50 protein-coding genes (2 of these 50 only partly in view) are annotated in these 57,671 nt (G+C 59.7%); 13 read left to right on the forward strand and 37 right to left on the reverse strand.

The annotated features are described in order from the left end of the window. Positions 1-426, forward strand: the end of a protein-coding gene (locus AB4O16_RS16155) for a His/Gly/Thr/Pro-type tRNA ligase C-terminal domain-containing protein (protein WP_160388674.1). It extends 462 nt beyond the left edge of the window; 426 of the gene's 888 nt are visible here — the last part of the coding sequence; the start codon falls outside the window, past its left edge; the stop codon is at positions 424-426. A gap of 91 nt (positions 427-517) precedes the next feature. Here AB4O16_RS16155 and AB4O16_RS16160 read toward each other — a convergent pair whose 3' ends face one another. Next, a complete protein-coding gene (locus AB4O16_RS16160) occupies positions 518-1,039 on the reverse strand; it encodes a DUF3617 domain-containing protein (protein WP_103396008.1) in 522 nt (173 codons plus the stop codon). Positions 1,040-1,172: 133 nt separating this feature from the next. Here AB4O16_RS16160 and cls point away from each other — a divergent pair, with 133 nt between their 5' ends. Next, positions 1,173-2,612, forward strand: coding sequence for a cardiolipin synthase (cls, locus tag AB4O16_RS16165; RefSeq protein ID WP_160388605.1), 1,440 nt, complete (start codon positions 1,173-1,175; stop codon positions 2,610-2,612). On the opposite strand, the gene cfaB is transcribed toward cls, so the two are convergent. The 5 genes from cfaB to hflK (AB4O16_RS16190) form a co-directional block, all read right to left on the reverse strand. Next, positions 2,609-3,793, reverse strand: coding sequence for a C17 cyclopropane fatty acid synthase CfaB (cfaB, locus tag AB4O16_RS16170; protein ID WP_460155304.1), 1,185 nt, complete (start codon positions 3,791-3,793; stop codon positions 2,609-2,611). The genes cls and cfaB overlap by 4 nt on opposite strands. Positions 3,794-4,010: 217 nt before the next feature. Then, positions 4,011-5,921 carry a cation-translocating P-type ATPase gene (locus AB4O16_RS16175; RefSeq protein ID WP_460155305.1) on the reverse strand — a complete coding sequence of 637 codons (1,911 nt, stop codon included), beginning with the start codon at positions 5,919-5,921 and terminating at the stop codon, positions 4,011-4,013. Then, positions 5,918-6,976, reverse strand: coding sequence for a protease modulator HflK (gene hflK / locus AB4O16_RS16180; protein ID WP_160388602.1), 1,059 nt, complete (start codon positions 6,974-6,976; stop codon positions 5,918-5,920). The genes AB4O16_RS16175 and hflK (AB4O16_RS16180) overlap by 4 nt, the downstream gene beginning before the upstream one ends. Next, a complete protein-coding gene (gene hflC, locus AB4O16_RS16185) occupies positions 6,973-8,007 on the reverse strand; it encodes a protease modulator HflC (protein WP_160388601.1) in 1,035 nt (344 codons plus the stop codon). Before hflC ends, hflK (AB4O16_RS16180) begins: the two co-directional genes overlap by 4 nt. Then, a complete protein-coding gene (gene hflK, locus AB4O16_RS16190; protein ID WP_460155306.1) occupies positions 8,004-9,962 on the reverse strand; it encodes a protease modulator HflK in 1,959 nt (652 codons plus the stop codon). Before hflK (AB4O16_RS16190) ends, hflC begins: the two co-directional genes overlap by 4 nt. Before the next feature lie 214 nt (positions 9,963-10,176). Between hflK (AB4O16_RS16190) and lpdA the strand changes: the two genes are divergently transcribed. Then, entirely contained in the window at positions 10,177-11,577 is a 1,401-nt protein-coding gene (lpdA, locus tag AB4O16_RS16195; protein ID WP_160388599.1) for a dihydrolipoyl dehydrogenase, read from the forward strand. A 94-nt stretch (positions 11,578-11,671) separates the two neighbouring features. Here lpdA and AB4O16_RS16200 read toward each other — a convergent pair whose 3' ends face one another. Then, positions 11,672-12,145, reverse strand: coding sequence for an Lrp/AsnC family transcriptional regulator (locus AB4O16_RS16200; RefSeq protein ID WP_160388598.1), 474 nt, complete (start codon positions 12,143-12,145; stop codon positions 11,672-11,674). Between the two features lie 145 nt (positions 12,146-12,290). On the opposite strand from AB4O16_RS16200, the gene AB4O16_RS16205 reads away from it, so the two are divergent. Beyond that, a complete protein-coding gene (locus tag AB4O16_RS16205) occupies positions 12,291-12,920 on the forward strand; it encodes a LysE family translocator (RefSeq protein ID WP_460155307.1) in 630 nt (209 codons plus the stop codon). Positions 12,921-12,924: 4 nt separating this feature from the next. On the opposite strand, the gene AB4O16_RS16210 is transcribed toward AB4O16_RS16205, so the two are convergent. The 5 genes from AB4O16_RS16210 to AB4O16_RS16230 all read right to left on the reverse strand — a co-directional run bounded on the left by AB4O16_RS16210 (position 12,925) and on the right by AB4O16_RS16230 (position 20,100). Continuing rightward, positions 12,925-15,039: a hypothetical protein gene (locus AB4O16_RS16210; protein WP_460155308.1), complete on the reverse strand. Its 2,115-nt coding sequence runs from the start codon at positions 15,037-15,039 to the stop codon at positions 12,925-12,927. Next, on the reverse strand, positions 15,026-16,222 hold the full coding sequence (locus AB4O16_RS16215) for a DUF3142 domain-containing protein (RefSeq protein ID WP_460155309.1): 1,197 nt from the start codon (positions 16,220-16,222) through the stop codon (positions 15,026-15,028). Before AB4O16_RS16215 ends, AB4O16_RS16210 begins: the two co-directional genes overlap by 14 nt. Positions 16,223-16,332: 110 nt before the next feature. Next, a complete protein-coding gene (locus AB4O16_RS16220; protein ID WP_460155310.1) occupies positions 16,333-18,381 on the reverse strand; it encodes a 2Fe-2S iron-sulfur cluster-binding protein in 2,049 nt (682 codons plus the stop codon). A 63-nt stretch (positions 18,382-18,444) separates the two neighbouring features. Next, complete coding sequence (locus tag AB4O16_RS16225) at positions 18,445-19,071, reverse strand: glutathione S-transferase family protein (RefSeq protein WP_460155311.1); 627 nt, start codon at positions 19,069-19,071, stop codon at positions 18,445-18,447. 126 nt (positions 19,072-19,197) lie between these two features. Beyond that, entirely contained in the window at positions 19,198-20,100 is a 903-nt protein-coding gene (locus AB4O16_RS16230) for a LysR family transcriptional regulator (protein ID WP_460155312.1), read from the reverse strand. A 487-nt stretch (positions 20,101-20,587) separates the two neighbouring features. Here AB4O16_RS16230 and AB4O16_RS16235 point away from each other — a divergent pair, with 487 nt between their 5' ends. The 4 genes from AB4O16_RS16235 to AB4O16_RS16250 are packed head-to-tail and all read left to right on the forward strand — an operon-like array spanning position 20,588 to position 25,397. After that, a complete protein-coding gene (locus AB4O16_RS16235) occupies positions 20,588-21,745 on the forward strand; it encodes an AI-2E family transporter (protein WP_460155313.1) in 1,158 nt (385 codons plus the stop codon). Positions 21,746-21,759: 14 nt separating this feature from the next. Further along, positions 21,760-23,271 (forward strand): efflux transporter outer membrane subunit, encoded by a 1,512-nt coding sequence (locus AB4O16_RS16240; protein WP_460155314.1) that lies wholly within the window; start codon positions 21,760-21,762, stop codon positions 23,269-23,271. Then, positions 23,264-24,382, forward strand: coding sequence for an HlyD family secretion protein (locus tag AB4O16_RS16245; RefSeq protein ID WP_160388589.1), 1,119 nt, complete (start codon positions 23,264-23,266; stop codon positions 24,380-24,382). Before AB4O16_RS16240 ends, AB4O16_RS16245 begins: the two co-directional genes overlap by 8 nt. Further along, complete coding sequence (locus AB4O16_RS16250; protein WP_460155315.1) at positions 24,372-25,397, forward strand: DUF2955 domain-containing protein; 1,026 nt, start codon at positions 24,372-24,374, stop codon at positions 25,395-25,397. The genes AB4O16_RS16245 and AB4O16_RS16250 overlap by 11 nt, the downstream gene beginning before the upstream one ends. Positions 25,398-25,443: 46 nt before the next feature. On the opposite strand, the gene glmS is transcribed toward AB4O16_RS16250, so the two are convergent. From glmS to rpmH, 21 genes are all read right to left on the reverse strand, one after another. Further along, positions 25,444-27,276, reverse strand: coding sequence for a glutamine--fructose-6-phosphate transaminase (isomerizing) (glmS, locus tag AB4O16_RS16255; protein ID WP_160388587.1), 1,833 nt, complete (start codon positions 27,274-27,276; stop codon positions 25,444-25,446). Position 27,277: 1 nt separating this feature from the next. Further along, on the reverse strand, positions 27,278-28,054 hold the full coding sequence (locus AB4O16_RS16260) for a DeoR family transcriptional regulator (protein ID WP_160388586.1): 777 nt from the start codon (positions 28,052-28,054) through the stop codon (positions 27,278-27,280). 229 nt (positions 28,055-28,283) lie between these two features. Continuing rightward, complete coding sequence (glmU, locus tag AB4O16_RS16265) at positions 28,284-29,651, reverse strand: bifunctional UDP-N-acetylglucosamine diphosphorylase/glucosamine-1-phosphate N-acetyltransferase GlmU (protein WP_160388585.1); 1,368 nt, start codon at positions 29,649-29,651, stop codon at positions 28,284-28,286. Between the two features lie 113 nt (positions 29,652-29,764). Continuing rightward, positions 29,765-30,190 (reverse strand): F0F1 ATP synthase subunit epsilon, encoded by a 426-nt coding sequence (locus AB4O16_RS16270; RefSeq protein ID WP_007969909.1) that lies wholly within the window; start codon positions 30,188-30,190, stop codon positions 29,765-29,767. A 45-nt stretch (positions 30,191-30,235) separates the two neighbouring features. After that, positions 30,236-31,615 carry a F0F1 ATP synthase subunit beta gene (gene atpD / locus AB4O16_RS16275; RefSeq protein WP_060540274.1) on the reverse strand — a complete coding sequence of 460 codons (1,380 nt, stop codon included), beginning with the start codon at positions 31,613-31,615 and terminating at the stop codon, positions 30,236-30,238. A gap of 27 nt (positions 31,616-31,642) precedes the next feature. After that, positions 31,643-32,503, reverse strand: a complete 861-nt coding sequence (gene atpG, locus AB4O16_RS16280) for a F0F1 ATP synthase subunit gamma (protein ID WP_008045673.1) — start codon at positions 32,501-32,503, stop codon at positions 31,643-31,645. Between the two features lie 50 nt (positions 32,504-32,553). Continuing rightward, positions 32,554-34,098: a F0F1 ATP synthase subunit alpha gene (atpA, locus tag AB4O16_RS16285; RefSeq protein WP_150716641.1), complete on the reverse strand. Its 1,545-nt coding sequence runs from the start codon at positions 34,096-34,098 to the stop codon at positions 32,554-32,556. A 21-nt stretch (positions 34,099-34,119) separates the two neighbouring features. Further along, positions 34,120-34,656 carry a F0F1 ATP synthase subunit delta gene (locus AB4O16_RS16290; RefSeq protein ID WP_007934341.1) on the reverse strand — a complete coding sequence of 179 codons (537 nt, stop codon included), beginning with the start codon at positions 34,654-34,656 and terminating at the stop codon, positions 34,120-34,122. Positions 34,657-34,668: 12 nt separating this feature from the next. Further along, the gene (locus AB4O16_RS16295; protein ID WP_008064601.1) at positions 34,669-35,139 is read right to left on the reverse strand and encodes a F0F1 ATP synthase subunit B; all 471 of its coding nucleotides are present in this window, start codon (positions 35,137-35,139) and stop codon (positions 34,669-34,671) included. Positions 35,140-35,197: 58 nt separating this feature from the next. Further along, positions 35,198-35,455 (reverse strand): F0F1 ATP synthase subunit C, encoded by a 258-nt coding sequence (gene atpE / locus AB4O16_RS16300; protein WP_003097235.1) that lies wholly within the window; start codon positions 35,453-35,455, stop codon positions 35,198-35,200. Positions 35,456-35,588: 133 nt separating this feature from the next. Beyond that, positions 35,589-36,458: a F0F1 ATP synthase subunit A gene (gene atpB / locus AB4O16_RS16305; RefSeq protein ID WP_160388584.1), complete on the reverse strand. Its 870-nt coding sequence runs from the start codon at positions 36,456-36,458 to the stop codon at positions 35,589-35,591. A gap of 16 nt (positions 36,459-36,474) precedes the next feature. Continuing rightward, the gene (locus tag AB4O16_RS16310) at positions 36,475-36,882 is read right to left on the reverse strand and encodes a F0F1 ATP synthase subunit I (RefSeq protein WP_008045685.1); all 408 of its coding nucleotides are present in this window, start codon (positions 36,880-36,882) and stop codon (positions 36,475-36,477) included. Between the two features lie 148 nt (positions 36,883-37,030). Then, positions 37,031-37,903: a ParB/RepB/Spo0J family partition protein gene (locus AB4O16_RS16315; protein ID WP_160388583.1), complete on the reverse strand. Its 873-nt coding sequence runs from the start codon at positions 37,901-37,903 to the stop codon at positions 37,031-37,033. 9 nt (positions 37,904-37,912) lie between these two features. After that, entirely contained in the window at positions 37,913-38,710 is a 798-nt protein-coding gene (locus tag AB4O16_RS16320) for a ParA family protein (protein ID WP_150716644.1), read from the reverse strand. Positions 38,711-38,728: 18 nt separating this feature from the next. Continuing rightward, complete coding sequence (rsmG, locus tag AB4O16_RS16325; protein WP_150716645.1) at positions 38,729-39,373, reverse strand: 16S rRNA (guanine(527)-N(7))-methyltransferase RsmG; 645 nt, start codon at positions 39,371-39,373, stop codon at positions 38,729-38,731. Next, a complete protein-coding gene (mnmG, locus tag AB4O16_RS16330; RefSeq protein ID WP_460155316.1) occupies positions 39,370-41,268 on the reverse strand; it encodes a tRNA uridine-5-carboxymethylaminomethyl(34) synthesis enzyme MnmG in 1,899 nt (632 codons plus the stop codon). The genes rsmG and mnmG overlap by 4 nt, the downstream gene beginning before the upstream one ends. A gap of 550 nt (positions 41,269-41,818) precedes the next feature. After that, a complete protein-coding gene (gene mnmE / locus AB4O16_RS16335; protein ID WP_460155317.1) occupies positions 41,819-43,189 on the reverse strand; it encodes a tRNA uridine-5-carboxymethylaminomethyl(34) synthesis GTPase MnmE in 1,371 nt (456 codons plus the stop codon). Positions 43,190-43,268: 79 nt separating this feature from the next. Next, complete coding sequence (gene yidC, locus AB4O16_RS16340) at positions 43,269-44,948, reverse strand: membrane protein insertase YidC (protein WP_160388580.1); 1,680 nt, start codon at positions 44,946-44,948, stop codon at positions 43,269-43,271. A gap of 2 nt (positions 44,949-44,950) precedes the next feature. Beyond that, a complete protein-coding gene (yidD, locus tag AB4O16_RS16345; RefSeq protein WP_010207715.1) occupies positions 44,951-45,196 on the reverse strand; it encodes a membrane protein insertion efficiency factor YidD in 246 nt (81 codons plus the stop codon). Then, positions 45,189-45,590: a ribonuclease P protein component gene (gene rnpA / locus AB4O16_RS16350; protein WP_056727027.1), complete on the reverse strand. Its 402-nt coding sequence runs from the start codon at positions 45,588-45,590 to the stop codon at positions 45,189-45,191. The genes yidD and rnpA overlap by 8 nt, the downstream gene beginning before the upstream one ends. A 16-nt stretch (positions 45,591-45,606) precedes the next feature. Next, complete coding sequence (gene rpmH / locus AB4O16_RS16355; protein WP_003213577.1) at positions 45,607-45,741, reverse strand: 50S ribosomal protein L34; 135 nt, start codon at positions 45,739-45,741, stop codon at positions 45,607-45,609. Positions 45,742-46,307: 566 nt separating this feature from the next. Between rpmH and dnaA the strand changes: the two genes are divergently transcribed. From dnaA to gyrB, 4 genes are read left to right on the forward strand one after another with little or no spacing between them, the layout of a single operon-like run. After that, on the forward strand, positions 46,308-47,831 hold the full coding sequence (gene dnaA, locus AB4O16_RS16360) for a chromosomal replication initiator protein DnaA (protein WP_160388578.1): 1,524 nt from the start codon (positions 46,308-46,310) through the stop codon (positions 47,829-47,831). A 39-nt stretch (positions 47,832-47,870) separates the two neighbouring features. Next, the gene (gene dnaN / locus AB4O16_RS16365) at positions 47,871-48,974 is read left to right on the forward strand and encodes a DNA polymerase III subunit beta (RefSeq protein ID WP_007969885.1); all 1,104 of its coding nucleotides are present in this window, start codon (positions 47,871-47,873) and stop codon (positions 48,972-48,974) included. A 20-nt stretch (positions 48,975-48,994) separates the two neighbouring features. After that, complete coding sequence (gene recF / locus AB4O16_RS16370; protein ID WP_392892916.1) at positions 48,995-50,098, forward strand: DNA replication/repair protein RecF; 1,104 nt, start codon at positions 48,995-48,997, stop codon at positions 50,096-50,098. 5 nt (positions 50,099-50,103) lie between these two features. Continuing rightward, a complete protein-coding gene (gene gyrB / locus AB4O16_RS16375; protein WP_160388577.1) occupies positions 50,104-52,521 on the forward strand; it encodes a DNA topoisomerase (ATP-hydrolyzing) subunit B in 2,418 nt (805 codons plus the stop codon). A gap of 63 nt (positions 52,522-52,584) precedes the next feature. Here gyrB and AB4O16_RS16380 read toward each other — a convergent pair whose 3' ends face one another. Further along, on the reverse strand, positions 52,585-53,301 hold the full coding sequence (locus AB4O16_RS16380) for a response regulator transcription factor (RefSeq protein WP_460155318.1): 717 nt from the start codon (positions 53,299-53,301) through the stop codon (positions 52,585-52,587). Positions 53,302-53,470: 169 nt separating this feature from the next. Between AB4O16_RS16380 and AB4O16_RS16385 the strand changes: the two genes are divergently transcribed. Then, positions 53,471-55,006 (forward strand): sensor histidine kinase, encoded by a 1,536-nt coding sequence (locus AB4O16_RS16385; RefSeq protein ID WP_460155319.1) that lies wholly within the window; start codon positions 53,471-53,473, stop codon positions 55,004-55,006. 181 nt (positions 55,007-55,187) lie between these two features. Here the strand turns inward: AB4O16_RS16385 and AB4O16_RS16390 are convergent, their stop codons facing one another. The 3 genes from AB4O16_RS16390 to glyS form a co-directional block, all read right to left on the reverse strand. Continuing rightward, positions 55,188-55,967, reverse strand: coding sequence for a lysophospholipid acyltransferase family protein (locus AB4O16_RS16390; RefSeq protein ID WP_460155320.1), 780 nt, complete (start codon positions 55,965-55,967; stop codon positions 55,188-55,190). Between the two features lie 84 nt (positions 55,968-56,051). Further along, positions 56,052-56,585, reverse strand: a complete 534-nt coding sequence (gmhB, locus tag AB4O16_RS16395) for a D-glycero-beta-D-manno-heptose 1,7-bisphosphate 7-phosphatase (protein ID WP_095943028.1) — start codon at positions 56,583-56,585, stop codon at positions 56,052-56,054. A 6-nt stretch (positions 56,586-56,591) separates the two neighbouring features. Continuing rightward, positions 56,592-57,671 carry the 3' portion of a glycine--tRNA ligase subunit beta gene (glyS, locus tag AB4O16_RS16400; protein WP_160388573.1) on the reverse strand. The gene runs 975 nt beyond the window's last position, so only the last 1,080 of its 2,055 coding nucleotides appear in the window; the start codon falls outside the window, past its right edge; the stop codon is at positions 56,592-56,594.

The following is a 57,671-nucleotide window of genomic DNA, read 5'->3' on the forward strand; positions in this document are numbered from 1 at the left end:
AGCCATGGACCGCACGTCCCCACCACCAGAGTCTTGCAGGCGTTCGCCCTCGATCACATCAGCGGCACGTTGCAACAACGGATCTACGGCACATGTTGGTCCAGCCATCAGGAGCTGCAACACTGGAGCCTTCCACCCCACGTAGTCGTCGTGAGCATGGATGACCGCCAGGCGACTTATGCCCAAGCGGTGACCGAATCTTTGCGCCGAAAAGGCGTGCGCGCCAAGGCCGACCTGCGTAACGAAAAAGTCCGCTACAAGATTCGCCAGCACAGCCGTAGCGTGCCGTACCTGGTGGTGGTCGGCGAAAAAGAACAGGCTGGTGGATTTGTCAGTGTACGCAGTCGCACGGGGGAGGATTTTGGCCGGATGGCCGTCGAGGCGGCGTGTGAATGGTTGAGTCAGCCGGGGATCCAGGGCGGCTGAATGGACGCTTTCGCGAGCAGGCTCGCTCCCACAGGGAACACACAATCAATGTGGGAGCGAGCCTGCTCCGGGCGGCGATCCGACGAAGCTTTTAGGCTCTCGGCTTCACAGTGCCGCAATCCTGCCCCAGCCAGACGGCGCGGGATTCGAGGCTGCCCTTCTGCTGAATGCCGGTGGCGTTGAACGTGCCGTTGACCTTGGTGGTGAATTCGCGATCACTGAGGAATGTCGCCACACCCGCACCTTGGGCTTTCGGGCAGCTGAAGCGGAATTTCCACTGATTACCGGAGCGGTCGGTGATTTCCTGTTTGCAGCCCGACTGCGGATCGGTCAGGGGAATGTTGTCGGTCTTGACCTGCTCCGGAGTCAGGCACGCCCGGATCCCTTTGCCGCCCATGGTGATGCCCTGTTTTTCCAGCATTGCTCGCTGCTCAGGGGTCATCTGGCTCTGGAGCTGACCGAGGATCAACTGCAGGTCCGGCATGTTCTGCTCGTCGACCTTCATGTTGCTCGTGGTCAACTCCCACAATCCTGGTTGCAGCATTTGCGCGTGAGCCGCCACAGGAAGTGCCAACCCAAGTGCCATGGCCAAACCCAGCAGACGAACGTTCATCGAGTAACTCCTGATCAGTAGTGGCCGTTAGACGTCAGCCGCGAGCTTCGGTTCATGGGCCAATTAATTAGCGACATTCTGCACGGAACATGGTCTGTTAAGCACTGAATCTTCAGGAGCAAGGCAGCCCCCCATGGATTATTTCGGACCGCATATTTTCGGTTATACCATCGCCCTCTTGCACTCGCTGGGCATGATCGCGGCCATCCACGCCGTGTTGACCGTTCGTACCGCCCAAGGCGCGATCGCCTGGGCCCTGTCGCTGTTCTTCATCCCTTACCTCACGCTGATCCCCTACCTGGTGTTCGGCCGCAGCACGTTCGACGGCTACATCAAGGCCCGTCGACAGGCCAACGAGGAAATGCGCAAGGCGATCTCCGAACTCAACTGGCGACCCTGGGTGGAAGAAGCACTCACCGCCCGCGCCTCCTCGGCGTACGACTCACTCAGAGCGATGCCCAAGCTCGGACACATGCCGTGCCTGGCCAACAACGAGATGCGCTTGTTGATCAACGGCCAAGCGACGTTCGAGGCCATTTTCGAGGCCATCAGCCAGGCGAAAGAAGCGGTATTGGTCCAGTTTTTCATCGTTCACGACGACCGCCTCGGCCAACGCCTGCAAACACTGCTATTGAAGAAAGCCGCCGAAGGCGTGGCGATTTACCTGTTGTATGACCGAATCGGCAGCCACTCCCTGCCCCACGCCTATGTGCAGGCGCTGCGTGATGGCGGGGTCGAGGTCAAAGCCTTCGCCACCCGCAGTGGCTGGCTCAATCGCTTCCAGGTGAACTTTCGCAACCACCGCAAGATTGTCGTGGTGGACGGCATTCTCGGGTTCGTCGGCGGGCACAACGTCGGAGACGAATACATGGGCGAGAAACCGCCCCTGGCCCCTTGGCGCGATACCCACGTGCAAGTGCGCGGGCCGGTGGTGGCCTGTATGCAGGAGTCTTTCGCCGAAGACTGGTTCTGGGTGGCTCGCGCACTGCCGCCGCTGATCCTGCCCGAGGTCTACCCGGAAGACGGTGTGTTGTGCCAGTTGCTCGCCAGCGGGCCGGCAGATGCCTACGAAACCTGTTCGCTGTTTTTTGTCGAAGCCATCCACGCGGCGACCGAGCGGGTCTGGATTACCAGCCCGTATTTCATCCCAGACGAAGCCGTGTTCGCGGCCCTGCGCCTGGCGGTCCTGCGCGGAGTGGACGTGCGCCTGCTGCTGCCGTCGCGCCCCGATCACCGAATCGTCTACGCCGCCTCTAGCCTCTACGCCTTCGAAGCGGTGCGCGCCGGTGTGCGGGTGTTCCGTTACGAACCCGGGTTCCTGCACCAGAAAGTGGTATTGATCGACAGCGAAATCAGCGCCATCGGCAGCGCCAACCTGGACAACCGCTCGTTCCGCCTGAATTTCGAAGTGATGTTGCTGACCGTCGACAGCGCCTTTGCCGCCGAGGTGGAACAGATGCTCAACGATGACTTTGCCAACGCCCACGAAATCGCCAAGGAAGAAGGCCGGGAAACCCGCCGCGTCCAACAGGTCGGCATGCGGGTCGCCCGGCTTATTTCACCGATTCTTTAAAGGTAGATATCGTCCCGGGTCCATGGCAGTTCATGACTGCCATCGGCGTGGGCCTTCACCGCGAGTATCTGGTGCAGGTTGATCCAGCCGCGGGCAAACGCGTAGGCGCAACCGGCCAGGTACAGCCGCCAGATGCGCAGGACTTGTTCCGGTACCAGTTTGGAGGCCGCTTCGAGGTTGTCTTCCAGGCGTTCGCTCCAGTGATCGAGCGTGCGAGCGTAGTGCAGGCGCAAACTCTCGACGTCGACGATTTCCAGCCCGACCTCACTGATCTCGGCAGAGATCATCGACAGGTGCGGCAGTTCGCCGTTGGGGAACACATATTTCTCGATGAAATCACCCGCACCGCGTCCTACCGGACGGCCATCGGTGAATTTGGCGGTGATCCCGTGGTTCATCACCAGGCCGCCCTCTTTCACCGCACCGAACAGGGTCTTGCAGTACTCGGCAAGATTGGCGTGGCCGACGTGTTCGAACATGCCGACGCTGACGACCTTATCGAATCGGCCATCCTGCGGCAGATCTCGATAGTCGAGCAGTTGCAGTTCGACCAAGTCCTCCAGGCCCTCCGCTTTTACGCGTTCCCGGGCCAGGGCCAACTGCTCCTTGCTGAGGGTGATACCAAACACTTTCGCGCCAAACTCCCGCGCCGCAAAACGAGCCAATCCACCCCAACCGCAACCCACATCCAGCAGATATTCGCCGGGCTGCAGGCGCAGCTTGCGGCACAAATGACGGAACTTGGCTTGCTGGGCCTGCTCCAGACTTTCGCTGCCGGTCTCGAAGTAAGCGCAGGAATAGGCCATGTCGCTATCGAGCCACAGCTGATAGAACTCGTTGGACAGGTCGTAGTGGTAGGAAATCGCCTTGGCATCCATCTCTTTATCGTGGGCGCTGCGAACAGGCTGACTGTCGTCGTCTTCATTCAGCAACGCCTGGCTCCATTCATCACAGACGCGGATCACGTCGCTGATGGAGCCTTCAAGTTCCAGTTTGCCTTCGACAAATGCAGCGCCGAGGGCATCCAGGCTTGGATGGGTAAACTGGGTGACCATTTGTGGGTCCTTGACCACAATCGTGACGCTGGGCGTCGGTCCCAGATTGAATTCATGGCCGTCCCAGAGTCTCAGGCGAAGCGGTAATTGCAGATTCTGTAAGGCCGGTGGTAGTTGCGCGAGCATGGATAACCCCCTTGTTTCAGACGTCTGAACAGAGGGTAGACCATCTTTGAAAAATAGCTGGCTATCGAATTAATAGCCATTTTCAATGATTCGCGACGCCAGGGCCGGCCGCCGCGAACGCACAAAATGATGTGCCCTCATGTTCAATGACTACGAACCAGGCGCACAGTTCTAAAAAGATTGAACCCGGTGATTGCCCGGTTTAGAGCATTCCCCTTCAGGCATCATCCTTGAGTTTGAGCAGTGGCTCCTGGAACCGCAGCAATCGGCCGGCATTACCCAACACCAACAAGGTGCTGAGGTTATGCAGCAACGCGGCAATCATCGCACCGGCAGCACCCAGCCAGCCGAACGCGGCGAATGCGACGATGGCCAGGGTCCAGCCCAGCCCGATGATGACGTTGACCTGCAATGTCTGGCGGCATTGACGACTAAGGCGCACGCAAGTGCCGAGGCGGCGCAGGTCACTGCCGATCAGCACGATGTCTGCCGATGCCAGGGCGATGTCCGCGCCGCCGGCACCCATGGCCACACCGACCACACCGGCCTTGAGGGCCAGTGAATCGTTGATGCCATCGCCGACCACCATTGGCCGGAAGCCGCTGTCGATTTCCTTGAGCACGCGGTTGAGTTTGTCTTCGGGCAGGGCTTGCGCTTCGACGTCGCTGATCCCGACATCCCGGGCAAGCGTTTGCGCGACGCTGTGCCGGTCACCCGTGAGCAACAGCTGGCGACCCAATCCGAGATCGCGCAACTCCGCCAAGGCAAACTGCGCCTCGGGTTTGACGCTGTCGGCCAACAACAGCCAGGCAAGGAATTCACCGTTGAGCGCCAGTCCGGCAATCGGACCGTCGTGATCGGGAACGGCCGTCGTGCTGATGCCCAGTTGCGTGAACAACTCCGGTCGACCAAGCGCCGCTTCACCCTGTTCGGTCATCGCCACGACGCCCAGTCCCTGACGTTCATGTATGTCGCGAAGCGGCAGGAAATGCTCCTGGTCAACCAACCCCGCGAGCGCGCGACTCACCGGGTGACTGCTGGCCGAACCGAGGCTGGCCGCGAGCGTCAGGACATGGCTGCGGTCCTCCAGCGGACTGTCGATGGATTGCAGGCGCAAGGTACCGAAGGTCAACGTCCCGGTTTTGTCGACCACCAGCGAAGTCAGATCGGCCAGCTCTTCAAGGAATGCAGAGCTGCGAATCAGAATCCCGTGGCGGGCCGCTACGGCCACCCCGGCAATCGCCGTGGCCGGTGCCGACAACACCAGCGCACAAGGACAGGCAGCCACCAACACCGCGAGCATCGCTTGAGCGTTGTTGGTGATGAACCAGGTCACGGCAGCCAGCAGCAAAACCAACACCATGTAACTGCCGGCATAACGCTCCAGCAGTCGAGTGATCGGCGGCTTGGAGCGCTCGGCGTTTTGCATCAGCGCGATGACTTTGCCGAGGGTCGACTCATGGCCGGTGCGGGTCACTTCGATGCGCAGCAGGCCATCGAGGTTGATCGCGCCACCGAACACCGACATGCCGACGCCCGTCTCCATCGGCACCGATTCACCGGTAATGGAGGCGGTATCGAGACTGGCCTGACCGGACAACACCCGGCCATCCGCCGGCACTCGATCCCCTGCGCGCACCTCGACCAGATCGCCGGCCTTCAGCGTGCCGTTGTCGACTTCGATGATGGAGCCGTCCGTCTGCACTTTGCGTGCGTGGCTGCGGGTCAGTTTGCCAAGGGCGTGAATGGCTTCCTGTGAGCCGATGACGCTGCGCTCTTCAAGCACGTGGCCGAAGATCATGATGATCGGCAACAACGCCGCCGTCAGCAGGTCCCCCGTGGCCCAGGCACCCAGCATGGCCAGGGCGATCAATTGATCGGTGATGCCGTGCAGGCTCGGATACCGCAAGCTGTACCAGGCCGAACGCATGACCGGCACGGCGACCAGCAGCGAGGCAAAACCCAGCAGCAACTGACTGACGCCAGTCTGCTCCGGCGCCAGCCAACGCCAGATCAGGCCCAGCGCAAGCAGGCCCAATGCGAGCATGGCCAGGGTCAGCTGCCGCGCGGCACGGCGCTGTTCGGCCGAGGACAACAGGCTCGGTGCGACGGCGGATTGAGCGGTCATTGTGCAGCTCCCTGAATGATCAGCCGGGAATCGTCTTTGGGGTCGACCGTGGTGACAGAGCCGGCCTGGCCGAGAATTTTCGGCATGCGCTCACGGTAAATCCGCAGCAGCATTTGCGGGTCAGTGCCCTGTTGTTGCGCCTTGGCCAGGCTCAACACCGTGGCCGTGTCGGTGGATGCTTTGGCCAGTCGTTCACTGGCCTGGGCATGGGCAACCTGTAATGTTCTGTCAGCTTGCTCGTTGGCAGTTTGCGTCAGCTTTTCGGCTTCGGTACGCGCATTGGCCACGGTTTTGTCGGCCTGCTGACTGGCAGTCAGGACCGCATTGAAGGCATTGACCGCCGGGCTTGGCAGACTCGATTGCACATCGACCCGCGCCACTTCGATCCCCAGTCCCTGCCCCGTCGCAGTGAGTTCTGCAAGACGCTGGTTGATGCCCTGCACCAGATCGCCTCGTAACCGCTCGCGTCGTTCCGCCGCCTGATTGTCAGCGCCGATCAGCTCTGGTCGAGCAACCAGAATCGTGTCCAGATCCCGTGCGGCGGTGAGTGCCACAGCGCTGCGGGTGACCAAGCGATCCAGTGCCGGCAACACATGTTCACCCTGAAGCACGAATGCGTAAGGTTCGGTGACTTTGTAAAAAACCCGAACATCGAGTTGCACCACCCCGGCATCCCCCGTTAACAGATAACCGGAGCCTGCAAGGGCATCGCTGATCGGCGTGGCAAAACTGGCCACTCGATCTGCCTGTATCGCGGCATCACTGCGTAACAGACTTTCCACCCGACGCTCGATGACCCGGTCCGCCGCTGGCAACAAAGTCACCTGTTCGAAGGGTTGCGGCCAGGCCAGTAACAACCCGGCATTCTGAATGCGATCCAGCGCACCAAAATGCAAAACCACAGCACGATTTTGTGGATCTATCTGCCGCACATTGGAAAACGCCCACGCCAACGCCGCCAGCACCGTCACCGCGTACAAGGCAATAAATGCCAAGCGCCCGGCTTGAATCCAGGGGCTGCTCAACTCATTTGTTCCACGTGGAACCAAATTCATGGCTGCGACCCGGACTTGTTGTCGAGGCTCGGCGGACCGTCAACCAACACCCGGAACGGTGCCGCATCGGTGCGCAAAATCAGCTTGGTGCCCGGCGTCACCACCGTGCCCAAGGTGTCGAGCGAGCGCAGCAAGTTGTAGAGCTGCGGCGCCCCCGCATAGGCGCGACCGTAAATCTGCGCCGCCTCGACCCGCGATTGCGCTTCGATATCTGCTGCTTTCACCGTGGCATCGGCCTGCACAATCCGCGCATCACGCTCGGCGGCGGAACGGATTTGCGCCGCTTCACGCTTGCCGATCGCCGTGCGTTCAGTGGCGATGGTTTCACGCTCGGCGCGCATCCGGTCGACGGTCGCGGTGAGCGTCACCGAAGGCAGCGTCAATCGTTCGATGCCAACCTGCAGCACACGCACGCCATAAGTGGTGAGCAGTTGCTGATCGATTTGCTTGCGCAGTTGGGCTTCGAATTCGCCGATCCGTACCTGGCTGGCATCGGTATTCACCAGGTTCGCCAAGTCAAAACTGCTGGCGGTGGTCTCCAGTGCAGAGCCGACAAAGGTACGAATCTGTCGCGCTGCTTCATCGGGCTGGTTCTGCACCGCGCGCATGAAGCGTTGCACGTTGTCCGGATCACCCTGCACCTGCCACGCCACATACGCCTGAACGATGATGCGCAACCCATCCCGGGTGCCGACATCCTGCAAGCCGCTGGACGTGGTGCGCAGCCGCAGATCCACCGGGATCGCCGCTTCGAACGGAGCCGGCCAGCGCCAGCCCAGCCCCGGTTCCAGCAAGACGCGTGAAGGGTTGCCGAAACGCGTGATCACCGTGGCCTCCCCCGAGCGCACCTGCACCAGGCTCGCGGCAGCGACCGCGAACGCCACCAGCAATGCAGCCCACCCCATGCGACGCCACGGGAATGGACCGGCCTCTTGTGGATCACCGTGGTGGTGATGGCCGTGGTGGTGCCCGCCATGGCCGTGATCGTGGCCGGCGTGGTCATCGTGATCGTGAGTATGGGACTGGCTCAATTGGCAGCTCCTGGCTGAGCGGATTTACGCGACGGGGCAGGGTCAACCGGCAGCGTGAACGTACGGAGGTCGATGGTCGGCGCATTGCTGCTGCCGCCCAGACGATGATCGAGAACCAGCAATCTGGCGTTGGCCAAACCCTGGGACAACTGGCTGAAATACTGCTCCAGCACAAAGGCCTGACCCGCGCTGGCATAGGCTTTTTGCTCGGCGTTGAATTTCAGGGCCGCCGCCTCGGCGCCAGCATTGATCTCACGGGCGCTGGCCGTTGCCTGATCGCGGGCGATGCTGGCCTGCAACTGCGCCTGGTTGGTGGCCTCGGCAGCAGCGCCGCGCTCCCGGGCGATCAGCGCTTGCGCTGCAATCTGCGCCGCTTGCACGCCGTGATAGGCATTGGCTGCACCGGCCGGAGGGTGAATCGCCTCGACCACCGTGGCGAGAATCTCCACGCCGCTGTCGAGTTTTTGCAGGTCAGCCTGCACGGCGCGGCCGATTTCTTCGGCCAGCCCTACCCTGTCCTCACCCAGCAAACCGTCGAGGGTGCGCGAGGCAAAGTCATGAACCAGGATTCGGCTCGCAGTGCTGCGAATCAACATCGGCACATCGGCACTGTTATAGGTCGCAGCCAACGCCGCCTCATCGCTAAGGCCGATGCGATAGACGAAACGCACGTCCATGTTGACGATCTGAAAGCTCTGCTTGTCAGCGCGGCTGCTGGCGATCACCTGGGATTTGTCGTTCACGTGGCTGGCGTCCCACAAGCGGTTGGCAATCGCCGGGGCCGGGCCTTCGGCGGGCTCGGCCTGAGCCGGGACCGAGGTTTCGCCGACACTGGTGGCCAGTTCATGAACAACGCCATTCTCGACACTCAACACGCGCCCCAATGGCCACGGCAAACCCAGATGCAAACCGGGGCCAAAGACCTCCACCGGCTTGCCGAAGCGCTCGTAAATACCCCGGCCTTGCAGGGCAATTTCGTGAATGCCGGTCAGCGACCAGCCGACCAACGCGACCACCGCCAGCACCGGCAGCAACGCCCGGCGCATATAAGTGAAGGCCCAGATCTGCCGCAGATCGATGCCGAAGCGGTTATGCAGTTCGTGCTGCAGCGCCAGCAATGGCTGCGGTGGCCAGCGCAGCATGTCAGCGACAAAACTGCGCGCCAACAGCTCCGGTTCAAGGCGCTCGCGGCGCGGGCTGAACAAAGACAACACTGCACGCAGCAACAGTTCGGCCGCCACCAGCCCCGGCAGCAGCCCGATCAACACCGCCAAACGTACCGGCCATACCGAGGTTTCATTGGCGAACAGCAGGCAAAAGGCACCGAGGACCAGACTGATGATCGCCACGCGAATCAATTGCGCCAACGCGTCGGCCTCAGGCCACTGCGCCGTGTTTTCCTGCGCAAGATGGCGCTCCATCACCAACAGACCGAAGGCCAACAGCAATGAGCACGCCGCCCCGACAGTGGCTGCCAGGCCCAGTGCCGTCGGGGGCAATGCGAGGTTCCAGGCCTGTTCGACGCCCAACAACGCCAACAACGCCCAACCGCCAAGCCACAGCGTCGGCGCACCGATTTGCCCGAGCAGGTTCAGCGATTGCCGACTGATCCGGTCCAGCAAGCGTTCATACCAGCCCAAAGGTTCGGCAGATTCCTCGACAACGACCTCGGGCACGACGGGATTCATGGCGCGGGCACGCCACCGGGCGACCCACCAGGCCGATTGCACACCCGCCATCAACAGCACAAACGCTGCGCTCAGATTCAGCAGCAACGCTGGCCACAGCGTTTGCGACGCAAACAGCCCGGCAAACAGCGCCAACAACAGGCCCACGGTGGCGAGCAGGCCCGCACCGATGGCGAACTGGCGCAAACGCCGCCCTTGAATGAACGCCTGCTGAAAGCGCGGCAGCCCGGCCAGCGGCGTTTCATCAACATCGAGATCGACTTGCATACCACTCCAGAGTGTCTTCGCTTACAGGGCAATACGTTACGATATAACGAAATTAGTGAAATTTCTGTACTCAGGCGCGCTATCTAAAGGTGCCCAACCTGTCGCTTACCTGAAGCCTTGACCGAATTGCTGCGCCGCGCACATATTACGTTCGTAATTTTATTCAGGAACTACTTTTACCCATCCTTCCCCCTTTCGATCCAGGAGTACATCCATGAGCACTTATGACGTCGTGATACTCGGCGCAGGTCCCGGTGGTTACAACGCAGCGATCCGCGCAGGACAACTGGGTCTGAAGGCAGCCTGCGTGGAAGGACGCGCCACACTCGGCGGCACCTGCCTGAACGTCGGCTGCATGCCTTCCAAGGCATTGCTGCATGCCTCCGAACTGTACGAGGCGGCCATGGGTGCGGAATTCGCCAACCTGGGCATCGACGTCAAGCCGAGCCTCAACCTCGCCCAGATGATGAAGCAAAAGGATGAAAGCGTTACCGGGCTGACCAAGGGCATCGAGTTCCTGTTTCGCAAGAACAAGGTCGACTGGATCAAAGGCTGGGGCCGCATCGACGGGCCGGGCAAAGTCACGGTAACCGACAGCGCCGGCGGCAAGACCGAACTGAGCGCCAGGGACATCATCATCGCCACCGGGTCCGAGCCAATGCCCCTGCCCGGCGTGGATATCGACAACAAACGCATCCTCGATTCCACCGGTGCCCTGGCCCTGAAGGAGGTGCCCAAGCATCTGGTGGTGATCGGCGCCGGTGTGATCGGCCTGGAGCTGGGTTCGGTATGGCGACGCCTTGGGGCGCAGGTAACGGTAGTCGAGTTTCTCGACCGGATCTGCCCCGGTGTGGACATCGAGGCCGGCAAAACCCTGCAACGATCCCTGGGCAAGCAAGGCTTGAGCTTTAAATTGAGCTCAAAAGTGACCAGCGCCACCGCCTCCGCCAACGGCGTGCAGCTCAGCATCGAGCCTGCCGCGGGAGGTGCCGCCGAGTTGCTGGAAGCCGACTACGTGCTGGTGGCCATCGGGCGCAGACCTTATACACAGGGCCTTGGCCTGGAGAACGTCGGCCTCGCCACCGACAAGCGCGGCATGCTCGCCAACAAAGGGCATCGCACCGAAGCCGCCGGGATCTGGGTGATTGGTGACGTGACCTCGGGCCCCATGCTCGCCCACAAGGCCGAGGACGAAGCCATGGCCTGCGTCGAGCAGATCGTCGGCAAGGCGGGCGAGGTCAACTATGACCTGATCCCCAGTGTGATCTACACCAGGCCGGAACTGGCCAGCGTCGGCAAGACCGAGGAGCAGCTCAAGGCTGAAGGCCGGGCGTACAAGGTTGGCAAATTCCCCTTTACCGCCAACAGCCGGGCGAAGATCAACCACGAAACCGAAGGTTTTGCCAAAGTGCTGGCCGATGAGCGCACGGACGAAGTCCTCGGCGTGCACCTGGTTGGCCCGAGCGTGAGCGAGATGATTGGCGAGTATTGCGTGGCCATGGAATTCAGCGCCTCGGCCGAAGACATCGCCCTGACCTGCCACCCACACCCGACCCGCTCCGAGGCGTTGCGTCAGGCGGCGATGAATGTGGAGGGGATGGCGACGCAGATGTAGTGACAGGTTTACCGCCATCGCGGGCAAGCCCGCTCCCACAGAGTTTGCGCTGTACCTGTGGGAGCGAGCTTGCTCGCGATGCTAACGACTCGGTCTAGAGCGGCAAATGCTCCAGCGGCAACGACCCCGGCGCCTTCACCGTGTGAATCGCAAAGTTGCTGCGGATGTCGCTCACACCCGGCAGCTTCAACAAGCGCCCGGTGAGAAAGCGGTCATAGGCACGCAAGTCCGGCACCACGACCTGCAACAGAAAATCCGACTCCCCTGACACCAGGAACGCCGAGATTACTTCCGGCAACGCCGTCACCGCCTGCCGAAAGCTTTCGGCCTGTTCGTCGTTATGACGCTCGACCTTGACCCCGACAAACACCGTCAGCCCCAACCCCACCTCATCGCGATCCAGATTGGCCTGGTAGCCACGAATGACCCCCGCTTCCTCAAGCATCCGCACTCGGCGCAAGCAGGGTGACGCCGACAGGCCGATCTCGTCTGCCAGTTGCACATTGCTCAGGCGGCCGTCCCGTTGCAGCGCGGCGAGGATCTTGCGGTCGTAGGCATCGAGTTTCATGGTTTGGCAGATCCTGATGGTTCAAGCGTGATTAGCTGGCAGATTATGCCAATACCGCAGCCGATAGAAGCTGACAACGCAAGCACCTGCCCTGCCCTCCCGCCATAGACTGGCACCACCGAATCGACAACGAATGGGGTGCAACATGCAGGGGCTCTGGCTGTTTTTCATGGCGCTGGCGGTGGTTTATCTTCTGCCGGGGCCTGACATGATCCTGCTGTTGCAGACCGGTGCCCGCCAGGGCAAAGGCGCCGCGCTGGCCACTGCCGTGGGGTTGGGCATCGCCCGGGGTTGTCATGTGGCATTGGCGGCGCTGGGACTGGCGGCGCTGTTCAAGGCAGCGCCCTGGACCTTCGATGTCGTGCGCCTGGCAGGCGCAGCGTATCTGCTGTGGATCGGCATTCAGTGCTTGCGAACTACCCTGCTGCCATCCCTCGGCAGCGCTGATACAACCGGTGAAAAACCGCGCATGGGTGCAGCCATTCAGCGCGGGTTGCTGACCAACCTGCTCAACCCCAAGGCACTGCTGTTCTGCTCGGTGCTGCTACCGCAGTTCATCAATCCGCAGGCCGGGCCGGTGCTCGGACAATTTGCGACCCTGGGCGTGGTGCTGGTCGGCGTCGGCTTGATGTTCGACAGCGCTTACGCCCTGGTCGGTGCTGCACTCGGTCGCTGGCTGCAACGCAGCCCCTCGGCCCAACGCCTGCAACAATGGCTGTTCGGCAGCCTGTTGATCGGTTTCGCCGTGCGGCTGACCTTTGTGCAACAGGCTTGAGCCTTTACCGTGCCTTGCGGCGTCGCTTGAACATCATCAGCGCGACTGCCGCGAACGCCAGTACGCTACCGATCTGCAACGGCGTCTTGTACGGTCGCAAGGCCGAACGCGCAGCGTCGGTGACTTGGGTCACGTAGCGTTTATCGGCATTCTCGAAGTCGGGATACGGGCACTGGTGGCCGAAATCGGCAGCCCATTCCACGTAAGGCCCTTCTTTGACATAACGCTGATAAATCGCGCTTTGCTCCGCGAGGCTGCTGTTCCACCCCGACGCCTCGCACAGCACCGCCGCGAACGCCTGACTGGTGTGAGGCAAGTTATCCGCCGCCTTGCTCGCCAGCGCCGTGGCCACGAAACGATAGTGGTAACGCTGATCGGGCTGGGCAGCACTGGCCTGTTGACGCTTCACTTCGTCCTCGGCCACCAATGGACCGACCTTGAGTTCGGCGTTTTCAAGTATGAAGTTACCGCCGAGCGTGGCGTAATCCGGGGCCATTTCATAACCCAGAATGTCCATGCCCCATTCGCGCGCGGTCCAGGCCGCATTGAACAGTGCAGCGGCGCGGCGGGTCGGCCACCAGGCTGAATCAGCCGCCTGGCGTTGCTCGCCATACAGCCTGGCCTTGTGGCGCAAGCCGTCATTATCGAAGTACGCCAGCGCTTGCTCGTAATGCCCCTCGCGCAGCAAACGCCGCCCCAGCAGATTGCGCAGGCTCGCCGCCACCGGCAACGGCACGTAATTGTCACGCTCCTGCTGGGTGAGCGGCGGCGGCGCCGGCACTTGGGTGTCGACGTACTGCTTGAGCTCTTCGAGGGTCAATACGCGCTCGGCAACGCTGGCGGCGTCGAACCAGTAAATGCTTTGGCTGCGATACAACTGATCGAAGGCTTGCAGGTAGTCGCCGCGTTGCAGGGCCAGGATCGCACTTTCCCCCTCGACCCGGCATTTTGGCTGCAGCGATTCGTAATCGTAGTCCGGCGTTCGTCGATCGCCCCAGGATTCATTCTGCGGAAAGACCTGGGCCGCTTTGGCGTAGGCTGCGGCGGCCGCGGTTTTATCGCCGTCGCGCACTGCCAGTTTTGCCCGCAGCCACCAAGCCAGACCGCCATCGCCGGCATGTTCGAGGAAGGCCTTGGCGCTGGCGTAATCACCCTGTTGATAATTCATCGCCGCCAGGCGATCGGCGTTGTCGAGACTGCCGCGGGTACTGTTTTGCAGCAACTTGATCATTTTTTGTTCGTTGGCCGGTTGATCACCGAACGACCAGCCCAATCGACTGATCAGCGATGCGGTCACCAACTGCTGCACGGGTTGGCCCTTGAGCAGCTCGGCTACTTGATCCTCCGGCAGCGTCATCAGGTCCGCCATCAACAGCTTCAGCGAGGTGTAGCCCACCGCAGAGCCGTGCAGATTTTGCGTGGCGTACAGCTCGATAGCACGGTTCCAGTCGCCAGCGGTGCGCACCACCCGGGCTTCTTCGCCGAGGCTGGCGACGCCCAGCTCCAGCGGATCGCTGAAGCCGTCGATGCTCAACTGCCGGGTTTGCTCGAAGGCCTTTGCCGATTGCTCGAGCAGATCCGGCGCCGCATCGGCTTCGGCGCTCATGGCGAACAACGCGCGCCCCAGCGAGTAGGCCGCCCAGGTGCTGCGCGTAGCCCGTTGCTCGGCGGGCAAGGCCAGCACTTTCTTGAAGTAACTGGCGGCCAAGGCACTATCGCCCGCGCCAAATGCCACGGCACCGGCCAGGTACCACCTCAGCTCGGGCGGCAGTTGCGCGCCTTCGGTTTCAACCTGACGGGCATCGGTCAGGCTGCGCAGGTGTTTGACCAACACTTGTTGTTCGGCGGAAAGCCCGACCTGTTCGGCCTGATCCCTCAGCGCTACAGAGTCAGGTTCATCGCTGTAGTCGGCTCCAGCGGTGACATTCTTCAAGCCGTTGATGGCGTGGCCGAGGCGGCTGACTTCGAAGCTGAAGTTGCCCTCGGGCAATTCCGCCAGCGACTGGCCACGGTTATCCAGCAGGCGCATGGGGAAGTCCGGGCCGCAGGCCAGCGCCGAGCCCAGCGGCAGGCTGAGGCTCAGGCAAAGCAAATGACGCGGCCAGTTACGGGTGAACATTCGAACCTCCTTGATCAATTTTTGCGCAGCGAGCCCAACCGATGGCGCGCTGTCCGCCGGCCGGAATTCGGCCATCGCGCAGGCGGGTGAAGGTAATCAGATCCGCTCGCTGTTGCAACGCGTAACCGGCCAGGGCATCGGCCCCTTCGCAGCCGCTGACTGCCAGTGTCAGGCGTTCGGGCCAGGCGCTGTCGAGATTGCCCTGGTTGCTGATGCCGATGTCATAGAGGCCATTGTCGCCCGAGAGTTTCAGCGTCAACCGACTGTCGAGGACATCACCACGCGCCACGGCGCGCAAGGTGGTCAAGCTCCAGGCCCGGCGGTCGTTGGCCAAAGGCAGGCGAAACCAGATCAGCCCCGCCAGATGTTTCGGTGGATCGGCACGCAGTTCGATGCCGAGGGTGCGCAGTGACTGTGGATCGGCGAGTAACTCCCGGCGCCGGCCTTCACGCTCCAGCGTCACTTCGCTTTCTACAAGCGGCGCGCCATCCGCCGACGGCAGCAACGCCACGCCGTAGGCCGGCAGCGCCAGATAGAACGGTTTTGTCGTGACGCGGCTCCAGGCCTTTGCCCATTGCCGGGCCTGATCGGCATCGAACAAGCCGCGACGCGGATCGCTCACCGCGTGTACCTGCAACACGCTGCTGTCGACTGTGGATAACAATGCCGGCAGTTCGCGACTGTCGAGCCATGACGGCAACGCGGTGATGCTCAGCGCCAGCGAAGCCGGCAACGCTTCACGCAAATGCGCGAGAAATTCGCGGTACGCCGGTAGCCGGGCATTACCCGCATCGTGGTCGATTTCCACGCCTGCAAGGTTCAACCCTAGCTCCTGCCAGTCGCTGATCACCTGGCGGATTTGCGCGGTGACCTCTTCCTGATCCAGCGCCTTGAGCTGCCCGTCCAGGCGCACCACCGCAATCACCGGCCGGCCATCGCGCTTGAGCAACGGCGGATCTATTCGGGCACGGCTCCAGCCGGCATTGGGGAAGGCTTGCAAGGCCAGCACCCGCAGCGTCGAAAAGTCTGCACGGCTGTCCCTGAGGGCGGCGTCGTGGGCCGGCGTCCACTGCCGCTGCCAGACGTAGAGTTGCTGGTCCAGCGGCGGTGCATCCTGTCTTTCGCAACCGGTGATGAGCGCCAGCGCCATCAACAAGACGATCGAGCGAGTGAAAAAAACCATTAAAACGCCTGTTCCTGAAATGCAGAAAGGGCCTCTGCGGCCCTTTTTCGTTCTGCCCCCTACCCTACCCAGCCATCGACCGGCGGGCAATGTTGGCCTGCAATCCTGCTTCAGATATCGAGCACCAGCGGCTGCGCTCCCTGCGCTCCCTGCGCTCCCTGCGCCGGAATCGCACAGCAAATCAGCACGTGTCCGTCATCCGGCACTTCCGCCGGAGGCAACGGGTAATGCACCTGGCCGCTGATCAAGCGTGTCTTGCAGGTGCCGCAGGAGCCGCCGCGACAACTGAATTCCGGGCGCAGGCCACGGCTTTCCGCCAACTCCAGCAAGCTGCCGCCCTCCGGCTGCCAGCGCGCTTCCTTGGCCGAGCGCTGGAATACCACGGGCACCGACGTGGTGGCGGCCGGTGGTTGCTCGATGACGACCGCATCGGGGTCCGGACGCCGGCGCAAGGTCGACGGGCCGAAGGTTTCGGCGTGAATCCGCGAATCGCGGATATCCAGTTCGCGCAGGCCGTCGTACAGCGCCTGGGTAAAACTTCCGGGGCCACAGACGACAAAATCCGGCTGATCATAGTCCTCGACTGTCAGCAGATCCTTGAGCAGCGCGACGTCGATCCGTCCAATGTGGTCGAAATCCTCGCCCTGCATCGCCTCGGCTTCCGGTTGGCTGAGCAAGCGCACCACCCGCACCGCGTCACCGGCGTCCTCGAGCAAGCGATCCAGTTCACGGCGAAACGGCTGGTCGGCCAGCGTTCGCGAACTCTGGATAAACCATGTCGGGCGGATACGACGAGTGCGCAAGCCCTGGTAAACCACCTCGCGCACCATCGACAACAGCGGTGTGATACCCACTCCGGCCGCCAGCAACACCAGTGGCCGATGCTCATGGGGCGCCACGGTGAAATGCCCTTGCGGCGCCCGCGCCTCCAACAGGTCGCCGACCCGAATCTGCTCATGCAAATGCCTAGAGACCCGCCCGTCACGCTTGACGCTGATGCGGAAAAAATCATCGGACGGTGCGCTGGATAAACTGTACGTGCGGATGTGCACTTCACCATCAATGTTGAAGCGCAGGGGCAAATGCTGCCCGGCCTGGAACAGCGGCAATCCGGCTCCGTCGGCGGGCTCCAGGTAAATCGAGCGAATGTTCTGGCTTTGCGCTTCAATCCGCGTCACCCGCAATGGTCGCCATTGATCGCCCAAGGCTTTGGCGTGCAAACGCGCCGAGGCCTGCTCCCATGTGCCGGTGAGCAAACTGGTGGGCGATACGCCGTCGAAGCGCCAACGCAGCGCCAGGGCGGCGGGGCGACGCACGACGTGCTCGACATCGAATGTCCACAGGCGCTCGGCGCCCTGGAACGCCTCGACCTGTGGGCCCTCGAGGATGATCTCGGTGCGCCCGCTGAGCTGCAGCAAATCACCGGTATTGAAATCGATGAACAACAGCCCGGCGCGGGGATTGAGCAGCAGGTTGCCCAGGGTGTTGAAATGCAGGTTGCCGGCGAAGTCCGGAATGGTCAGGCGGTTGCCTTCCACGCGCACGAAACCGGTCTGGCCGCCACGGTGCGATACGTCCACCGAACGTTCACCATCGTCATCTACATAACTGGCAACGAAGAACGTGTCCGCCTCGGCAATCATGGCTCTGGCCACGTCATCCAGTTCGTTGAAATGCCGGGCGGCACGGGTCGCAGGATCGGTCACCGGCACCGAGCGAAACTGGCGCAACTGAATGTACTGCGGGCAATTGCCGAAGGACTGATCCACCGTCACCCCGAAGCCACCCGCCGTCATGGCGCGGACATGGCCATTGATGCGGTTGCGACGGCGGGTATGCAGCTCGATGCCCAACAGGCCGATGGCCGACCCGTCGCTCAACTGCGCGGGATCATCAAGGGCAGGCAGGCTGGCAAATTGCAGCAGCCCAGGTTCTGGTGAGTGGGCGAAACCGGGCTGGCCTTCAAGGATACTGGCCCAGGGATGACCGTCGGCATCCACCGCCCCGTACAGCATGAACGGCAATTGCTGATAGAACGTGCGGTGCTGGTCCGGCATCTCGCTGCGAATGACCTTGCGACCGAAAATCTCCATTCGTTCGGCAACGCCCACATGCGCCTGCAATTGCTTTTCGCCGGCATGCCAGGGTGAACGGTCCATAGGTTTTCTCCCCTGCGCCAGTGGCGCAGAACGGGGCGGCCCGGCAATTGCGGGCCGCCAGCATCAGGCAGTTTTTTGCAGACCGGCGACGGTGCGCGGCATGCCGACAAAACCTGGCAAGGCTTCGATGCGGGCCAGCCAGGCGCGAATATTGGCGTACTCGTCGAGCGACACATTGCCCTCCGGCGCATGGGCGATGTAACTGTAGGCGGCGACGTCGGCAATCGTCGGTTCAGTGCCGGCCAGATACGCTGTATTGGCCAATTCGTGATCGATCACCTTGAGCACGGAATGGGCATAGGGAATAACCTCATCAGCGTTGTAAGGCGCGCCAAACACCGTGATCAATCTGGCCCGTGCAGGGCCGAAGGCAATCGGGCCGGCAGCGGCCGACAACCAGCGCTGAACCTTGGCCGCCCCCACCGGATCAGTCGGCAGCCAGCGACCGTTGCCGTACTTTTGCGCCAGATAGACCAGAATCGCGTTGGAGTCGGCCAACACCACACCCTGGTCATCGATCACCGGCACCTGACCGAATGCATTGAGCGCCAAGTACGCTGGTTGCTTGTGTTCGCCCTTGGCGAGGTCAACGAAGATCAATTCGGTCGGCAATTTCAGCAGGGACAGCATCAACTCGACACGATGAGCATGGCCGGAACGTGGGAAGTTGTAGAGTTTGATCGCTTGCATGGTCGACACCTCGGATCGGTGGGGCTGCTCAGGAAGAGCAGCGCCGGTGGGTCGTATCTTCCGCCCACAACCAAAACATCAGAATAACCAGCAAACGCAATCCATTATTTCAGCAGACGAAACAATTCAACCTTCGAGCGCCGGATGCTCGCGCAGGGTCTTCACCGCGAAATCGACAAAACTGCGCACCCGGGCCGGGGCTTTGCGCCCGCCCTGATAGAGCACATGGATGGGTAATGGCGGCAGTTCGAAGTCGGCCAGAACGATCTCCAGCTCACCGGCGGCCACTTTGCCCGCCACTTGATAAGACAGCACCCGCGTGAACCCCAATCCCAGGCAGGCTGCCGTGATGGCCGCCTGGTTCGCTGTCACGACCAGACGCGGCTCGGCCCTGACACTCAGGGTTTCGCCGTCTTCGACAAATGGCCAACTCCTCAATTGGCCAATCGCAGAGGTCGCGATAATCGGCGCCTGAGCCAGTTCCTGTGGATGCACGGGCCGACCATGGCTGGCCAGGTACTGTGGCGATGCGCAGATCACCCGCCGCACCTCGCCCACGCGGATCGCATGCTGATTGCTGTCGGGTAGCTCGCCGATGCGGATGGCCACATCGACGCCCTCCTCCACCACGCTCACGACCCGGTCGACCAGCAGCGCATTGATGCAGACCTCGGGGAACTGCGTCAGGTAGCTGACCATCAACGGCGTGACAAACAGCTCGCCAAATAAAACCGGGGCGGTGATGGTCAGTTGCCCACGAGGATGGATATGGCTGCCTGCGGCCGAGTCCTCCGCTTCCTGCACCTCGGCGAGAATTCTCCGACAGTCCTCCAGGTAGCGCTGACCGGCCTCGCTCAAATACACGCTACGCGTGGTACGCGTGAGCAGTTGCGTGCCTATTCGCTTCTCCAGCGCCGCCACCGCTCGGGTCACGCTGGCCGCCGACAGCCCCAGACGCCGCGCCGCCGCCGAAAAACTCTGGTCCTGGACGACGGCGGCGAAGACCTGCATTTCCTGGAAGCGGTCCATGGGCATGTCCTCATTTCAAATAGATAAGTCGCAAGTGAAGGCCGACGGTTAACGGCAACGCTCAACCCGCTAGTTGGGCAACCCGCCATCAAGTAAATCAACGGGCTACAGCACTCTGACGCCAGCACTTAAAAAACCAAGGGTGGCACAAACCGCGAAGAGCGGGCCCGGGATTATTGATAATTAATGAGGATTATTTTCTTGCGACGGATGCGACCGCTGGCAATTATCCGGCCCCGCCCGCTGCAACGGCAAACTTCCAGCCTGTGTAAACAGGCGGAATATAAGACTGCTCCTATACTACAAGCCACACTGCTACCTATTGAGCTTTAGCAGGTACCTCGTTGAATTTTCCCTACATTAAATAAGGCGTTAGTTGTTAACACTTGGACGGCTGTCCATCGATCCTGCTTTCAAGATTCAGCGAGTAGGGAAGAGTGAACTTCAACTAGCTGGCTAACCTGGTGACAACGCAAGGAGTTCGAAAATGTTGCGCACAAACATTTCCGCAAGAGCACTGTCCGGTGGTTTGCTCGATGTACTGATACGAGCCGGACTGATCACCGTGCTGGTGCTGTTCTGCTTCCAGATCTTCCACCCCTTCCTCAACCTCATGCTCTGGGCAATGATTCTGGCCATCACCCTGTATCCGCTGCATGCGCTGATCAAGCGCAAGCTGGTCAACAAGGACGGTCGTGCCGCCACCCTGATTGTGGTGGTCGCCCTGGCTTTGCTGATGGTACCGATCTACCTGCTGGGCACCTCGATCAGTGAGTCGATCCAGGGCACTCTGGCGATCCTCAAGTCCGATACGTTGCAGATTCCGCTGCCCAGCGAAAAAATCGCTTCCCTGCCGCTTATTGGCAAGCCGCTGTATGGCTACTGGATGCAAGCCGCTACCGACATGAGCAGCGTGCTGATGAAGATGATGCCTTACATCAAGTCCGTCGGCCTGACCTTGTTGGGCAAAATGGCTGACGTCGGTGTGGGCTTTCTGTTGTTCATCGGCGCCCTGATCATTGCCGGCGTGTTCATGGCCTACGGCGAAAACGGCGAAAGAAGCGCCCTGGCCATCACCTCGCGCCTTTCCGGCCCTGAGCGTGGGCCGCGTATTACCGTGCTTTGCACTGCAACCATCCGCGCGGTCGCCCAAGGCGTGGTGGGCATCGCGTTTATCCAGATGTTGCTGGTTGGCGTGGGCTTCGTACTCATGGGTGTCCCCGGTGCCGGGCTGCTGGCGATGGTGGCGCTGTTGATGGGGATCATGCAGTTGCCGGTACTGCTGGTGACCATCCCGGTGATCGCCTATGTCTTCGCCACCGAAGGGACCACCCTGGCCACCGTCGTGTTTGGCATCTACAGCCTGATTGCCGGGATGGCCGACAACGTCCTCAAACCGTTGATGCTTGGCCGCGGCGTCGATGTGCCCATGCCGGTGATTCTGATTGGCGCCCTGGGCGGCATGGTCAGCGGCGGCTTCATCGGTTTGTTCATCGGGCCGGTTGCGCTGGCGGTGGGCTACCAACTGTTCTGGCAGTGGGTCCAGGACCAACCGTCTGCCGAGCTGCTGAGCGAGACACCCGAGCTCGAGGCGTTGAACGAGACACCGCAAATAGAGGCAATGAACGATCAGCGTCCCCTCTGAGGAGTTTGCGCTTGATGCCTCGCCCTGCTCGCGTCAGCCGGTTGCTGCTCTGTGGCACCGTCGTTCTGGGGGGCTGCGTGCAACTCGGGCCGGATTTCCAGTCGCCGGCCCAGCCCTGGGTCGAACACTGGAACAGCCCGGCCCTGGAAATCGCCGGCCAACAACACGCGCAACCGGACAGCCGCCAATGGTGGCGCGTGTTCAACGACCCGGTGCTGGACCATTTGATGGCCGAAGCCGATGCCCACAACCCCGACCTGCACGTCGCCGGCCTGCGGGTCATGGAGTCCCGCGCGCAATTGGGTATCGCCCTGAGTGGACGCTACCCGCAATTGCAGCAGGCCAGCGCCGACAGCCTGTACCTGGACCGTCGACAGTCGGGCGGCACCAACCCCCAGGACACGCATTTCTGGCAACACAGCGTCGGCTTCGATATCGGCTGGGAGCTGGATTTCTGGGGGCGTTTCAGCCGTGCCATCGAGTCGGCGGATGCGTCCTGGTTTGCCGCCCAGGCCAACTATGAAAATGCCTTGGTGCTGTTGCACGCGCAACTCGCGCAAAACTACTACGCCTTACGCACCGCCGAGGCGCGCTTGGCCATCGCCCGCAGTAACGCCAAATTGCAGAAACGCAGCTACGAGATCACCGAGCGCCTGTTCAAGAGCGGGGCCGAAGCTGAACTCGACCTGCAACAAGCCAAGACCCAGTACCTGGGCACCCTGAGCACCATCCCGGATTTCGAGAGCCAGGTGGCGAGTTTGCGCAATGCGTTGTCCACCCTGATCGGCCAGCCACCCGGCTCGATCCCTGATCTCAATCGCAACACTGGCTTAGTGCCGCTGCTCGATACTGCGGTTTTGCAGGATGTGCCGGCCAACCTCCTGGTGCGGCGCCCCGATGTTCGCGCTGCCGAACTGCAAGTGGCTGCGCAGTCGGCGTTGATCGGCGTGGCCGAGACCGACCTCTACCCCTCCATCAGCCTGCTGGGCAGCATCGTCTGGTCCGCCAGCTCGCTCAGCGGTGCATCCAACACTCTCGACATGGTGGCCGGCCCCAGCCTGCGCTGGGACATCTTCGACCACGGCCGGATCACCAACAACGTGCGCGTACAGGATGCCCGCCTGCAGCAGCTGATCGTCATCTACCAGGACAGCGTGCGTCAGGCGGCACGCGAGGCTGACGATGCCGCGACCGGTTTGATCAAGGCGCTGGAGCGCGACCAGATCCTCAGCCAAGCCTCGGTAGCCGCCGAACGCTCGGTGACCCTGGCCAATGCCCAATACCGCGAAGGCTATTCGGATTTCCAGCGTGTGCTGGATGCCCAGCGCGCCCTGTTTGCCCAACAGGATATCTACCTGGTCAACCGCGGCACCGCCGTCAACAGCCTGATCGCCCTGTACAAGGCCCTGGGCGGCGGCTGGTACAGCGACCAGCCGATCATCGACCCGGCCACCCGCAAACAGATGCAACAACGGACCGATTGGGGCGATCTGCTCGACGAACCGAAGGAAGGTGCCCATGACTGACAGCCAGCAACCGGCCGCCGAGAACGCCTCGGCCGCCACCGCCGACCCGGCCAGAAAAGCGATCAACTGGGTGGTGCTGCTGATCATCCTCAGCCTGGCCTGGTACCTGATGGCCGACCGTTACACGCCCTACACGCAACAGGCACGGGTGCAGGCCTTTATTGTGCCGGTGGCAGCCGAGGTTTCCGGCCGGGTGACCAAGGTGCATGTACGCAACAACCAGGACGTGAAGGCTGGCGAATTGCTGTTTGAAGTCAACCCGGAGCAGTACCAGATCGCCGTCGATCGCGCCCGCGCCGACCTTGAATCGACCCGGCGCCAGGTGGGCGCCAACACCGCCGGCATCGACTCCAAGCAAGCTTCCCTGCGCGCCGCCCAGGCCAACGAGCTCAAGGCACGCCAGGACATCCAGCGGCTTGAGCGCCTGTACCGCGAAGACCCGGGCACCATCTCGCTGCGACGCCTGGAGATATCCCGCGCCACCGTGCAAGAATCCATCAGCCAGGTCGCCGCGGCCAAGGCTGAAGTACAACGTGCGCGGGAAACACAGGGCGGTAACGAAGACGAAAACGCCCAGTTGCTCAGCGCCGCCAGCAACCTTGAAAAAGCCGAGCTGGACTTGAGCAATACCAAGGTCCACGCGCGTTCGGCCGGCCTGATCACCGATCTGCGCACCGATGTCGGCCAGTTCGCCGCCGCCGGTGCGCCGGTGATGACCCTGATCGCCATCCACGACGTGTGGATCAGCGCCGACATGACCGAAAACAACCTGGGCAGCGTCCAGCCCGGGACACCGGTGTCCATCGTGCTCGACGCCCTGCCGGGGAAAATCTACCGAGGCCATGTGCGCAGCGTCGGCTATGGCGTCGATATCGGCCAGACCACCCAGCCGGGCAGCCTGCCGAAAGTGGAGAACAGCCGCGACTGGCTGCGTCCTGCCCAGCGCTTTCCGGTCATCATCGAATTCGAACCCGGTGAGCTGACCAGCCCGCAAGGCATCCGCTCCGGCGGCCAGGCCGAAGTCATGGCGTTCCCGAGCGAGGGCAATCCGCTGAATTTTCTTGGGCGCATCTTTTTGCGCCTGATGAGCTGGATGTCCTATGCGTATTGAGCGCCCGGCCCGGGTTCAGCGCGCCTTGCGCCTGAGCTTCGGTACGGCGCTGTGCCTGGCGGCGAGCTTCGGTCTGGCCTTGCCCATCCCGTTCCTCTCACCGATGCTGGCGCTGATGATGCTGGCAGCGATGAACCGGCCATTACCGTTCAAGGCCAGCCTGGGCCTGGTCCTCATCCTTATGCTGACCACCGGGACCGGCCTGCTGCTGATCCCTCTGCTGCGTTACTACCCGTTCAGTGGCGTGCTGCTGGTCGGACTGTGCCTGTTCCTGGCCTTCGGTTATGGCCTGCGCGGCGGCAATCCGCTGGTGGCGACGTTCCTGGTGGTGGGCCTGACCTTGATCAGCTCGGCCGGAACCGCTGAATTCGCCCTGGCGCTTGAGGTGATCGTGGCCTTGGTCAAAGGCCTGTTCCTGGCGGTCACGACACTGACCATCAGCCATTGGCTATTCCCCGATCCCGCCAGCGCCCCACAACCCAAACCCGGCCCGAGCCTGTCTCCCACCGAAAGCGGTTGGCTGGCATTAAGAGCCACGCTGGTGGTGCTGCCGACTTTCCTGCTGGCCATGATCGACCCGGCGAGCTACCTGCCGATCATCATGAAAGCCGTCAGCCTCGGCCAACAAAGCTGCGCCACCAGCGCCCGCAGCGCCGGCCAGGAACTGCTCGGCTCGACCCTGCTCGGTGGCCTGATGGCGATTGTTTTCTGGTGCGCGCTGAGCCTGTTCGTCAACCTGTGGATGTTTTTTCTGTGGATGCTGCTGTTCGGCTTGCTGGCGGCCAGAAAACTCTACGGCCTGGCCCAGACCCGACAACCACCGAGCTTCTGGCTCAACAGCCTGGCGACCCTGATCATCCTGCTCGGCCAATCGGTGCAGGACAGCGCCGCGGGCAAGGACGTCTACACCGCCTTCGCGATCCGCATGGGACTGTTCATTCTGGTGACCTTGTATGCCTGTGTGATGGTGCATTTGCTGGATACGCGGCGGCGACGGCGAATTACGACTGCCTAGAAACAGAAAAACCCCCTGAGAAGGGGGTTTTTCATCTGTGGATAACTTATTCCACAGTAACCGATTTCGCCAGGTTGCGCGGCTGGTCAACGTCGGTGCCCTTAAGCACGGCGACGTAGTACGACAGCAGTTGCAGCGGGATGGTGTAGAGGATCGGCGACAGGATGTCGTGGATGTGCGGCATGTGCACCACGTGCGTGCCTTCACCGTTGGTCATGCCGGCCTTCTCGTCAGCGAAGACGATCAACTGGCCGCCGCGGGCGCGGACTTCCTGGAGGTTGGATTTCAACTTCTCCAGCAGTTCGTTGTTCGGCGCCACGGTCACCACGGGCATGTCGTTATCCACAAGCGCCAACGGGCCGTGTTTCAGCTCGCCGGCAGGATAGGCTTCGGCGTGGATGTAGGAAATTTCCTTGAGCTTGAGGGCCCCTTCCATCGCTACCGGGAATTGCGCGCCACGGCCGAGGAACAGCGTGTGGTTTTTCTCGGCGAACAGCTCGGAGATCTTTTCCACGGTGCTGTCCATCGCCAGCGCCTCGCCCAGACGGGTTGGCAAACGACGCAGTTCTTCGACCAGGGTCGCTTCGACGCCTTTGGCCAGGGTGCCACGAACCTGACCCAGGGAAAGTGTCAGCAACAGCAGGCCCACCAATTGCGTGGTGAAGGCTTTGGTCGACGCCACACCGATTTCGCGGCCGGCCTGGGTCAACAGGGTCAGATCGGATTCACGCACCAGCGAGCTGATGCCGACGTTGCAGATCGCCAGGCTGGCGAGGAAGCCCAGTTCCTTGGCGTTGCGCAGCGCAGCCAGGGTGTCGGCGGTTTCGCCGGACTGGGAGATGGTCACGAACAAGGTGTCCGGCTGCACCACCACCTTGCGGTAGCGGAATTCGCTGGCGACTTCGACCTGGCAAGGAATGCCGGCCAGCTCTTCGAGCCAGTAACGCGCGACCATGCCGGCGTGGTAGCTGGTGCCGCACGCGACGATCTGGACGTTGCGCACTTTGGCGAACAACTCGGCAGCCTGTGGACCGAATGCCTGTACCAGCACCTGGTTCTGGCTCAGGCGACCTTCCAGGGTGCGCTGCACCACGGACGGTTGCTCGTGGATTTCCTTGAGCATGAAGTGGCGGAATTCGCCTTTATCAGCGGCTTCCGCGCCATCGCGGTACTGCACGGTTTCACGCTCGACAGCCTGGCCGTCAACGTCCCAGATCTGCACACTGTCGCGGCGGATTTCGGCGATGTCGCCTTCTTCCAGGTACATGAAGCGGTCGGTGACCTGGCGCAGGGCCAACTGGTCGGACGCGAGGAAGTTTTCCCCCAGGCCCAGGCCGATCACCAGCGGGCTGCCGCTGCGGGCTGCAACCAGGCGATCCGGTTGTTTTGCACTGATGACCGCCAGACCGTAGGCACCGTGCAACTCTTTGACGGTCGCCTTCAGGGCCACGGTCAGGTCGCTCAGATCCTTGAGTTTGTGGTTCAGCAGGTGAGCGATGACTTCGGTGTCGGTGTCCGAGGTGAACACATAGCCCAGGGCCTTGAGTTGTTCACGCAGGGCTTCGTGGTTTTCGATGATGCCGTTGTGCACCACTGCCAGGTCACCGGAGAAATGCGGGTGAGCATTGCGCTCGCACGGTGCGCCGTGAGTAGCCCAGCGGGTATGGGCGATGCCCAGGCGACCGACCAGCGGCTCGGTGGCCAGTGCCTGTTCCAGCTCGCTGACCTTGCCCGGACGACGCATGCGCTCGAGTTTTTCATCGTTGGTGTAGACCGCCACGCCGGCGCTGTCGTACCCACGGTATTCAAGGCGCTTGAGGCCTTCGACGAGGATGGCGGTGATGTTACGTTCTGCGACTGCGCCGACAATTCCACACATGCTATTTCTCCTGACTGACAGCCGCGCATATCAAAGTGATGCCGCGGGCCTGAATCTGATCGCGAGCCTCAAGCGGCAGGCGTTCATCGGTAATAAGGGTATGGACACTGCTCCAGGGCAGTTCCAGGTTGGGAATCTTGCGGCCGATCTTGTCGGCCTCCACCATCACTACCACTTCTCGGGCGACTTCGGCCATGACCCGGCTCAGCCCCAGCAGTTCGTTGAAGGTGGTTGTACCGCGAACCAGATCGATGCCATCGGCACCGATGAACAGCTGGTCGAAGTCGTAGGAGCGTAGTACCTGCTCGGCGACCTGCCCCTGAAAGGACTCGGAATGCGGGTCCCAGGTGCCACCGGTCATCAACAGCACCGGTTCATGCTCAAGCTCGCTCAAGGCATTGGCGACATGCAGCGAGTTGGTCATCACCACCAGGCCAGGTTGCTGACCCAGTTCCGGGATCATCGAGGCGGTGGTACTGCCACTGTCGATAATGATGCGCGCATGCTCGCGGATCCGCGCGACGGCGGCACGGGCGATGGCTTGTTTGTACTTGGAAACCGGCTGACCCAGGTCGGTCACCAGCTCCTGAGGCATGGTGATGGCCCCCCCGTAGCGACGCAGCAACAGACCATTGCTTTCAAGTGCCGCCAGATCCTTGCGAATCGTAACTTCCGACGTTTCGAAGCGCTTGGCCAACTCATCCACACTCACTTCGCCCTGCTCAGTGAGCAAGGCGAGAATGTTGTGGCGACGCTGAGGCGTGTTGCGCTTCGACATGGGCTGGTAAGTTTCGATTCGAAAGATAACGGAAGCAATCAAAACCTATCGGCGAAACTTCGTCAAGCGTCATGCGATAAAAAGAACTGTGGATAACTTGTAGGAGCGAGCTTGCTCCGGGCGGCGTTCCGACGATGAATTCGAGAGCGGCGCATTTTTCCAGAAAGAATGCGTCATCGTTCACGCCCATCGCGAGCAAGCTCGCTCCTACAAGGGAGTTGTGTATAACTCAGTTCTTTTTGACTTTCTCCGGCCGCTTCCAGCCGTCGATGTTCTTCTGGCGAGCACGTCCGATGGCCAACTGGGATTTATCCACAGTCGAAGTAATGGTCGATCCGGCTGCCGTGGTTGCACCGTCGAGGATATCCACAGGCGCTACCAACGAGTTGTTGGAGCCGATGAACACATCCGCACCCAGCACGGTTTTCCACTTGTTCACACCATCGTAGTTGCAGGTGATGGTGCCGGCGCCAATGTTGGTGCGCGCGCCGATCTCGGCATCGCCCAGATAGGCCAGGTGACCGGCCTTGGCGCCTTCGCCCAGGTGCGCGTTTTTCAACTCGACGAAGTTACCCACATGCGCGCGGGCTTCCAGCACGGTGCCTGGACGCAGACGGGCGAACGGACCGGCATCGCTGGCTTCACCGAGGATGGCGCCTTCGATGTGGCTGTTGGCCTTGATGACCACGCCTTTGCGCAGTGTACTGTCCTTGATCACGCAGTTCGGGCCGATCACCACGTCGTCTTCGATGACCACCTTGCCTTCGAGAATCACGTTGATGTCGATCAGCACGTCGCGGCCAACCGTGACTTCACCGCGCACATCGAAACGCGCCGGGTCGCGCAGCGTCACGCCTTGGGCCATCAAGCGCAGACCAGCGCGCAATTGATAGTGACGCTCAAGTTCGGAAAGCTGTTTACGATCGTTGGCGCCCTGCACTTCCATCGCGTCGTGGGGTTGTTCGGTAGCCACCACCAGACCATCGTTGACCGCCATTTCGATCACGTCGGTCAGGTAATACTCGCCCTGCACGTTGTTGTTGGACAGGCGACTGGTCCAGTCAGCCAGGCGATCCGCCGGGACTGCGAGGATGCCGGTGTTGCCTTCGTTGATGGCACGTTGAGCTTCGGTGGCGTCCTTGTGCTCGACGATCGCGGACACCTTGCCATCAGCGTCGCGAACAATTCGACCGTAACCGGTCGCGTCGTCCAGTTCGACGGTGAGCAGGCCCATTTGCCCAGGCACGACCAGCTTGAGCAGGCGCTGCAGGGTTTCCGTTTCAATCAAAGGCACATCACCGTACAGAACCAGCACGGTGTCGGCCTTGATGAAGGGTACAGCCTGGGCCACGGCGTGACCGGTGCCCAGTTGTTTGTCCTGAAGGACGAAATTCAGATCGTCAGCGGCCAGGCGCTCACGCACGGCATCGGCGCCATGGCCGATCACCACGTGGATGCGCTGTGGATCAAGTTGTCGGGCGCTGTGGATAACATGGCCGAGCATGGAGTTGCCGGCAATCGGGTGCAGTACTTTCGGCAAAGCGGAACGCATGCGCGTGCCTTGGCCAGCAGCGAGAATAACGATTTCAAGAGACATGACTGGCTACCAATCCTGGGTGGTCAGCGGCTGCGACCAGGTTGTAAAAATCGGAAAAGAAAAAAGGGTAGCCGAGGCTACCCTTTTTAATCAATCACACAACAAGCGCAGCCTTAGTGGCCGAACTTCTTGCGGATCTGCTGGACGGTGCGCAGCTGAGCTGCGGCCTCGGCCAGACGTGCGGCAGCGGAACCGTAATCGAATTCAGCGCCACGTTCATGCAAGGCCTTCTCGGCAGCCTTGACGGCTTCCTGAGCGGAGGCTTCATCCAGGTCGGCAGCACGTTGCACGGTGTCGGCAAGTACCTTGACCATGTTCGGCTGAACCTCGAGGAAACCACCGGAGATGTAATACACCTCCTCTTCCCCGCCCTGCTTGACCAGGCGGATCGGACCTGGCTTCAGATTAGTGATCAGCGGCGCGTGACCCAGGGCGATACCAAGATCACCCAGTGCACCGTGCGCAATCACCATCTCGACCAGACCGGAAAAGATTTCCCCTTCCGCGCTGACGATATCGCAATGGACTGTCATAGCCATCTGATTGCCTCAACCTAAATTAGCGCCCGTTGCCGGGCGCCGGGATTACAGTTTCTTGGCTTTCTCGATCGCTTCTTCGATGCCGCCAACCATGTAGAACGCTTGTTCTGGCAGGTGGTCGTAGTCACCGTTGAGGATGCCTTTGAAGCCAGCAATGGTGTCTTTCAGGGAAACGTATTTACCCGATGCACCGGTGAAGACTTCAGCCACGAAGAACGGCTGCGACAAGAAACGCTGGATCTTACGAGCACGGTTTACCAACTGCTTGTCGGCTTCCGACAGCTCGTCCATACCCAGGATCGCAATGATGTCCTTCAGTTCTTTGTAACGCTGCAGAACGTACTGAACGCCGCGAGCGGTGTCGTAGTGGTCCTGGCCGATCACGTTCGGGTCCAGCTGGCGCGAAGTCGAGTCCAGTGGATCGACCGCTGGGTAGATACCCAGGGAGGCGATGTCACGGGACAGAACGACGGTGGCGTCCAAGTGGGCGAAGGTGGTCGCTGGCGACGGGTCGGTCAAGTCATCCGCAGGTACGTATACCGCTTGGATCGAAGTGATCGAACCTTCCTTGGTCGAAGTGATACGTTCTTGCAGAACGCCCATCTCTTCAGCCAGGGTCGGCTGGTAACCTACTGCCGAAGGCATACGGCCCAGCAGTGCGGATACTTCAGTACCGGCCAGGGTGTAACGATAGATGTTGTCGACGAACAGCAGAACGTCGTTACCTTCGTCACGGAACTTCTCGGCCATGGTCAGGCCGGTCAGTGCTACGCGCAGACGGTTACCCGGCGGCTCGTTCATCTGACCGTAAACCAGTGCCACTTTGTCCAGAACGTTGGAATCCTTCATCTCGTGGTAGAAGTCGTTACCCTCACGAGTACGCTCACCCACACCTGCGAACACGGAATAACCGCTGTGCTCGATGGCGATGTTACGGATCAGTTCCATCATGTTTACGGTTTTGCCTACACCGGCACCACCGAACAGACCGACTTTACCGCCTTTGGCGAACGGGCAGACCAGGTCGATAACCTTGATGCCGGTTTCCAGCAGGTCGTTGCCGCCTGCCTGTTCAGCGAACGAAGGCGCTGGACGGTGAATGCCCCAACGCTCGTCGGTATCGATTGGACCTGCTTCGTCGATCGGGTTGCCCAGAACGTCCATGATCCGGCCCAGAGTCGCTTTACCGACCGGTACGGAGATGGCTGCGCCAGAGTCGACAACGTCCAGACCGCGCTTCAAGCCTTCGGTGGAACCCATCGCAATGGTACGAACCACGCCGTCGCCCAGCTGTTGCTGAACTTCCAGGGTGGTCCCGGCCGCGCTTTGTACAGTCAGCGCGTTGTAGATGCTCGGTACGCTGTCGCGTGGAAATTCCACGTCGATAACGGCGCCGATGATTTGAACGATACGTCCGCTACTCATAGCTGGATCCTCTGAATATTTGAACCGTTAAACCGCGGCAGCGCCGCCGACGATTTCCGAGATCTCTTGGGTGATCGCAGCCTGACGCGCCTTGTTGTAGACCAGCTGCAAATCGCTGATCAAATCACCGGCGTTGTCGGTAGCGTTCTTCATCGCGATCATCCGCGCAGCTTGTTCAGCCGCGTTGTTCTCGACCACCGCCTGGTAGACCTGCGACTCCACGTAACGGACCATCAAGCCGTCCAGCAGCTCCTTGGCATCCGGTTCGTAGAGATAGTCCCAGTGGTGCTTGAGGTCTTGATCCGGGGTTGCCACCAGTGGAATCAATTGCTCCACGGTAGGCTGTTGCGTCATGGTGTTGATGAACTTGTTGGACACCACGGACAGGCGGTCAATACGGCCGTCCAGGTAGGCATCCAGCATCACCTTGACGCTGCCGATCAGATCATTGATCGACGGCTCTTCACCCAGGTGGCTGATAGCTGCAACGACGTTACCGCCGAAGTTGCGGAAAAAGGCCGCACCCTTGCTACCAACGACACACAGATCGATCTCGACGCCGTTTTCGCGGTTTACCGCCATGTCCTTGACCAGGGCCTTGAACAGGTTGGTGTTCAAGCCGCCGCACAGACCACGGTCACTGCTCACTACGACATAACCGACACGCTTGATTTCGCGGTCGATCATGAACGGGTGGCGGTATTCCGGGTTGGCGTTGGCCAGATGCCCAATTACCTGGCGGATACGCTCCGCATAAGGACGGCTAGCAGCCATGCGCATTTGTGCCTTGCGCATTTTGCTGACCGCCACTTTTTCCATGGCGCTGGTAATCTTTTGCGTGCTTTTGATGCTCGCAATCTTACTGCGAATCTCTTTTGCGCCTGCCATGTAACACCTATCAGGTTAGCAAGCGGGAGCCGCTAGGCTCCCGCTGCGGCTTACCAGGTTTGGGTGGCCTTGAACTTCTCGATACCGGCTTTCATGCCAGCGTCGATTTCGTCATTGAAGTCACCCTTCACGTTGATCTTCGCCATCAATTCGGCGTGATCGCGGTTGAAGAAAGCAATCAGCGCTTGTTCGAAGCTGCCGATCTTGGCGATTTCAACGTCAGTCAGGAACCCACGCTCAGCGGCATACAGCGACAGCGCCATGTCAGCGATCGACATTGGTGCGTATTGCTTCTGCTTCATCAGCTCGGTAACGCGCTGACCATGCTCAAGTTGCTTACGGGTCGCTTCGTCCAGGTCAGAAGCGAACTGGGCGAATGCCGCCAGTTCACGGTACTGAGCCAGAGCGGTACGGATACCACCGGACAGCTTCTTGATGATCTTGGTCTGAGCGGCACCACCCACACGGGATACCGAAACACCGGCGTTCACTGCAGGGCGGATGCCCGAGTTGAACATGGCCGATTCCAGGAAGATCTGACCGTCGGTGATGGAAATCACGTTGGTCGGAACGAACGCGGAAACGTCGCCAGCCTGGGTTTCGATGATCGGCAGTGCGGTCAGGGAACCGGTTTTGCCGGTCACTGCGCCGTTGGTGAACTTCTCTACGTATTCTTCCGAAACGCGGGATGCGCGCTCCAGCAGACGGGAGTGGAGATAGAACACGTCGCCTGGGTAAGCTTCACGGCCTGGTGGACGGCGCAGCAGCAGGGAAATCTGGCGGTAAGCCACTGCTTGCTTGGACAGATCGTCATAAACGATCAGCGCGTCTTCACCGCGGTCGCGGAAGAATTCACCCATGGTGCAACCGGAGTACGGTGCCAGGAATTGCAGCGCAGGAGATTCCGAAGCACTGGCAGCCACGATGATCGTGTTAGCCAGGGCGCCGTTTTCTTCCAGCTTGCGAACCACGTTGGCGATGGTCGATTGTTTCTGACCGATTGCTACGTAGACGCAGAAAATGCCGCTGTTCTTCTGGTTGATGATCGCGTCGATCGCCAGAGCGGTTTTACCGATCTGACGGTCACCGATGATCAGCTCACGCTGGCCACGGCCGACAGGGATCATGGCATCGACAGCCTTGTAGCCAGTCTGTACAGGCTGGTCTACCGACTTACGCCAGATCACGCCCGGAGCAACTTTCTCGACCGCGTCGGTCTCGGTGTTGCCCAGTGGACCTTTGCCGTCAACTGGGTTACCCAGTGCGTCGACTACGCGACCCAGCAGTTCCTTACCAACCGGAACTTCGAGGATGCGGCCGGTGCACTTGGCGCTCATGCCTTCAGCCAGAGACTGGTATGCGCCCAATACAACGGCACCTACAGAGTCTTGCTCCAGGTTGAGGGCCATACCGAAGACGCCGCCCGGAAACTCGATCATCTCGCCGTACATTACGTCGGCCAGACCGTGAATCCGCACGATACCGTCAGATACGCTGACGACAGTGCCTTCGTTACGGGCTTGGGAGGTCACATCGAGCTTGTCGATGCGGCCCTTGATAATTTCACTTATTTCGGAAGGATTGAGTTGCTGCATTGCTCTGCTGCCCCTTCAAACTCAAGATTTCAATGCTTCGGCAAGTTTCGCGATTTTGCCGCGAATCGAGCCATCGATAACCAGGTCGCCGGCGCGGATGACGACACCACCAATAAGGGCAGCGTCCTCCGCAACTTGCAGGCGCACTTCCCGGTTGAGTCGTGCACTGAGAACCTTGGCGAGTTTGTCTTGCTGTTCTTGGTTCAATGCAAAAGCACTGGTCACTTCTACGTCTACCGACTTCTCTTGTTCGGCCTTGTACAGGTCGAAAAGAGCGGCAATCTCCGGCAACAGCGGGAGACGGTCGTTTTCGGCAACGACGTTGATGAAGTTCTGTGCCTTGGCATCAAACTTGTCGCCGCACACGTCAATGAACGTGGCGGCCTTTTCTGCGCTCGTCAGTCGCGGGGCCTTGAGCACGCGCTGCATGGTGTCGTCTTCCGACACCGCTGCAGCCAGGCCGAGCATGGCTGACCAATTGGCCAGTTGCTGGTGGGCCTGAGCGTGCTCGAAGGCCGCCTTAGCGTAAGGTCGGGCCAACGTGGTCAGTTCTGCCATGATCGCCCTCGCTTAGATTTCAGCAGCCAGTTGGTTAACCAGCTCTGCGTGCGCGTTTTGATCGATTGTGGCACCCAGGATCTTCTCGGCGCCGCCGACTGCCAGCAAGCCCACTTGGGCACGCAGCGCGTCTTTGACACTGTTCAGTTCCTGTTCGATCTCGGCTTGAGCCTGAACCTTCACACGGTCAGCGTCGATACGGGCTTTTTCAACAGCCTCTTCAACGATCTGATTACCGCGTTTCTTGGCTTGCTCGATGATTTCAGCTGCCTGAGCTTTCGCTTCGCGCAGTTGCTGACCCGCTTTCTCTTGGGCCAACTCCAGGTCGCGAGCTGCTCGGCTGGCAGCGTCCAGACCATCAGCGATCTTCTTTTGACGTTCGTGCAAAGCCGCGATGACCGGAGGCCATACGAACTTCATGCAGAACAGTACAAAAATCAGGAACGCAACGGACTGGCCAATCAGGGTCGCATTAATGTTCACGCCAACACCTCGCAGTTACGTTGTCCATCACACCAAATTACCCGGAAGATCCGAGTAATTAGCCAGCGATCTGACCAACGAACGGGTTCGCAAAGGTGAAGAACAGAGCGATACCAACACCGATCATGGTTACGGCGTCGAGCAGACCGGCAACGATGAACATTTTAACTTGCAGCATTGGAACCATTTCTGGTTGACGCGCTGCGCCTTCCAGGAACTTGCCGCCCAGCAGGCCGAAACCAATTGCGGTACCCAGTGCGCCCAGGCCGATCAACAGTGCAACAGCGATAGCGGTTAGACCAACTACAGTTTCCATCTTTCCTCCCGACTTTTACGTCGTATGGTTTAGGTTTTTTAGATTAAAGCGGTAAAACAAATCGTTTCAGATGCCCCGTCAGGAGCACCTTCCCGTTTGACCGGGAAGGACATCAGACTAGTCGAGACTGGTCTTAATGGTTTTCTTCGTGTGCCATCGACAGGTAAACGATGGTCAACATCATGAAGATGAACGCCTGCAGGGTGATGATCAGGATGTGGAACACAGCCCACGCCCACTGCAGAACAACGCCCAGGCCACTAAGCCAGAGCAGACCGCTGCCGAACATCACAGCAATCAGAATGAAGACCAGCTCGCCGGCGTACATGTTGCCGAACAGACGCAGAGCCAGGGAGATCGGCTTGGCGATCAGGGTCACGAATTCCAGCAGGAAGTTCACCGGGATCAGCAGGGCCTGAACGAAGATGTTCTTGCTGCCGAACGGGTGCAGGGTCAGTTCGCCGATGAAGCCGCCGATGCCCTTGACCTTGATGCTGTAGAAAATGATCAACGCGAACACCGACAGGGCCATGCCCAGGGTAGCGTTCGGGTCAGTGGTCGATACGGCACGGAATGGAATGTGCGGATCGCCGGAGATCGCCATGGCCAGCTGAGGAATCCAGTCGACCGGAATCAGGTCGACGGCGTTCATCAGGAACACCCAGACGAAGATGGTCAGTGCCAGCGGTGCAATCACCGGGCTACGGCCATGGAAGCTGTCTTTCACGCTGCCATCGACGAATTCGACCAAAACTTCAACGAAGTTCTGCAAAGCACCAGGCTGACCGGAAGTCGCCTTCTTTGCCGCCATGCGGAAAAGAAGAACGAAGATCAGACCCAAAGCGACCGACCAGCCGAGAGTATCGACGTGGAAAGCCCAGAAGCCCATTTCCTTGGCTTCTGCTGCGGTGTGGGCAAAGCCCCAGCCGCCGGTAGGGTGCTGACCGAAGGTCAGGTTCTGCAAGTGGTGCTGGATATAGCCCGAAGCGGTTGTTTCTGCCATGGTTGCCTCAAACGCCCTAAGGTCTCGAAAGTCTTGTTCTCATCAGCAGGGGAGCGAACCAGCTGACCGACTGAGTCAGCACGAAGGCACCGAATACTGCAATCGGCGCCAGTGGCTTCACACCTGCAAACACCAGTGCAAACAGCACTGCCGTCAAAATCAGTTTGCCTGCCTCGCCGGCATAAAATGACCGGACGATGGACTGGGCTGCTCGGGCGCCGGAAAACCGAAATGCCCTGTGAGCGAAATAAACATTGGGTAGCAAGGCTATCAGGCCTCCGCAGAGTCCGGAGTACCCGGCAACGACTCCATATCGGTACCAGAGCGCCAAAGCGGCGATCAGCAACACGACAAATTGAGCCATCAACACCGGAAAAACTGCCAGGCGATGGAAGGGCAGGCGGTTTGGCGTGCGGGTTTCCATCACTTTTACTCTCCAATGGTCGGCTGCCGAAATTCACTAACTTGGCATAATTTGTGCCGACAAAATGCGCGCAGAGTATAGGGGCGGTTCTGCCCCTATTCAACTGTCAGGTAGTGATTTCCGACTGCGCGCTACATGAGGAAATGTTTCAGCGGATATGTGCGAGTACGCCTTGAAGCTCGTCCAGGGAGTTGTAGCCAATCACCAACTGCCCCTTACCCTTCTTACCGTGGCGAATCTGCACCGCAGAGCCTAGGCGCTCGGCCAGGCGCTGTTCGAGACGGGCGATATCCGGGTCCGGTTTTGCCGCTTCCACAGGCTCCGGTTTACCACTCAACCACTGGCGAACCAGTGCCTCGGTTTGGCGCACGGTCAGCCCGCGTGCGACAACATGTCGCGCCCCTTCGACCTGCTGATTTTCCGGCAAACCGAGCAAAGCACGGGCATGACCCATTTCCAGGTCGCCGTGGGACAACATGGTCTTGATGACTTCCGGCAACGAAATCAGGCGCAACAGGTTCGCCACGGTCACCCGGGACTTGCCCACAGCCTCGGCCACCTGTTGCTGGGTCAGCTGGAACTCCTGCTGCAAGCGCTGCAGGGCCACCGCTTCTTCGATCGGGTTGAGGTCTTCGCGCTGGATGTTCTCGATCAGCGCGATGGCGATCGCGGTTTCATCGGGTACATCGCGAACCATCGCCGGGATGGTTTCCTGCCCGGCCTGCTGGCTGGCACGCCAGCGGCGTTCACCGGCAATGATTTCGAAGCGGCCAGCGCCGATCGGGCGCACCACGATGGGCTGCATGACGCCCTGGGCCTTGATCGACTGCGCCAGCTCTTCGAGCGCCTGCGGATCCATGTCACGACGCGGCTGGTACTTGCCGCGCTGGAGCAAGTCCAGTGGCAAGTGTTGCAGCTCACGGTGATCGGCTTGCGCCGCTTGTTCTTCCAGCGAGCTGACGGTCGGACCACTCAGCAGTGCATCCAGTCCTCGTCCGAGACCTCGTTTCTTGACGGCCATGGGGATTCCTTAAGTTGCCTGAGCGGCGGCGATGCGTGAGTTTTTGCGCTGACGACGAACCATTTCGCCCGCCAGTGCCAGGTAGGCAACGGCACCGCGCGAGGATTTGTCGTACGCCAGCGCCGGCATGCCGTAGCTTGGCGCTTCGGCCAGACGGATGTTGCGCGGAATGACGGTGTCGTAGAGCTGTTCGCCGAAATGTTCCTTGAGCTGCGCCGAGACATCGTTCATCAGGCTCAGGCGCGGGTCGTACATCGTGCGCAGCAGGCCTTCGACCTTGAGGTTCGGGTTCAGCAGCTCGGCGATGCGCTTGATGTTATCCACAAGGTCGCTCAAGCCTTCGAGGGCGAAGTACTCGCACTGCATGGGGATAATCACCCCGTCGGCGGCAACCAGTGCGTTCAAGGTCAGCATCGACAGCGACGGCGGGCAGTCGATCAGGATGTAGTCGTAGTTTTCGCGGATCGGCGCCAGCGCACTGCGCAGGCGGCTCTCCTTCATCTGCATTTCCAGCAGAACCACTTCGGCCGCGGTGAGATCGCGGTTGGCCGGCAACAGCTGGTAACCACCGTGTTCGGAGTAGTGCATGGCCTGGGCCAGGTCGCATTCGCCGATCAGCAGGTCGTAGACCGAGTTTTCCAGGCCGTGTTTATCCACACCGCTACCCATGGTGGCGTTGCCCTGTGGATCAAGGTCGATCAACAGCACCCGGCGCTTGGTCGCGACCAGGGATGCTGCGAGGTTGATGCAGGTGGTGGTTTTGCCCACGCCACCCTTTTGGTTCGCTATCGCGAATACCTTAGCCATTCTTGCTTGTGTTCCCAATCATGCCGTGCGGCGCAGTATCAGCAGATGGCGTTGGCCTTGGCAACCAGGTACGGCCAGGGCGTGTTCGCTATCGAGGTGGAAGTCTGCCGGCAATGCTACCAGCTCATCGGCCGGATGAACGCCCTTCATTGCCAGCCAGCGTGTTTCGCTATCGCCGAGGTGGCGAGTCCAGTTGCTGAAGTTCTCCATGCTGCTGAACGCCCGGGAAATGATCCCGTTGAACGGCTGGGCAGGCTGGAAGGCTTCGACGCGACTGTGGATAACTTGCAGGTTATCCAGTTTGAGTTCGAGTTTGACCTGGGTCAGGAAGCGGGTTTTCTTGCCGTTGCTGTCCAGGCAAGTCACCTGGGACTCGGGAAACAGGATGGCCAACGGAATGCCAGGCATGCCGCCGCCGCTGCCGACGTCGAGCCAGCGACCGTTTTCGATGAACGACATCACACTCAGGCTATCGAGCAGATGGCGGGAGACCATTTCGTCCGGATCACGCACGGCGGTGAGGTTGTAGGCCTTGTTCCATTTGATCAACAGGGCCAGATAACCCAGCAGTTGCGCGTGCTGGGTGTCTGTCAGCGTGACGCCAAGCTGGCGGGCACCTGTGGATAACTCTTCTGCATGTTGCGAAGTGACCAACGAACTCAAGCGCTTTGCTCCAACTGACGGCCCGCGCCGCGTTTTTTCAAATGAATCATCAACAGCGAAATGGCTGCCGGCGTTACGCCCGGGATACGCGAAGCCTGGCCCAAAGTCTCTGGACGGGTCGCACCGAGCTTGCTCTGGATCTCTTTGGAGAGACCGGAAATATTCGTGTAATCGATATCCACAGGCAGTTTGGTGTCTTCGCTGGCTCGCAGGCGGGCGATTTCATCCTGTTGACGATCGATGTAACCGGCGTACTTGGTCTTGATCTCGACCTGTTCGGCAACCTGTGGATCTTCTGCGCCACCGCCAGTGACGGAGATCAGACCAGCGTAGTCGATTTCCGGACGGCTCAAGAGATTGAGCAGGTTGTATTCGTGAGTCAGCGGCGTGCCGAATTTTTCGGCAATCGCATCGCCCTGTTCGGTGCCCGGGCGAACCCAGGTGCTCTTCAGGCGCTGCTCTTCCAGTTCGATGCTTTCGCGTTTTTTGCAGAAAGCCGCCCAGCGCGCGTCATCGACCAGACCCAGTTCGCGACCTTTTTCGGTCAAGCGCAGGTCGGCGTTGTCTTCACGCAGGATCAAACGGTATTCGGCACGGGAGGTGAACATCCGGTACGGCTCTTGGGTACCGAGGGTGATCAGGTCGTCGACCAGTACACCGATGTAGGCCTCGTCGCGACGCGGGCACCAGGCCTCTTTGCCTTGTGCTCGCAGTGCAGCGTTGGTCCCGGCAAGCAAACCCTGGGCGCCGGCTTCTTCGTAACCGGTGGTGCCGTTGATCTGCCCGGCGAAGAACAGGCCGCCGATGACTTTGGTTTCCAGGCTGTACTTCAGGTCGCGCGGGTCGAAGTAGTCGTACTCGATGGCGTAGCCCGGACGCACGATGTGCGCGTTTTCCATGCCGCGGATCGATTGCACGATCTGCAATTGCACGTCGAACGGCAGGGATGTGGATATCCCGTTCGGATACAGCTCGTTTGTCGTCAAACCTTCCGGTTCGATGAAGACCTGATGGCTTTCCTTGTCGGCAAAGCGATGGATCTTGTCTTCGATCGACGGGCAATAACGCGGGCCGATGCCTTCGATCTCACCGGCAGCGGAATACATCGGCGAACGGTCGAGGTTCGCGGCAATGATTTCGTGGGTGCGGGCGTTGGTGTGGGTAATCCAGCAGCTGACTTGCCGCGGATGTTGCTCTTTGGACCCCATGAACGACATCACCGGGATCGGTGTATCGCCGGCTTGCTCGGTCATTACCGAGAAATCCACAGAGCGGGCGTCAATACGCGGCGGTGTACCGGTTTTCAGGCGACCCACGCGCAGCGGCAGTTCACGCAGGCGGTGAGCCAGCGCGATCGATGGCGGATCACCGGCGCGACCACCGGAAAAATTCTGCAAACCGATGTGGATAAGTCCACCGAGGAAGGTGCCTGTGGTCAAAACCACCGAGTCGGCGAGAAAACGCAGGCCCATTTGGGTCACTACGCCACGCACTTGTTCCTGCTCGACGATCAGGTCATCGGCTGCCTGTTGAAATATCCACAGGTTCGGCTGGTTTTCCAGGATTTCGCGGACAGCGGCCTTGTACAGAACCCGGTCTGCTTGTGCACGGGTTGCACGCACGGCCGGGCCTTTGCGGCTGTTCAACACGCGAAACTGGATCCCACCTTTGTCGGTAGCAATGGCCATCGCGCCACCCAGGGCATCGATTTCCTTGACCAGGTGACTTTTGCCGATCCCGCCAATGGCCGGATTGCAACTCATGGCACCGAGGGTTTCCACGTTATGCGTCAGCAATAGGGTTTTAACCCCCATACGTGCTGAGGCCAGTGCTGCCTCGGTACCGGCATGACCGCCGCCGATGACGATCACTTCAAAACGGGAAGGGAAATCCACCACGCACCTCGTGCCTGCTTAAGTAGGTAATTCAGGAATAGTTTGAGCTCAGGTTTTTGGACCTGGTCGACAAGTATAGGGACTTCGCCCTTCCTAAAGAACCCTTTGCACAAAATTTAACCAGCTGTGGAAAAGTCGGAGTTATAGAAATTAAAAAGAAAGAAATTTATTAAATCTTTGTTTTTATGTTTATTTCTATGTACCTGACTTTCTGTGGATAGATCTTTACAGGCCTTTATTTTCAATGTGTACAGAGATTCAAAACCCTGTGTTCATGTGCCAATGAGGCCCTTGGATAACCGGGGTAAGCCTGTGGATGAAAGAGGTGCTTATCCACAGGGGTGGTTATATCCAGTTTTCAGGCCCTGTTATCAACTGACCTTAGTGGCGGTTATTCACAGGGCTTAATCCACAGAAAAACGTCGTTTGCTCAAAATCCGCGCACGAAAATTCAGCTCAAGCAGACAATGTCCGCTCGGCACTGGAGGGTTTATTCACAAAAGGAGGGAGCAGACAGGCACGAATGGCCTGTCTGTGAACAACAGGCGGGTTACTTACCGATGCAGAAGCTGGAGAAGATTCGCCCCAACAGATCGTCGGAACTGAAGGCGCCAGTGATTTCACCAAGCGATTGCTGAGCCTGGCGCAAATCCTCGGCCAACAGCTCGCCGGCACCGGCCAGGGTCAATTGCGCGCGGCCATGCTCGAGGGCAGCACTGGCATGACGCAGCGCCTCCAGGTGCCGCCGGCGAGCACTGAAGCTGCTTTCGGACGTTTGCTCGTAGCCCATGCAGGCCTTGAGGTGATCGCGCAGCAGTTCCAGGCCAGCACCTGCGGACTTGGCACTAAGGCTGATGGTGACATGACCGTCCTCGCTGATCTCCATGGCAATGGCTTCACCCGTAAGGTCAGCCTTATTGCGAATCAGGGTCACTTTCGCGGGATCGGGACGGGTTTCGAGAAACTCCGGCCACAATGCAAACGGATCAAGGGCTTCCGGTGCAGTGGCATCGACTACCAACAGCACCCGATCCGCTTCGCCGATGGCTTTCAAGGCACGTTCGACGCCGATTTTTTCCACATGGTCATCGGTATCGCGCAGACCGGCGGTATCCACCACGTGCAGCGGCATGCCATCGATATGGATATGTTCACGGAGTACATCGCGGGTGGTACCGGCAATTTCGGTCACGATCGCCGCTTCACGCCCGGCCAGCGCATTGAGCAGGCTGGATTTACCGGCATTCGGACGACCGGCAATCACCACGGTCATGCCGTCACGCAGCAAGGCGCCCTGCCCGGCTTCGCGCATGACGGTGGATAACTCGTCGCGCACTTTGTCGAGCATGCTCAGGACGTGGCCATCTGCGAGGAAGTCGATTTCCTCTTCCGGGAAATCGATGGCCGCTTCGACATAAATGCGCAGGCCGATCAGTTGCTCGGTGAGGTTATGCACACGTGACGAGAAAGCGCCCTGCAGGGAGCGCAACGCGTTTCGCGCCGCCTGGGCAGAACTGGCTTCAATCAGGTCGGCAATGGCTTCGGCCTGGGCAAGGTCCAGTTTGTCGTTGAGGAAGGCGCGTTCACTGAATTCCCCCGGTCGGGCGAGCCGGCAACCCAGTTCCAGGCAGCGCTTGAGCAACATATCCAGAACGATCGGGCCGCCGTGACCCTGTAGTTCCAGGACATCTTCGCCAGTAAACGAGTTTGGCCCGGGAAAATACAGCGCGATGCCCTGATCCAGTACTTCGTCGTTTTCACCGAAGAACGCACCGTAGTGGGCAAATCGCGGCTTGAGCTCGCGACCACTGAAGGCCTTGGCCGCAACGCTGGCCAACGGCCCGGAAATACGCACGATGCCTACACCGCCACGGCCCTGGGCGGTGGCGACGGCTGCGATGGTTTCACGAGGAACGCTCATAAACCGGTATCCAGACAAAAGTGACAGATAGCAAAACGCCCCACTAGGGGGCGTTTTGAGTGGTTATGCACAGTGTAAATCAGGCAGCTGCTTTAGCGGCCGCTTCGATCTTACGTGTGATGTACCACTGTTGGGCGATCGACAGGCAGTTGTTCACTACCCAGTACAGCACCAGACCAGCCGGGAACCACAGGAAGAAGAAGGTGAAGATGATTGGCATCAGCTTCATCACCTTGGCCTGCATCGGATCCGGAGGAGTCGGGTTCAGCTGCTGCTGGATGAACATGGTTGCGCCCATGATGATCGGCAGAATGAAGAACGGATCCTTGATCGACAGGTCAGTGATCCACAGCATGAACGGCGCCTGGCGCATTTCAACGCTTTCCAGCAGAACCCAGTACAGCGAGAGGAAAACCGGCATCTGCACGAGGATTGGCAAGCAACCACCCAGCGGATTGATCTTCTCTTTCTTGTACAGCTCCATCATGGCTTGCGACATTTTCTGCCGGTCATCGCCATGTTGCTCTTTCAGCGCGGCCAGTTTCGGTGCCACTGCACGCATGCGCGCCATGGATTTGTAGCTGGCAGCCGACAGCGGGAAGAAGATCCCTTTGATCAGCATGGTCAGGAAGATGATCGACCAGCCCCAGTTACCCACAATGGCGTGGATGTGTTGTAGCAACCAGAAGATCGGTTGGGCGATGAACCACAGAATGCCGTAGTCGACGGTCAGTTCCAGACCTGGGGACAACTCTTTGAGCACGGCCTGGCTTTTCGGACCTGCGTACAGAACAGCGCTGGTCTCGGCCTTGGCGCCCGGTGCAACGCTCATCGATGGGCCGGTGTAGCCGATGATGTAGTTGCCTTTGCTGTCTTTACGGGTCTGGACGACGTTGTTTTCGCCCTTGGCCGGAATCCACGCGGTCACGAAGTAGTGCTGCAACCAGGCAACCCAACCGCCAGTGACGGTTTCTTTGAGCGCTGCCTTGTCCATGTCCTTCATGGACACTTTCTTGTACGGCTCAGAACTTGTCCACAGGGCGGCGCCCAGGTAAGTCGCGGTGCCGGTAGCCGTGGTCGACGATGGATCGGCGCTGGCGTCGCGCTTCAACTGGGCGAACATCGCACCGGTCCAGGGCTGAGCGCTCTGGTTGTCGATCAGGTAGGAAACGGTTACGTCATACAGGCCGCGTTTCACGGTGAAACGCTTGATGTAGTTGACGCCGTCCTTGCTGAACTTCAGGTCTACGACCAATTGGTCCTGACCGTCAGCCAGTTGATAAACCTTCTTCTCCGAGGAATAAACCGGACGACCGGCCGGATTTGCATCCGGACCGTTGGTGCCGATCAGACCGCTTTGCGCCAGATAAGTACGTTCGCCGCCGTTATCGAACAGCTGGAACGGAATTTCCGGGTGATCCTGGCGACGCGGATACAGCGGCAGGGTCAACTGGGCAACATCGCCACCTTGTGGGTCGATAGCCAGGTCCAGTACATCCGTTTTGATCTGGATGAGGTCCTTGCTCACAGCCACCGGCGTTTCGGCAGGTGCGCTGGTGTCGCTTGCAGCACGTGGAATGTCGTCACTGGCGGAAGCGTTGGAGCCAGTTGCCGTTTCCGGCAGGCCCGGTGCAGTCGTACTGGAGGCAACATTCTGAGTCGGCAAGGCAGCCTGACCATAGTCTTGGTTCCATTTAAGAACCATAACGTAGGACACGATTGCCAGGGCGACGATCAGGATCGTGCGTTTGATATCCATGATTACTCGGCCATCGAAGAAGAACGGGAGGTAGGGATAGGTGGAACCGGGTCATAACCACCGGGATTCCACGGATGACAGCGACCTAAACGACGAAAGGTCAGCCAGCCACCGCGAAGAAGGCCATGATTTTCGATGGCTTCTAACGCGTAGCAGGAACAACTGGGGTAGAAACGACAGTGACTGGCCATCAGAGGACTAATGGCATAGCGGTAAAACTGGATCGGAACGAGTGCCAGTTTACGCATCGGGACTGTCTACCCCTACAGTTTCGGTTTTGACTGCTGGTACCGGCGAACTGCGAGCCAGACGTTTCCAGAGTTTGCCGAAATGCTGAATCAATTCGGGGTTTTCTACGTCACCCAAACCTTTGCGCGCGACGATAACGATGTCCCAACCGACCAGTGAATCCTGGTTCAGGCGAAACGATTCGCGCATCAGACGTTTGAGGCGATTGCGCTCGACGGAGAGCTTTACGCTCTTTTTCCCGATAACCAACCCGAGACGGGGGTGATCAAGATCGTTGTTGCGCGCAAGGAGCAGGAGATTTTTCCCCGGAACCTTGCCGGTAGGGGAGTCAAAGACTGCCTTGAATTGCCGGGGAGTAAGCAGACGCTTTTCCCGACTGAAGTCCTGACTCACCTCCAGTGCCGGCTTATCAAACTGCCAGACGCGCACGACCTTTGGCGCGACGACGCGACAGAACGGCACGACCGTTCTTGGTAGCCATGCGAGCACGGAAGCCGTGGGTACGAGCGCGTTTGATAGTGCTTGGTTGGAAAGTACGTTTCATTGTCGTGTTACCTGGTTCGTCCACAACGGGCCGGAATGGCCCCCGTTTTAAGAGACCGGGGATTCTAGAGAAAGCAAGCCTTCAGGTCAATTTCCAACCAGCGTTTCCTTATAAATAGATCTCCAGGCGTTTTGCGCTGAAGGAACCGTCGGTAAATATAAAAATAAGAAAGGAAAGTATTTAAAGCTTTTCTGTAAAGCTTATAAAAGCTAGGCTCGCCTCCTTCTGTGGATAAGTCGATTCAACCCTTGTTTTACCTGATGTACAGAGAATGACAACTACAGTGGAAAACCGTGTTCAGCCTGTGCTGCACTGTCGGATAACCTGTGGGTGGAAAGCCGCTTTATCCACAGGCCGGTTATCCACCGAGTTTCGCCCCCACTTGTGCAATGACCTTAACCCCGGTTATCCACAGAGCTTATGCACAGACCATTGGTCGTCTTTTTTGCGTATAAATCCCTGATTGTTCTTGGTCGATGAACCACCTTCGTGTGGATAAGTCGGCGTCTGGCCGCTACAATGGCCGCTTGTTTTTGCCTCACCGGCTTTCAACTTAGGGGATATCCGTGTCAGTGGAACTTTGGCAGCAGTGCGTGGAGCTTTTGCGCGATGAGCTGCCTGCCCAACAATTCAACACTTGGATCCGTCCACTACAGGTCGAAGCCGAAGGCGACGAGTTGCGTGTCTATGCACCCAACCGTTTTGTTCTGGACTGGGTCAACGAAAAGTACCTGGGGCGTGTTCTCGAATTGCTCGATGAGCACGGCAACGGCATGGCGCCTGCGCTTTCCTTGTTAATAGGCAGCAAACGCAGTTCGGCACCCCGTGCCGCGCCCAATGCTCCCCTGGCAGCTGCGGCTTCCCAGGCCCAGGCTGCACAGGCACCCGCCAGTTCGCCAGCGCCGGCACCTGCCGCGGCTTCGACCAAACGCGCCACGCAAAAAACGGCCGAGGTAAACGAGGAAGAACCTTCCCGTGACAGCTTCGACCCGATGGCCGGCGCCAGTTCGCAACAGGCCCCGGTGCGCGCCGAGCAACGTACCGTGCAGGTTGAAGGTGCGCTCAAGCACACCAGTTACCTGAACCGTACCTTTACCTTTGAGAATTTCGTTGAAGGTAAATCCAACCAACTGGCGCGCGCCGCCGCCTGGCAGGTGGCGGACAACCCCAAGCACGGGTACAACCCGCTCTTCCTTTATGGTGGTGTCGGCCTGGGTAAAACCCACTTGATGCACGCTGTGGGTAACCATCTATTAAAGAAGAACCCGAATGCCAAGGTGGTGTACCTGCATTCGGAGCGTTTCGTGGCGGACATGGTCAAGGCCCTGCAACTGAACGCGATCAACGAGTTCAAACGCTTCTACCGCTCGGTGGATGCCTTGCTGATCGATGACATTCAGTTCTTCGCCCGCAAGGAGCGTTCCCAGGAAGAGTTTTTCCACACCTTCAACGCCCTGCTCGAAGGTGGCCAGCAGGTCATTCTCACCAGTGACCGCTACCCGAAAGAAATCGAAGGCCTTGAAGAGCGCCTCAAATCCCGCTTTGGCTGGGGCCTGACCGTAGCGGTCGAGCCGCCGGAGCTGGAAACCCGCGTGGCGATCCTGATGAAGAAGGCCGATCAGGCCAAGGTCGATCTGCCACACGACGCCGCGTTCTTCATTGCCCAGCGCATTCGCTCCAACGTCCGTGAGCTGGAAGGCGCGCTCAAACGCGTGATCGCCCACTCGCACTTCATGGGCCGCGATATCACCATCGAGCTGATTCGCGAATCCCTGAAGGACTTGTTGGCGTTGCAGGATAAACTGGTCTCTGTGGATAACATTCAGCGCACCGTCGCCGAGTACTACAAGATCAAGATCTCCGACTTGCTGTCCAAGCGTCGTTCTCGCTCGGTCGCACGTCCGCGTCAGGTTGCAATGGCCTTGTCCAAAGAGTTGACTAACCACAGCCTGCCGGAAATCGGCGATGTGTTTGGCGGCCGCGACCATACGACTGTTTTGCACGCCTGCCGCAAGATCAACGAACTTAAGGAATCCGACGCGGACATCCGCGAGGACTACAAGAACCTGCTGCGTACACTGACCACTTGATGAACACCAGCGCAGCTAATTAAGGCAAGGGACTAGACCATGCATTTCACCATTCAACGCGAAGCCCTGTTGAAACCCCTGCAACTGGTCGCAGGCGTCGTCGAACGCCGCCAGACCTTGCCGGTGCTCTCCAACGTGCTGCTGGTTGTCGAAGGCCAGCAATTGTCGCTGACCGGTACCGACCTGGAAGTCGAGCTGGTCGGTCGTGTTCAACTCGAAGAGCCGGCGGATCCGGGTTCCATCACCGTGCCGGCGCGCAAGCTGATGGACATCTGCAAAAGCCTGCCGAACGATGCGCTGATCGATATCAAGGTCGATGAGCAGAAGCTTGTGGTCAAGGCTGGCCGTAGCCGCTTCACCTTGTCGACATTGCCGGCCAACGATTTCCCGACTGTAGAAGAAGGCCCGGGTTCGCTGACCTGCAGCCTGGAGCAAAGCAAGCTGCGTCGTCTGATCGAGCGCACCAGCTTCGCCATGGCCCAGCAGGACGTGCGTTACTACCTCAACGGCATGCTGCTGGAAGTGTCTGCCGGCGTGATCCGCGCCGTGGCCACCGACGGTCACCGCCTGGCCATGTGCTCGATGCAGGCCGATATCGGTCAGCCGGATCGTCACCAGGTCATCGTGCCGCGCAAAGGTATCCTCGAACTGGCGCGCCTGCTCACCGAGCCGGACGGCAATGTCAGCATCGTGCTGGGCCAGCACCATATCCGCGCCACCACCGGTGAGTTCACCTTCACCTCGAAACTGGTCGACGGTAAATTCCCGGACTACGAGCGCGTTCTGCCAAAAGGCGGCGACAAGCTGGTACTGGGTGATCGCCAGGCGTTGCGCGAAGCGTTCAGCCGTACCGCGATTCTGTCCAACGAGAAGTACCGCGGTATCCGTCTGCAACTGGCCAGCGGTCAGCTGAAGATCCAGGCGAACAACCCGGAGCAGGAAGAAGCGGAAGAGGAAGTGGGCGTTGAATACAACGGCGGCTCCCTGGAAATCGGCTTCAACGTGAGCTATCTGCTCGACGTACTGGGCGTGATGACCACCGAGCAGGTTCGTCTGATCCTGTCCGACTCCAACAGCAGTGCGCTGGTGCAGGAATCGGACAACGACGACTCGGCCTACGTCGTCATGCCGATGCGTCTGTAATCATGCCCAGCAGAAGCTAGATGTCCTTAAGTCGCGTCTCGGTCACCGCGGTGCGCAATCTGCACCCGGTGACCTTCTCCCCCTCTCCCCGCATCAATATCCTTTACGGCGCCAACGGCAGCGGCAAAACCAGTGTTCTGGAAGCCATCCATCTGCTGGGGCTTGCCCGTTCGTTTCGCAGCACCCGCCTGTTACCGGTCATTCAATACGAACAGCTTGCCTGCACGGTGTTTGGCCAGGTTGAACTGGCTGAGGGTGGGCAGAGCGCCTTGGGCATTTCGCGGGATCGCCAGGGTGAATTCCAGATCCGGATCGATGGGCAGAACGCGCGCAGCGCAGCCCAACTGGCCGAGATCCTGCCGCTGCAACTGATCAACCCGGACAGCTTTCGATTGCTGGAAGGGGCACCGAAGATTCGCCGACAGTTTCTCGATTGGGGCGTGTTCCACGTGGAACCGCGCTTCATGTCAACCTGGCAGCGCTTGCAGAAGGCCCTGCGCCAGAGAAACTCTTGGCTGCGGCATGGTACACTTGACGCCGTTTCGCAAGCGGTTTGGGACAGGGAACTGTGCCAGGCCAGCGCTGAAATTGATGAATACCGCCGCGCCTATATCAAAGCCTTGAAACCAGTCTTTGAACAAACCTTGAGCGAACTGGTTGAGCTTGAAGGCTTGACGCTCAGCTATTACCGCGGCTGGGACAAGGACCGTGAATTGAGTGCTGTGCTCGCCGGGTCTCTACAGCGGGACCAGCAAATAGGGCACACCCAGGCCGGACCACAACGTGCTGATTTGCGCCTCAGACTGGGCGCACACAACGCCGCGGACATCTTGTCCCGTGGCCAGCAGAAGTTGGTGGTTTGCGCATTACGGATTGCCCAGGGGCACTTGGTCAGCCAGGCTCGACGCGGTCAGTGTATTTATCTGGTGGATGACTTGCCGTCCGAACTGGACGAGCAGCACCGTCGCGCGCTTTGCCGCTTGTTGGAAGACTTACGCTGCCAGGTATTTATCACCTGTGTAGATCACGAATTATTGAGGGAAGGCTGGCAGACGGAAACGCCAGTCGCACTGTTCCACGTGGAACAGGGCCGTATCACCCAGACCCACGACCATCGGGAGTGAAGGCATTGAGCGAAGAAAATACGTACGACTCAACGAGCATTAAAGTGCTGAAAGGCCTGGATGCCGTACGCAAACGTCCCGGTATGTACATTGGCGACACCGATGATGGTAGCGGTCTGCACCACATGGTGTTCGAGGTGGTCGATAACTCGATCGACGAAGCCCTCGCCGGCTACTGCGACGACATCAGCATCATCATCCACCCGGATGAGTCCATCACCGTTCGCGACAACGGCCGTGGCATCCCGGTAGACGTTCACAAGGAAGAAGGCGTTTCGGCAGCCGAGGTCATCATGACCGTGCTGCACGCCGGCGGTAAGTTCGACGACAACTCCTACAAGGTCTCCGGCGGTCTGCACGGCGTGGGTGTGTCGGTCGTTAACGCCCTGTCGGAACAGCTGGTCCTGACCGTTCGCCGTAGCGGCAAGATCTGGGAACAGACTTACGTCCACGGTGTTCCGCAAGAGCCGATGAAAATCGTTGGCGACAGCGAAACCACCGGTACGCAGATCCACTTCAAGGCTTCCAGCGAAACCTTCAAGAACATCCATTTCAGCTGGGACATCCTGGCCAAGCGGATTCGTGAACTGTCCTTCCTCAACTCCGGTGTCGGCATCGTCCTCAAGGACGAGCGCAGCGGCAAGGAAGAACTGTTCAAATACGAAGGCGGCCTGCGTGCGTTCGTTGAATACCTGAACACCAACAAGACCCCGGTCAACCAGGTGTTCCACTTCAACATCCAGCGTGAAGACGGCATCGGCGTGGAAATCGCCCTGCAGTGGAACGACAGCTTCAACGAGAACCTGCTGTGCTTCACCAACAACATTCCACAGCGCGATGGCGGTACTCACCTGGTGGGTTTCCGTTCCGCACTGACGCGTAACCTGAACACCTACATCGAAGCTGAAGGCCTGGCGAAGAAGCACAAGGTCGCCACCACCGGTGACGATGCTCGTGAAGGCCTGACCGCGATCATTTCGGTAAAAGTGCCGGATCCGAAGTTCAGCTCCCAGACCAAAGACAAGCTGGTGTCTTCCGAAGTGAAGACCGCGGTCGAACAGGAAATGGGCAAGTACTTCTCCGACTTCCTGCTGGAAAATCCGAACGAAGCCAAGCTGGTCGTCGGCAAGATGATCGATGCGGCACGTGCTCGTGAAGCGGCGCGTAAAGCCCGTGAAATGACCCGTCGCAAAGGCGCGCTGGATATCGCCGGGCTGCCGGGCAAACTGGCTGACTGCCAGGAAAAAGACCCTGCCCTTTCCGAACTGTACCTCGTGGAAGGTGACTCTGCTGGCGGCTCCGCCAAGCAGGGACGTAACCGTCGGACCCAGGCCATCCTGCCGCTGAAGGGCAAGATCCTGAACGTCGAGAAGGCGCGCTTCGACAAGATGATCTCTTCCCAGGAAGTGGGCACCTTGATCACCGCGCTGGGCTGCGGCATCGGCCGCGACGAGTACAACATCGACAAGCTGCGTTACCACAACATCATCATCATGACCGATGCTGACGTCGACGGTTCGCACATCCGTACCCTGCTGCTGACCTTCTTCTTCCGTCAGCTGCCGGAGCTGATCGAACGCGGCTACATCTACATCGCTCAGCCACCGCTGTACAAGGTCAAGAAGGGCAAGCAGGAGCAATACATCAAAGACGACGAGGCCATGGAAGAGTACATGACCCAGTCGGCCCTGGAAGATGCGAGCCTGCACCTGAACGAAGAAGCACCCGGTATCTCCGGTGAAGCGCTTGAGCGTCTGGTGAATGATTTCCGTCTGGTGATGAAGACCCTCAAGCGTCTGTCGCGCCTGTACCCACAGGAGCTGACCGAGCACTTCATCTACCTGCCTGCGGTGAGCATGGAGCAACTGTCCGATCACGCAGCGATGCAGGATTGGCTGGCTCAGTACGAAGTTCGCTTGCGCACCGTCGAGAAGTCCGGCCTGGTTTACAAAGCCAGCCTGCGTGAAGACCGTGAACGTAACGTCTGGCTGCCAGAGGTCGAACTGATCTCCCACGGCCTGTCGAACTACGTCACCTTCAACCGCGACTTCTTCGGCAGTAACGATTACAAGACTGTGGTTTCGCTAGGCGCTCAACTGAGCACCCTGCTGGACGACGGCGCGTACATCCAGCGTGGCGAGCGCAAGAAGCCGGTGACCGAGTTCAAGGAAGCCCTTGAATGGCTGATGGCTGAAAGCACCAAACGCCACACCATCCAGCGATACAAAGGTCTGGGCGAAATGAACCCGGATCAGCTGTGGGAAACCACCATGGACCCAAGCCAGCGCCGGATGCTCAAAGTGACCATCGAAGACGCCATTGGCGCGGATCAGATCTTCAACACCCTGATGGGTGATGCGGTCGAACCACGCCGTGACTTCATCGAAAGCAACGCCTTGGCGGTGTCCAACCTGGACTTCTGATCCCGGTCGGTGCCAACGAAAAAGGCCAATGCATCTGCATTGGCCTTTTTTATTGCCTGCGTTTCATTCGTTCGCCGGTGTCACACTCTCCAGCCGATACCCATACCCATAAATCGTCAGCAGCTGCCAGCCGCGATCCGCCGTCAGCCCAAGTTTGTTGCGCAGACGATAGATGTGCGTATCCAGTGGGCGTGACGACGATATTTCTTCATGGGGCCAGAATCGTTCGTACAGGTAATCGCGCGACAGCGGCCGGCCGAGGTTGCTGAACAGGCAATGCGCCAGGCGGTATTCGCGTTCGGTCATGACGATCGGTTTGCCGTCGCGAGTGACGGTCAGCTCGGCGTCGTCGAACACCAGGTCATTGAAGCCCAAGCCTTCGGCCGTTGTGCGCTGTTGGCCATGTCGACGCAGGACCGCGCCAACGCGGGCCTTCAGTTCATTGGGGCGGAACGGCTTGCTGACGTAGTCATCGGCGCCAGCATTCAGGGCCTGAACGATATCGCTTTCGCCGTCACGACTGGTGAGCATGATTGCCGGCGGCGGCGCTTCCATGTGTTCGCGGGTCCATTGCAGCAGTGACAGGCCCGTTAGGTCGGGCAGTTGCCAGTCGAGGATCAGCAGGTCGAAGGTTTCCCGACGCAGTTGGCGCAACAGGTCTTTGGCCCGTTCGAAGCTGTGCAAAGACCACGGCTGCTCTCCGGCTTCGCTCATCTGTTGCAGGGTTTGTTCGACCCGGCGTAGTTCGGCGGGCTCATCGTCCAGAATCGCAACGCGCATATACGGTGATTCCTTGTCGCCTGGGCAGCTCTGTATCGACGATAGCGGCTCAATCGACACAGTGAAAGTCAGCGGCCCGCCGTTGGTCGCAGCGTCCGCTATGATTCTTGAGTCGACGCCTAAGACACAGGAACCATGAAACCTTATACCCCGCCCTGCCCGCTTGGCCATGACTGACCAGCGCCGCCGCGAAAGCCGAGAGCCAAGCCAGGTACAGCGATTGTTTCGGCAATTGCTGCGCGAGTGGCTGTGGATAAGCTTTGTGTTGCTGCCGTTGACGACACTGCTGTCCTACCGCGCGCAGATCAACCTGAACGATGCTTCCCCAGGCCTGAGCGCCTTGTTTTCCCTTGGTCTGGTGACGTGCGTACTTGGCCTGTTGTGGTGGCGTCCGCGGCTGGCGCTCTGGTTGACGCTCACGGGGATGGCGTGCGCGCTGCTGACCAGTGCCGGTCTTGCGGAATTCAGGCGCTGGTGGTGGTCTCCGACGCCTGCAGTCTTGGGGATGCTGTTTGGTTACCTGATCTGGAACTGGCGACGCCTCAGTGTGGTGCTGACCTATTTCGGTTGGGAACTGGCACGGCTGGACAGCGAGCCGAAAGTGTTTCCCGAGCGCCGTCGTACCCTCCATCCCGGTGGCGACAGTTTGCAGAATCAAATCGTCGCGCTGGAACAAGCCATGAGCCTGACCCGCGATACCCACCGATTCATTGCCGATGGCCTGGAATACCTGCCGGTGGCTACATTGATCAGCGATCCCCAGGGACGGATTCTGCTCGGCAATCGCAAGGCCCGTGATCTGTTTGGTGGGGAACTGGTCGGCGATGATGTGCTGAAGCGACTTGAACAGCTGGGTTGTCCGGATATGAACCGCGGGTCGGATTCGCCCTTGTCGACGCTGCCGCTGCTGGAGTTCCGCGACCTCAAGGAACGCAGCCTGCGGCTGGAGCGCGCCGAGCTATTGCCGGTGGACGGTGAGGTGCCGGTCGGCTGGCTATGGAACCTGACTGATTTGAGTGTCGAGCGCGATGCGGAGGAACAGCGTGCGGTGCTGCTGCGATTCTTGTCTCACGACCTGCGGGCACCTCACTCGGCCATCCTCGCGTTGCTTGATGTCCATCGTCATCAAGTGGGGGGTGATTCGCCGCTCTTTGCTCAAATCGAACTACAGGTTCGTCGGGCGCTGGAGTTGACTGACGGTTTTGTTCTACTGGCGAGGGCCGAGTCCGACGCTTATCAGTTTCAGCCGAGCCTGTTTGCGATGCTGGTGCTGGATGTGTTCGATCAGGCGCTGCCCATTGCGCAGTTGAAACAGATCGAACTGGCCCATCAGGTTGAGGAGCAGGCGCAGGAAAGTCTGGTTCTGGCGGATCAGGCGCTGCTGACTCGGGCACTGTTCAATCTGCTGGAAAATGCCATCAAGTACAGCGCTCCAGGCACTCGTATCCGTTTGCACGTCAGTCAGCGCGACGGCTGGCTGACCTGTGAACTCATCGATCAGGGCAAAGGCATCGCGGCGGAGGAGTTGCCCGAGCTGTTCAGCCAATACAGGCGCTTTTCTTCCGCCCAGGGTATCGATGGCGTGGGCTTGGGATTGTCGATGGTCAAGGCCGTTGTGGATCGGCACGGCGGGCGAATCGAGTGTCAGAGCGAGGTGGGTCGGGGCACGACATTCAGGCTGCAATTTCCGCTGTTCACGGAGTGAAGGCGGAGGAATTGTGGATATAAAAAAACCGGCTATATCAGCCGGCTTTTTTACGTCCTAAAAAAACTTATGCACGTTTTTATGATTTTTATCATTCAAAGAAATATGTAAAAAAATCATAAAGTTACGTGCAAATAGCGACGGTTTTCAATGAAACGGTACACAGGTTATCCACAGAATCTCAGACAGCCACCTGATCGTTTGAAACCGGCGCTTGCGGAGTCGGTGGCAGTGAGCCCATTTCCCGTTGCATCTGCTCGTTCCACGCCTGCACCCGGTCGTTCAATTCGGCAATGGCTCGCGGTCCGATGCCTGCGGCATACATCGGCTCGCCAATGATCACAGTGATGACGCCCGGTTTCTTCGCCCAACCGGTTTTCGGCCAGAACTTGCCGGCGTTGTGCGCAATCGGCAGCACCGGCAATTCGGCGTTGACCGCCAAGGCGCTGCCACCGCGCGAGAACTTGCCGACGGTGCCGAAAGGTACGCGCGTGCCTTCGGGGAAGATCAGCACCCAGACATTGTCCTTGAGCAACTCATCGCCTTTCTGCGCCACATGCTTGAGCGCGGCTTTCGGGTTGTCGCGATCGATGGCGATCGGTCGCAGCATGGCCATGGCCCAGCCGAAGAACGGCACATAGAGCAATTCACGTTTGAGCACCTGGCTCAGCGGTGAGAAGTAAGCAGAGAGAAAGAACGTCTCCCATGTGCTCTGGTGGTTCGACTGAATGACGCAAGGTCTTTCAGGTACGTTCTCGGCACCCTTCACTTCGTAGCGGATGCCCAGGAACACTTTGCTCAGCCACAAGGCGCAGCGGCACCAGTACACGTTGATGAAGCGATAACGTGCCTTGAATGGCAGAAACGGCGCGATAAAAAAGCTCAGGCTGCACCAAAGCAACGAGCTGGTGCCCAGCAGAAAGTAGAAGAGGAAGGTTCTGATGGCCTGCAATATCGACATGGTGACGTTTACCGTTGCGGGAATTGCCCGCCTTATATAAAGCGCACCCCCGATCAATCCTTGGTCAGGAACAATCGAAGCACTTTAATTGTGGATAAGTTCTGCGGCAATCGCCGCCAAATCGTCAAAAATCAATGTGCCAACCGGAAGGGTCTTGCCCAAAGTCTTTTCGCCTTTCCCGGTCTTTACCAAAACTGGCTGTGAATCGACGGCTTTGGCGGCTTCCAGGTCACCAAGGCTGTCGCCGACGAACCAGAGATTGGTCAGCGACACGTTGTAATGAGCGGCGATGGTTTTCAACATCCCGGGTTTCGGCTTGCGGCAATCACAGCCTTCGTCCGGCCCGTGCGGGCAGTAGACGATCAGCCCGACTTCACCGCCCTGCTCCGCCACCAGTGCGCGCAAGCGCTCGTGCATGGCATCCAGGGTGGCGAGGTCGTAATAGCCGCGAGCGATGCCCGACTGGTTGGTAGCGACCGCTACCGTCCAGCCGGCCTTGCTCAACTGCGCGATGGCTTCGATCGAGCCGGGGAGCGGAATCCACTCCTCCACCGACTTGATGTAAGCGTCGGAGTCGTAATTGATCACTCCGTCCCGATCGAGAATCAGCAGTTTCAAACAGTCTTACCCCAGCAACGAAATATCGGCGACGCCGAGGAACAGCCCACGCAGGCGCGCCAGCAAGGCATAACGGTTGGCGCGCACGTTGGCGTCTTCCGCATTGACCATTACCGCCTCGAAGAACGCATCCACCGGCTCGCGCAGGGCGGCCAGGCGTGCCAGCGATTCGCTGTACTGACGCGCTGCAGCCATCGGCTGTACAGCCTGGTCAGCCTGCTGGATCGCCGAGTACAGGGAGAACTCGTTGGCATTGTCGAAGTACTTGGCTTCGACGACGGTAGGCACCGAGCCTTCGACCTTGCTCAGCAAGTTCGACACGCGCTTGTTCACCGCAGCCAGGGCAGCGGCTTCCGGCAATTTGCGGAAGGCCTCTACCGCTTGCACGCGCTGATCGAAGTCCAGGGCCGAACCCGGCTTCAGGGCACGTACTGACAGGTAGGTGGCGACGTCGACGCCTTCGTCTTCGTAACGGGCACGCAGGCGATCGAAGATGAACTCCAGCACCGATTCGTTCAGGCCGGCAGCCTTGACCTTGGTCCCGAACGCATTCACGGCGAAGGCCACGGCGTCGTTGAGGTCCAGATCCAGTTGTTTCTCGATCAGGATACGCAACACGCCCAGTGCGGCGCGGCGCAGGGCATACGGGTCTTTGCTGCCGGTCGGCAACATGCCGATGCCGAAGATACCCACGAGGGTGTCGAGCTTGTCGGCGATGGCCACGGCCGCACCGGTCAGGGTGGCTGGCAGTTCAGCGCCGGCACCGCGCGGCATGTACTGCTCGTTCAGGGCCAGGGCGACATCTTCCGGCTCGCCGTCGTTGAGGGCGTAGTAGTAACCGGCGACGCCTTGCATCTCCGGGAACTCACCGACCATCTCGGTCGACAGGTCGCATTTGGACAGCAGGCCAGCACGGGCTGCCCACGCAGCGTTGCCGCCGATGCGCTGGGCGATGAACGCGGCCAGCTTGGATACGCGCTCGGCCTTGTCGTAGACGCTGCCGAGTTTTTCCTGGAACACCACGTTTTGCAGGCGCAGATTGAAGTCTTCGAGTTTCTGCTTCTTGTCTTGCTTGAAGAAGAACTC

Source organism: Pseudomonas sp. S2_H10, from assembly GCF_054668285.1.

What these genes read in the sequence shown, in the direction of transcription:
- AB4O16_RS16160 (WP_103396008.1), bottom strand. Translation starts at nt 1,039, where the DNA reads ATGAACGTTCGTCTGCTGGGTTTGGCCATGGCACTTGGGTTGGCACTT.
- cls (WP_160388605.1), top strand. Translation starts at nt 1,173, where the DNA reads ATGGATTATTTCGGACCGCATATTTTCGGTTATACCATCGCCCTCTTG.
- cfaB (WP_460155304.1), bottom strand. Translation starts at nt 3,793, where the DNA reads ATGCTCGCGCAACTACCACCGGCCTTACAGAATCTGCAATTACCGCTT.
- AB4O16_RS16175 (WP_460155305.1), bottom strand. Translation starts at nt 5,921, where the DNA reads ATGACCGCTCAATCCGCCGTCGCACCGAGCCTGTTGTCCTCGGCCGAA.
- hflK (WP_160388602.1), bottom strand. Translation starts at nt 6,976, where the DNA reads ATGAATTTGGTTCCACGTGGAACAAATGAGTTGAGCAGCCCCTGGATT.
- hflK (WP_460155306.1), bottom strand. Translation starts at nt 9,962, where the DNA reads ATGCAAGTCGATCTCGATGTTGATGAAACGCCGCTGGCCGGGCTGCCG.
- lpdA (WP_160388599.1), top strand. Translation starts at nt 10,177, where the DNA reads ATGAGCACTTATGACGTCGTGATACTCGGCGCAGGTCCCGGTGGTTAC.
- AB4O16_RS16200 (WP_160388598.1), bottom strand. Translation starts at nt 12,145, where the DNA reads ATGAAACTCGATGCCTACGACCGCAAGATCCTCGCCGCGCTGCAACGG.
- AB4O16_RS16205 (WP_460155307.1), top strand. Translation starts at nt 12,291, where the DNA reads ATGCAGGGGCTCTGGCTGTTTTTCATGGCGCTGGCGGTGGTTTATCTT.
- AB4O16_RS16210 (WP_460155308.1), bottom strand. Translation starts at nt 15,039, where the DNA reads ATGTTCACCCGTAACTGGCCGCGTCATTTGCTTTGCCTGAGCCTCAGC.
- AB4O16_RS16215 (WP_460155309.1), bottom strand. Translation starts at nt 16,222, where the DNA reads ATGGTTTTTTTCACTCGCTCGATCGTCTTGTTGATGGCGCTGGCGCTC.
- AB4O16_RS16220 (WP_460155310.1), bottom strand. Translation starts at nt 18,381, where the DNA reads ATGGACCGTTCACCCTGGCATGCCGGCGAAAAGCAATTGCAGGCGCAT.
- AB4O16_RS16225 (WP_460155311.1), bottom strand. Translation starts at nt 19,071, where the DNA reads ATGCAAGCGATCAAACTCTACAACTTCCCACGTTCCGGCCATGCTCAT.
- AB4O16_RS16230 (WP_460155312.1), bottom strand. Translation starts at nt 20,100, where the DNA reads ATGGACCGCTTCCAGGAAATGCAGGTCTTCGCCGCCGTCGTCCAGGAC.
- AB4O16_RS16235 (WP_460155313.1), top strand. Translation starts at nt 20,588, where the DNA reads ATGTTGCGCACAAACATTTCCGCAAGAGCACTGTCCGGTGGTTTGCTC.
- AB4O16_RS16240 (WP_460155314.1), top strand. Translation starts at nt 21,760, where the DNA reads ATGCCTCGCCCTGCTCGCGTCAGCCGGTTGCTGCTCTGTGGCACCGTC.
- AB4O16_RS16245 (WP_160388589.1), top strand. Translation starts at nt 23,264, where the DNA reads ATGACTGACAGCCAGCAACCGGCCGCCGAGAACGCCTCGGCCGCCACC.
- AB4O16_RS16250 (WP_460155315.1), top strand. Translation starts at nt 24,372, where the DNA reads ATGCGTATTGAGCGCCCGGCCCGGGTTCAGCGCGCCTTGCGCCTGAGC.
- glmS (WP_160388587.1), bottom strand. Translation starts at nt 27,276, where the DNA reads ATGTGTGGAATTGTCGGCGCAGTCGCAGAACGTAACATCACCGCCATC.
- AB4O16_RS16260 (WP_160388586.1), bottom strand. Translation starts at nt 28,054, where the DNA reads ATGTCGAAGCGCAACACGCCTCAGCGTCGCCACAACATTCTCGCCTTG.
- glmU (WP_160388585.1), bottom strand. Translation starts at nt 29,651, where the DNA reads ATGTCTCTTGAAATCGTTATTCTCGCTGCTGGCCAAGGCACGCGCATG.
- AB4O16_RS16270 (WP_007969909.1), bottom strand. Translation starts at nt 30,190, where the DNA reads ATGGCTATGACAGTCCATTGCGATATCGTCAGCGCGGAAGGGGAAATC.
- atpD (WP_060540274.1), bottom strand. Translation starts at nt 31,615, where the DNA reads ATGAGTAGCGGACGTATCGTTCAAATCATCGGCGCCGTTATCGACGTG.
- atpG (WP_008045673.1), bottom strand. Translation starts at nt 32,503, where the DNA reads ATGGCAGGCGCAAAAGAGATTCGCAGTAAGATTGCGAGCATCAAAAGC.
- atpA (WP_150716641.1), bottom strand. Translation starts at nt 34,098, where the DNA reads ATGCAGCAACTCAATCCTTCCGAAATAAGTGAAATTATCAAGGGCCGC.
- AB4O16_RS16290 (WP_007934341.1), bottom strand. Translation starts at nt 34,656, where the DNA reads ATGGCAGAACTGACCACGTTGGCCCGACCTTACGCTAAGGCGGCCTTC.
- atpE (WP_003097235.1), bottom strand. Translation starts at nt 35,455, where the DNA reads ATGGAAACTGTAGTTGGTCTAACCGCTATCGCTGTTGCACTGTTGATC.
- atpB (WP_160388584.1), bottom strand. Translation starts at nt 36,458, where the DNA reads ATGGCAGAAACAACCGCTTCGGGCTATATCCAGCACCACTTGCAGAAC.
- AB4O16_RS16310 (WP_008045685.1), bottom strand. Translation starts at nt 36,882, where the DNA reads ATGGAAACCCGCACGCCAAACCGCCTGCCCTTCCATCGCCTGGCAGTT.
- AB4O16_RS16315 (WP_160388583.1), bottom strand. Translation starts at nt 37,903, where the DNA reads ATGGCCGTCAAGAAACGAGGTCTCGGACGAGGACTGGATGCACTGCTG.
- AB4O16_RS16320 (WP_150716644.1), bottom strand. Translation starts at nt 38,710, where the DNA reads ATGGCTAAGGTATTCGCGATAGCGAACCAAAAGGGTGGCGTGGGCAAA.
- mnmE (WP_460155317.1), bottom strand. Translation starts at nt 43,189, where the DNA reads ATGAGCGTTCCTCGTGAAACCATCGCAGCCGTCGCCACCGCCCAGGGC.
- yidC (WP_160388580.1), bottom strand. Translation starts at nt 44,948, where the DNA reads ATGGATATCAAACGCACGATCCTGATCGTCGCCCTGGCAATCGTGTCC.
- yidD (WP_010207715.1), bottom strand. Translation starts at nt 45,196, where the DNA reads ATGCGTAAACTGGCACTCGTTCCGATCCAGTTTTACCGCTATGCCATT.
- rpmH (WP_003213577.1), bottom strand. Translation starts at nt 45,741, where the DNA reads ATGAAACGTACTTTCCAACCAAGCACTATCAAACGCGCTCGTACCCAC.
- dnaN (WP_007969885.1), top strand. Translation starts at nt 47,871, where the DNA reads ATGCATTTCACCATTCAACGCGAAGCCCTGTTGAAACCCCTGCAACTG.
- recF (WP_392892916.1), top strand. Translation starts at nt 48,995, where the DNA reads ATGTCCTTAAGTCGCGTCTCGGTCACCGCGGTGCGCAATCTGCACCCG.
- AB4O16_RS16380 (WP_460155318.1), bottom strand. Translation starts at nt 53,301, where the DNA reads ATGCGCGTTGCGATTCTGGACGATGAGCCCGCCGAACTACGCCGGGTC.
- AB4O16_RS16385 (WP_460155319.1), top strand. Translation starts at nt 53,471, where the DNA reads ATGACTGACCAGCGCCGCCGCGAAAGCCGAGAGCCAAGCCAGGTACAG.
- AB4O16_RS16390 (WP_460155320.1), bottom strand. Translation starts at nt 55,967, where the DNA reads ATGTCGATATTGCAGGCCATCAGAACCTTCCTCTTCTACTTTCTGCTG.